This window comes from Marinobacter panjinensis, from assembly GCF_005298175.1.
Classification (GTDB): Bacteria; Pseudomonadota; Gammaproteobacteria; order Pseudomonadales; family Oleiphilaceae; genus Marinobacter; species Marinobacter panjinensis.
Map to the genome: position 1 here is coordinate 170,225 of NZ_SZYH01000002.1, position 57,413 is coordinate 227,637.

The window sequence follows — 57,413 nt, forward strand, 5'->3', positions numbered from 1 at the left end:
CTTGTGGCCACGTTTTGCCAGCCCGGTGCTGATAGAGGCGCTGGTTGTGGTTTTACCTACGCCACCTTTTCCTGAGGTAACGACAATGATTCTAGCCAAGGTTGCATTCCTGTTTTGCAGTGGATTCATCGTTTTCCCCGCCTGTGCGGGTAGTTACGTTCTGATCAGGCCTTTTCCAGTGGCGTTACCACCAGCAGGTCTTCCCTGAGCTGGATCTGGACGGCGGTTTTCCAGCCGTTGTCCTGAAGATCTTCGGAGATTTTATAGTGTCCGGCGATGGACACAAGCTCTGCTTCAAGAGACTGACAGAATACCCGCGCGTGCTCGGCACCATGAATGCCTGCGAGGGCCCGGCCGCGTAGTGGTCCGTACACATGGATGTTGCCCGCTGCCAGCACTTCAGCGCCGGCCTGTACTGGCGCAAGAATGATCAGGTCACCGTCCGGGGCGTATACCTGCTGGCCAGAGCGCACCGGCTGGTTGATGATTCTGGCGGGCGCGGGTTCGCCATGGTTTTCCACTCGTGGCGGTGTCGGGCTATCGATGGCCTCCGTGGTCTCAGTGTCCGGCCCGGTGTCGATTTCGCGGTCTCTCTGGTTGCCGCCAGGAAGCAGCGCCAGGGATGCGCCCCGCGCCAGTCGACGCTGGTCGTCGTTGCCGCCGCGCACGCCGATCACATGAATATTGTGACGGCGGCAGGTTCCGATAATCTTGAAAAAATCCAGTTCGCTGCTCAGGCCCTCATACTTCTCGAGGCTGACGATCAGCGGAATATCCTTGAAAAAGCCCGGGGCCTGGCTGATTTTGTCCCGCAGAGTGCTTTCGAATTCCTCGTCGTCGAAGAAATACAGCTCCAGTGCCGTCATGGACACGCTGGCACTCTTGAGCTGGAAACATTGTTTTACCCCGGATACGGCGGTCTCGCTCATGGGTGGGTCTCTTCCGTGGTGTCGTCCTGAGTGGTAGCCGGGCGCTTGCGAAGTGCCGGGCCGTCAAAGCGGATACCGGACCAGCCGGTGCCGATAAACTGCCGGATATTACCGTGGCTCTCCCCCGCGGGCTCATCAAGAACCTGCCGGTAATGCTGCGCAAACAGGCGCAAGGTGTCTGCTTCGTTCAGGTTGCAGTACTGAGCCAGAGAAAATACCCGGCAGGAGCCGGCATTCTCGCCAGCGCCATTGTACAACGGCCCGTTGTGGAACCCGGTGGGCTGGTACTCGAAAAACCGGTCAATCAGGGCCAGGGTGTCGTCAAAGTCGCCGTGGCCGGCATCTACGGACGCCAGGTGTATGCGAACCGCGTCATTGAGGTTCATCAGCCGTGATCCCTCTTCGGGCCTTGCTGATAACGGGCTTTCCACTCCTCGTAAGGCATCCCGTAAACGATTTCGCGGGCCTCGGGATCGGATAGCTCGAAGCCTCTCTCCGTGGCTTCTGCGCGATACCATTTGGAGAGACAGTTGCGGCAGAATCCGGCCAGGTCCATCAGGTCAATATTCTGCACCTCGGTGTGTTCACGCAGGTGACTGACCAGTTTGCGAAACGCGGCGGCTTCGATTTCTGTCTGTGATTGTTCCGGGATAGGGTTCGTCATGGTCGCTTGCACCTGTTTATGGAGTTGACGTTGTGAGCTCCTGACATTCTCGGCATGTTACCGTAAGATACAAGGCTGTACATATGTACAGATAATTTACTTGATTGAAGAGTCATGGCCCAGCGCAAGATTATCCATGTAGATTGCGACTGTTTCTACGCCGCGGTGGAGATGCGGGACGATCCATCCCTGGGCGACGTTCCCCTGGCGGTCGGTGGTGAGGGTGGCCGTGGCGTGGTCACCACCTGCAACTATAAAGCGAGGGCTTACGGGGTGCGGTCTGCCATGCCCGGTGGCGAGGCGCGGCGCCTTTGCCCGGGGCTGGTCACCGTACCGACCGATATGGCCCGCTACCGGGCGGTGTCGAAACAGGTGATGGCCATTCTGCGGGACCTGACCGACCTGGTGGAGCCGCTATCTCTGGACGAGGCCTTTCTTGACGTCAGCGACGTCAGTGATCACAAGGGTAGCGCGACCCTGATGGCGCAGTATCTGCGGCAGCGGGTGAAGGACGAAGTGGGAATCACCATCTCTGCAGGGGTGGCTCCCAACAAATTTCTGGCAAAGATCGCCAGTGACTGGAAAAAGCCCGATGGCCTGTTTGTTATCCGCCCGCAGGACGTGGATGGCTTCGTGCAGGGCCTCAAAGTTGAAAAACTGTTCGGGGTCGGGCAGGTCACAGCCGGCAAACTCCATGGTTTGGGCGTTACGACCTGTGGTGACCTGCAGAACATTGCCGCCGAGGTCCTGCTGGAGAAATTTGGCAAGCAGGGCTATCGCCTGCGGGAAATGGCCTTTGGCCGGGATGACCGCGACGTGGTGGTGTCCCGCATTGCCAAATCCGTCAGCGTAGAGCGCACCTTTTCCCAGGATCTTCCCGACAAGCGCGCCTGCGAGTCGGTTATGGCGTCACTGGTGGCAGACTTGAATCTGAGGCTCAACCGCAAGGCCGCCCGCAAGCCCATCCACAAGCTGTTCATAAAGATCCGCTACAGCGACTTTTCCACTCACACCCTGGAGCGGGTTCGGGAGCAGATCCGGGAGCCCGGGCTGGAAGATTACCAGCCACTGCTGGATGAACTGGTTACCGATACAGGGCGCCCGGTGCGTCTGCTGGGGCTTGGGGTCAGGTTCCGCAACGACGAGTCGCCGGTTATGCAGTTGCGGCTGTTCGACTGACCCGTAAAAGAAGGTTTGGCCGTTATTTGGCTGTTTTAGTTCAGGGTGCTATCTTTTTAACAGGGCACACGGAGCCTGAACTATGGACAGTTTATTGGCCTCTGAAGCCTTCGAGTTCGGACTCGGGGCTTTTTTTGTCATATTTCATGCTTATGGCCGGTTCAACACACCGGTATCCAACCGCAGCTCCACCACTCGATGGCGCTTCAATGGTTGCTTTGTGTTGTATTCCGGCGCCCTGGTGCTGATCTACTGGCTGGTTACGTTCTTTGCCTGGGTATCGCCGGAAGTGGTTGACCGGATACTGCCACTGCTGGGATGGCCCGCTGGATCCGAGATGGAGGGTGGCGACCTCTTCCGTAGCCCGCTGACGATTGCACTGATTTTCACCGCGTTGCTGCCGAACTTTCCGGTGCTGAAGAAAGTAGACCATAAGCTGCTGCAGATATTCTGGGACCTGGCGGAAATACCCGGGCACGCGGTCAAGCTTGCCCATCAGATGTACCGTGCCCCTTACCATATTTTTCCGATGAAATTTGACGAGATGGAGCGGGATGCCAAGGCCTTTGACATTCCTGCAAATCGTGGCGAGTTAACAGATGACCATGCCTCTCCGGCCTTCGCCTGGGCAACGGCCTGGTCATTGATCAATGAGGTAAGGCATTGGCACGAAGGCCGCTCGCGCTATCACCGTTTTATACAGGAGCGAGAGGGCGAGTATGAGGCCCTGAGTATGGAGTTCACCACGCTCAGCTCACGAATTGCCGCTTATTATCGACGGCTGGAGGAGCTGGGAGGGCGCCCGCAGCGTATCGAAAAAGACCTCAGGGATTCCTTGGTGAGCGACGGGCGCGACCTGTTCATGAGGCTGTGTCGCCTTCTGGCCCATGCAGTGCTGGACATCGAGATCGGACCGGGAGCACGTCGGCGCGCACTGGAAACCTTCGGGTTCGAAGTTCCGGACGATGAACCGGAATCGCTTGGCATGGCAAAGCTGCTACAGGTTGTTGCGATTGCAATGGCGGCTTTTATGGCGGTGTCATTTATCCGCTACACCATCGAGGGGGGGAATGGAGCGCCTTTCGGGACCGTCGTATTCTTCGCGCTATTGATGGGGGCCAATTTTGGCGTATCGGCTCACGCCGGCACATTTCCCAAAAGCCGCTGGCGATTTGCCGATATCGAGGCAAACCGCAGCCGTCCTTGGAGTGGCTATGTTTTCTCTGGCGTCCTGGCAGTCGGTGCCAGTCTGGTTGTGATCTCCGCGTTGCGGTTCACCCGTTACGTTTTTGACGGCAAGACTTATCAGGCAGGGTTTGACCAACTGGTTGTCGACCTTTCCTGGTCCTTTCCCTACCTGTTCCTCTCGTTTGCCATAGGGTTCGGTGTTGCCTGGGTTTGTGATACTGAATGGCGGCGTTGGCCGGCCCGCTACAGGCGATGGCTTGATGCGTTGGCCCTGGGCATCATCGGTGTTGTCGGTGCCTATATCTGTTACAGCGCCATGCATGGTTTTCCCCCGTTCGAGGGAACCAAGGCGCCCCAGTTCCGGGATGCGAGTGTCGCGGGTGTAGTGCAGTTCATTGTCCAGAGTACGGTGGCCGCCGCGCTGATTGGTGCATTGGTCCCTGGTTGGTATCGGCAAAACCGCTATCGCAGTCCGGTTCAACGGGTTTGTCGTTATATTGATCGCAACAGCCATGACTTGAGGATCGAGGCGGGTAAGCTGGCACCCTTCATGTTGAAAAACCTGCTGACGAAAGTTGCTGCGTCGTCTGCTATGGCTGATGGACTGCTGGATCATGCCGAGCGGGATGTTCTGCGGGACACGCTTAACAAAATGGCAGAACATAACCTGCTGGATTTCACGGTAGACGCCGGAATGGAAGAGATGATGCAGCAGGTCGAGCGCTGGCGTGAGGAGGACGCGGAAGAGTTGAGAAACGAGATGCTACAAGCATTACAGATGCTGAGAGGTAGCGAGTATCTGGCGGGGCTGATGGTTCAGTTGAGTGCAGCCACCGGGTATGCGGACGGCGTGTTCCAGGTACCGGAACAGTACATTCTGGAGTGCATCGCCAGGGCTCTGAATCTTGACCCCCAGAGCGAGCTTGCAGCCTGTAGCCTCTGCCGGGGATGGGTGGGGCCCGGGCCGGGCGTTACTGTTCAGGCTGCAAGCAGGACCGACAGCGGCTCGCCAATGGTGTAGACCGAAACCAGACCCAGGCTACCGCCAATCAGGGCTCCGGCGGCGACGTCACTGGGGTAGTGCAGCCCCAGTACCACACGGGAAGTGGCGACGCTCAGGGTAAATGGCAGGAGCAGCCAGGCCAGCTCTGGCGTGGTCATGGCCAGCACAGTATTGAAGCAGACAGCGTGTAATGTGTGGCCGGAGGGAAAGCTGTACCGGTCAAGGGGTGGAGTGCCGCAGTTGATGGATGGGAATGAAATGAATGGCCGCTCGCGGATCAGCCAGCGTTTCAACAGCTTGTAGCTGATGGTGCAGGTCAGCCCGGTGATCACCATCAGCAATGCGATGGCCATCCCGTTTTGCGGCCTGATCAATGGCATGGCCAGGATTACCAGATACCACAGCCAGCCGTCGCCCAACCGGCTCACTGCCTGGAAGTACCCCTGAACCGGGCGGAACCTCAGGCTACGGTTGATGGACTGGCAGAAGGCAAACTCCCTCTGATCCACCAAGCTAAAGAAGCGAGATGCTTTGGTGTTTGAGGGCATTGTGGTGAGTCCTTTGTGGCTGGTTCAGTATCAGACGCTCGAACTGATCGATCTGTGCCGCCCAGTCCAGTTCCAGTGCATCCAGGCGCGCCTGGGCACGAATTTTGTTCATCAGTGTTGGCTGATCAGCCAGTCGCAGGGCGTGGTCTACAAAGCCCTCGTCGTCAAGCAGGTGGGCTTTCATGCCGTTGTCCTCGTGGCGAATATGCTCGCTGGCGGCAGCATCATCAAAAGCAACGACAGCGAGGCCGCTGGCCATGGCTTCGGTGACCACATTTCCAAAGGTGTCGGTTTTGCTGGGAAACAGGAAAATATCACCGGATGCATAATGCCGGGCCAGGTCCTCGCCCCGGCGGGTGCCGGCAAAAACATAGTCCGGATGGCGCTCGGCCAGACGCTTGCGCATCGGCCCATCACCCACCAGGATGAATCTGGCGTTGGGATGCAAGCCTCGAATGCGCTCGAAGCAGGACACGGCCATTCGCAGGTTCTTCTCCGGGGCCAGTCGGCCGACATAGAGAACAGCCCGGTCGTTGGGTTGCAGCCCCCATTGTTGTCGCAATGCCGGGTCGCGCTTGTGAGGCGCAAAACGCCTGCAGTCGACGCCACGGCTCCAGACAGAGGTAGGGTGAATGCCCATGTCGGCAGTGGTGCGGGCTATTTTCCGGGTGGGCACCAGGGTAAGGGCGGTCCGGTTGTGGAACCAGCGGCCGTATGCGCACAGCAGTTTTTCCAGAAAGCCGGCGCCGTAATAGCGGCTGTAGGCATGGAAGTTGGTGTGAAAACCGGAGCTGACCGGTATGCCCGCCTTCCGGGCCGCTGAAACCGCGACAACACCAAGGGGGCCCTGAGTCGCTACATAGACTGCGTCGGGGCACTGGCGCCTCCAGAGAGAGGCCAGGTATGCGGCGCGGGCGATTCCGAATCGTAATTCGCCATAACCCGGAAGTGGCAGGCCGGTAACGACATACTCCTGCGAGAACAGGCATTCACCTGCTTCGGAGAACTCGCCTTTTGCCTCATGGCCCTGGCGAGGGCGGAATACCGTTACCCGGTGCCCGCGCCGCGTCAGCCCCAGGCACAGATATCGGAGGGTGTTGGCCACGCCATTGATTTCCGGAGGAAAGGTCTCGGAAACGATGGTAATGTGAAGCCTGCGCCCTGGGGCCTGGGTGGTTCCGGTCACGATGTTTCCTGCGCTGTGCATTTTCATGCCTCTACTATGGAAATCCGGCATGACAGTTCCGGGACACTTTCGTGACAATCCCTTTACCCTTTCAGCGATCGACTCTTTACCTTTTCATCATCGAATATGGAGGAAGCATGAAAACCCGCAAATTGGGCAGGACCGATATTGATGTCAGCGAGATCTGCCTGGGCACCATGACCTGGGGGGAGCAGAACACTGAGCAGCAGGCGTTCGAACAACTGGATCTGGCAACAGCCGAAGGCGTCAATTTTATTGACGCGGCCGAGATGTACCCGGTGCCGCCACGGCCTGAAACGCAGGGGCTGACGGAAACGTATCTGGGTAACTGGCTGGCGAAACGCGGGCGCAGGGATGATCTGGTGATTGCCTCCAAGGTGGCCGGGCCGGGTAATGGCCTGACGTATCTGCGGCATGGACCCCGCCTGACCCGGGACCATATCCGCCAGGCCTGCGAAGACAGCCTGCGCCGGCTCAAGACGGACTATATCGACCTCTACCAGGTGCATTGGCCGGACCGAAATGCCAACTTTTTTGGCAAGCTTGGCTATAAGCACAATGCGGATGAGCAGGCCACGCCCATTGAGGAAACGCTCGAGTCGCTGGCTGAACTGGTGAAGGAAGGCAAGGTCCGCCAGATTGGCCTGTCCAATGAAACACCCTGGGGAACCAGTGAGTACCTGCGCCTTTCCCGGGAGCGCAACTGGCCCCGGATTGTCAGCGTTCAGAACCCCTACAATTTGCTCAACCGTACCTTTGAAGTGGGAATGGCGGAAATCGCCTGTCGCGAAGAGGTCGGTCTGCTGGCTTATTCGCCCCTGGCATTCGGTATGCTCTCCGGCAAATACCTGGATGGCAAACGCCCCGAGGGCGCCCGGATGACCCTGTTTGAGCGGTTCACCCGATACACCAGCGGCCGGGGTGCCGACGCTACCCGGGCCTATGTGGACCTCGCGGCCAGCCATGGGCTTTCCCCGGTGCAGATGGCGCTTGCCTATGTCACCAGCCGTGATTTTGTCACCAGCAATATTATCGGAGCCACCACCCTTGACCAGCTTCGGGAAAATCTGGGATCGACGTCTGTTTCCCTGGATGATGATGTGCTTGAGGCGATTGAAGACCTTAACAGGGAGTACACCTACCCCTGCCCGTAGCAGTGCCGGGGTTACGGTTCCTTGATAGTCAGTTTTCCGGCACCTGCTATCTCATGTCGTTAAAAGATACGGGATAGCGGCCATGATTACAGTCTGAAACTGAAATAGATGACTTTTTGACAAAACCATTGCGGTTCCGTGACAAAAAGGCGTCATAAGTGTGTGCGAAATCACATATTTCTGGCCATTAATCATTAGACTTAAGCATTACGTGACAGTAGACTTCCGTTTCGCTAACAGGCTGCCAGAATAATCATGATTATCCGTATCTTCATCGCACTCCTTGCCCTCAACATGATCGCTTTCGTGGTTCGCGCCGAAGCCAATGAGCGCTATTTTGCCGACGAAATGCCTGCTGAAGATATCTACCAGCTTCAGGACCAGATGTCGGGTGATTTTGAAAGCGACGAGGTAGACATGTATACCAACCTGGGCTCCCGTTTGTTGAGTCTCGGTTTCAGCCGCTCAGATTCCCGGGAAAAGACCTATGCCTCCGACCGTGCCCGGCCGGACCACGGTATTGCACTGCTTGAGGAAGGCGCCTGTCTCAACCTCAAATGGAACTTCTGACTGGCTCCAGGACCCGCTTTCCCGCACCGCGAACCGATTTCAGCTATTCGTCCTTGTATTAACCCTTCCGATCTGACGTTTATATGACCAGGCTCATTGCCTGAGGCGTTTTCGCATGTGATTATCCCTGTCGAAGGCATTTTCACGCACAGAAACGGAGCATGGCCATGGCAAAGGAACAACCGGTAACGCTGGAAAATAGCACTGAGTGTGTGGACGAGTTGATTCGTCGGGTGGGAAAAAAGATCACGCTCGGTCTGCCTCTTGGTCTTGGCAAACCTGTCCGCTTCGTCAATGCACTGTATCAGCGCGCTAGGGACGATTCATCCATTCAGTTGCACATCGTGACTGCGTTGTCCCTGACCGCTCCGGGTGGAAGTTCGTCGCTGGAGAAGCGCTTCCTCGGGCCGTTCGCCGAGCGGCTCTACGGCCAGATTCCGGAACTCGAGTACGCGCGGGATGTGATTCAGCAAAAGCTGCCGGATAACGTGAAAGTGTCGGAGTTCTTTTTCAAGGCAGGGTCCTTCCTCAACAATGAGACCCAGCAGCGAAATTACGTCTGTACCAATTACACCCACGCCGTCCGTGATCTGATGGCGCTGGGTGTCAATGTGGTGGGACAGATGGTGGCGCCCCCCACGGAGCCGGAGCAACAGGGCACCTTCAGCCTGAGTTGTAATCCGGACCTGACCCTCGACCTGATTCCCTTGCTCAGGGAGCGGGAAGAGGCGGGAATGCCGGTCGCGATCGTGGCAGAAACCAATAGCCATCTCCCCTATATGGGTAACGATGCTGCAGTGGAGCAGTCTCGTTTTGATATTGTTCTTGAGCAGGCTTCCTCTGACTATCCGCTGTTCTCGGCTCCGCAGATGTCGGTGAGTCCGGAAGATCACCTGATCGGATTCTATGCCAGCGCAATGCTGAAAGACGGCGGCACCCTCCAGGTGGGCATCGGATCGCTGGGGGCAGCGCTGGTCCACAGTACAATCCTGCGGCACACAGATAACGATCACTGGAAAAAGGTGTTTGACCACCTCGGAATTGCCGAGCGCTTTCCGGTGGTTAATGAGTACGGCGGCACCGGCACGTTCACGAAGGGCCTGTACGGTTGCAGCGAAATGATGGTGGACGGATTCGTCTACCTGATGGAAGCCGGAGTACTTGACCGGGAAGTATTCGACCATGCCGGCCTGCAGACGCTGATCAACCGGGGCGAGCTGGCTCACACTGTTTCGCTGGACACACTGGACGTATTGCGCCGTGAAAAACTGATTGTCTCGCCATTGCGGGCCCGCGATGTGGAGTGGCTCTGTCGTTATGGCATCTTTCATTCCGGGGTGGAGTTCAAGGGAGGGCGCCTGAGAATCAGCGACCAGTCGCTTGAACCGGACCTGGACAGTGAAGACGCCAGGCAGGCGATTGCATCGCTGGCCCTGGGGGAGAGGCTGGCCGGGGGTGTTGTCCTCCATGGCGGTTTCTATGTCGGGCCGGAACAGTTCTATCAGCGCCTGAGGGACATGCCGCCGCAGGATCGGCAGCGTATCTGCATGACCAGCGTGAACTACATCAACCATCTTTACGATCACGCCTTTGGCAATCAGCGCCTTAAGGTTGCACAGAGGGTTCACAGCCGCTTCGTCAACTCGGCAATGATGTATACCCTCAGCGGAGCCGCAGTCTCCGACGGTCTGGATGATGGTCGCGTGGTCAGTGGCGTAGGGGGGCAGTACAATTTTGTGGCCATGGCCCACGAGCTGCCGGGGGCGCGGTCTGTGCTGACTTTGAGCAGCACCCGTAATTCTGCCGGTAAAACCCTGTCCAACATCGTGTTCAGTTACGGCCACTGCACCATTCCCCGCCACCTGAGGGACATCGTGATTACCGAATATGGCATCGCGGACCTGCGTGGTCAGTCCGATGAGCAGGTATACCTGCGCCTGATCCGCATTGCCGACTCCCGGTTCCAGCAGGACTTGCTGACACAGGCCCAGAACGCCGGGAAAGTGGATGCGTCGTTCCGTTTGCCTCCAGAGTGGTGCAACAATACGCCGGAAGCGATTCAGGCCGCGATCGAGGCGGCTGGTGACAAAGAGGTATTTCCTCCGTTCCCGTTTGGCAGGGATTTTACCGATGAAGAACTGAGGTTGGGCAAGGCGTTGCAGACCCTGAAGGCCGCAACGGCAACTCGCCGTGGTAAACTGGCAACGTTATGGCGTGCAGTGAAGGCAAAGGACGACCAGGGTCGGTACCGGTCGTTGCTGGAGCGCATGAGCCTGGACAATCCCAGAGGGCTGAAAGCCAGGCTGGATCAACGCCTGGTTATTCACGCACTGAATCTGACTGATACACCGGAAACAGGAAACCGTACTGCCTGATGCAAAAGCCTGCCGTATTTACCGTTCATTATGTTCTCAAGAACAAAGTAGGAGAGCTGGTCGACACTTCCGAGGGCAGCGAGCCGCTGTATTTCCTGGAGGGTAGTCCGGAAATCATTGAAGGCATCCAGAAAGCGGTGAAAGACCGCAACGTAGGGGATTGCCTGGAGGTCACCGTGCCGCCCGCCATGGCCTATGGCGAGCACAATCCGGAGCTTATCCGCACGGTGCCCCGGTCCATGTTTGAGGGCGTGGAAAACCTGCAGGTGGGGATGAAGTTCCAGACCAATACCGGTGATACCGCACAGGTGGTCCAGGTGGTGAGTATCGACGGTAACCTGGTACGGGTCGATGCCAATCATCCGCTGGCTGGTTTCACGCTCTACTTTGACCTGGAAATTATCGGCAAGCGGGAAGCCACGGAAGAAGAAATCAACGCCGGCCATCCCCTGAGCTGACGTTACACCTCCGGGCCGGCAACTGCCGTCGGCCCGGCCGTTTCCCGGTTTGACAGCCGCCCGGCCTGGATCTCCCGCAGGCCTTGCTGAACGGTTTTCTGCAATTCCCTGGTTATCTCCGACACGTCGCAGCCGTCGCTCAGGGAGACTACGGGGTGGGCGATAACGCCCACTTCAACGGCCGGCTGGCGCAGCATGCGGACCAGGTGGTGCTGAAATTCATCATCGCCGATAAACGGCGCCAGATGGTCCGGACGCCCGCTCCGCAGGTAGCCGATACTGACTGGCTGGATATCCACCCCGGCATCGGCTGCGGCGTGAAGCAGGCGGCTGTGAAACGGCAGAACCGTCATGCCTGCGGTGGTGGTACCTTCCGGGAACACCAGCACTGATTGCCCGCGAATGAGCGTGTCGGCGATTTCACGGCGTGTCTGCCCTGCCATACCACTGCCGCGCTGAATAAACAGTGTGCCGGCCTGAGCTGCCAGCCAACCGATGACCGGCCAACGACCCACTTCCGCCTTTGACAGAAATCTGAGGGGTACCATGCCGCCGAGCACCGGAATGTCGGACCAGGAAATATGATTGCTGACATAGAGCACGGGCCTGGGGCTGAACGCACCCTGTGCCGACACGCGAAAGCCCAGGCAGCGGCTGGCACCGTTGAAGCAAAAACGGGCGAAGGGCGCGCGGTCGATCCGGCTGCGGAACAGAGCATCAGTTAACAGCAGGGCACCGGCAAGGGAGGCCGTCAGGGCCAGAAAGCCGGCAAACAGCGTGAGTCGAGTGGTCAGACGTAGCAATTCCATGGCCGGTACCCGGGTTATTATGTTGGTTCTGATCACTTACTGGCCCTGTTTACGCATGAAGTGGCGGCTGTAGCGGCTGGCCAGATTGTTGACATCCAGCACCACCAGCAGGTCTGCGCAACGGAAATCCGGGTCCCAGCACGGCTCTCCGCACACACGGGCACCGAGCCGCATATAGGCCCTGATCAGCGCCGGCACATCGACCGGCCGGTCCTCACTGACGGCGTGGGTAAGGTGGGGCAGCGCCCGCAACGGGGTTACCCGGTATTCTTCGTTGGCCAGGAATTCGCGTTGCAGGTAGCGCGCTATCCGCCAGGCTTTCAGGCCACCATCAGACATGCCGATACTGGCACAGCCAATCAGATAGTCCACATTCCGCGACACCAGGTATTCCGCCACCGAAGCCCACAACAGGCTGATGGTGGCACCGGTGCGGTAGTCGGGGTGTACACAGGTACGCCCGAGTTCGGCAACGGTTCCCGGAAGCTGATACAGCGAAGAAAGTTCGAATTCACCCTCGGAATAGAAGCCGCCGGCCTGCAGGGCCTTGCTGTGATGAAGTACTCGCGTGGTCGCTACCAGCTCGCCGGTGTTGTCGTCTGTGACGACCAGATGGTCGCAGAATGGGTCAAACTCGTCCGCATCGATTCCGGGAACTGCGGCACCCAGATCCGAACCATACTCTTCCGAAAATACGTCATATCGCAATCTTTGCGCGGATTCGACTAGATCCGGCTGCCGGGTGATTATGGTTTTAAGCCGGCGGGGCGGGCGGGATAGGCGGGCTGTCTGGGCGTTCATGGCTATGCCTCTTTGGGTCCTCTTTTGGACAAGGCTATGAATTCGGTGTGACATCGAAATGAACCGCGGGTGACAACTTTGTGACACCGGCCGGGGCAGGAACTAGACTGTGACGTTTGTCACGGGCTGTAACGAACGGGCGCTTCCATGTATATTTCTGAATAGCATGTATAATTGCTGTTACAGGAGGTAGTCTGTATTGTCAGTTGCGTGGCAGATCTTCTGACATACGATTCTTCTCCGGCCAGGTGGGGTGAACCTGGCCGGAAGCTTCAAAAACCGGAAAAACAAAATCAGAGATGGACGGCGTGGAACAGACGAACGAAAGTTGGCGGATTCTTATAGTCGAAGATGATGAGAGACTGGCGGAGCTGACCAGGGAGTATCTGGAAGGCAATGGTCTGACGGTCGCTCTTGAAACCCACGGTGGCAAAGCGGTAGAGCGTATCCGTCAGGAGCAGCCTGATCTGGTCGTGCTTGATCTTATGTTGCCCGGCGAAGACGGGCTTTCGATCTGCAGGCGTGCCCGGCCATTCTATCCCGGCCCCATCATCATGCTCACTGCCCGCACGGACGACCTTGACCAGGTGCTCGGCCTGGAAATGGGCGCCGATGATTACATTGGCAAACCGGTTCAGCCCAGGGTGTTGCTGGCAAGAATCCGTGCCCTGCTGCGGCGAGTCACCGAAAACAGTTCGGCGGCTGCCGAAGAGGGCAGTGGCGAGGAACCTGTCAGGTTGCAGTTCAATGACCTGATTGTCGATCGCTCCATGCGCGAGGCGTGGCTGAACGATGACAGCATTGATTTGACCAGTGCAGAGTTTGACCTGCTGTGGTTGCTGGCCAGTAACGCCGGCCGCGTTCTCAGCCGTGAGGAGATTTTTACCGCGCTGAGAGGGATCGAGTACGATGGCCAGGACCGTTCGATCGACGTCCGGGTTTCGCGGATACGGCCAAAAATTGGTGATGATCCCATTCATCCGAGGCGCATCAAAACCGTACGCAGCAAAGGCTATCTGTTCGTAAAGGAAGCCTGACTGTTCAGTCTCTGGCGCTGGCCCGTCCGGGCTGGCGTTCATTGCCAGGGTTATCGCAATGCCCCTCAAGTTTTTTCTCAAGCTTTATGCCCGCCTGATTGGCCTGACCTTTCTGATTCTCCTGCTTTGTGCCGCACTTTTTCTGGGTGTGAATTCTGTACGGGAGCAGTTCTGGCAGGAACGGTTTTCGGGGTCTTTGCTGCGCTGGATCGCAGCTACTCCCTATCCGGAACAGCAATACCACTGGCTTGAGTCATTTTATGATCTCCGGGTAACCCCTCCCGGTGACCTGCCGTTCTCTGAGGTTATTATGGAGCGGCTTGCCTATGGCCAGGTGGTGGCGCTGGAAACCAGCATCGGTCAGCAGGTAATGATTCAGGATGGTCAGGGCCGAATTCTCGACCTGCGATTCCGGGATATCTACAGCGATGTTGCCGAGGCAACGGCGCTGATTGCCCGCATCCACCTTGACGACATGCCGGCAGAAGGCCGGGAAGACGCCATGGTGCAGATCTCTGAAGCGCTGGCGGTGGAAATGGACCCTGTTCAGGATCAGTCAAAACTCCCTGATTCGGATGTTCTCGAGCGTGTTTCCGAGCGAGGCATCTCGCTCTATCATCACCCCTCGCAGGACCGGGCTCATGTACTTCTTCGCCTCGACGATGGCACCCTGGTGGATCTGGCAATGCCGTCGCCGTTCAATCCCTGGGCCTGGCCAGTAGTGCTGCTGCTACTGGTCGTAGCGGGCAGTGTACTGGCGCTGGCGCTTTATCTCGCCCTGAGGGATGTAGACAGCAACCTCCGCGCCGTGGAGTCCGTCGCCATCCGCATTGCCCGTGGGGAAATGGGTGCTCGAGTCGATGCCGGCGACAGCCGCCTGGTTTCCCGGTTGGCGGCAGCCTTCAACAGCATGGCGGAGCATATCCAGAGGTTGGTGGGCGTGCAGCGGGAAATGATCCATGCGGTGTCCCACGAATTGAGAACGCCGGTGGCGCGCATTCGTTTTGGCGTCCAGATGATTGAGAGTGCCAGCAGTCCGGAAGCGTTGCAGAAGCAGCTCGACGGCATCGATGGTGATATCCAGGAACTGGATGAGCTGATTGACGAGATACTGACCTACGCACGGCTGGAGCAGGGCGGGCCGGTCTTCGCCCTACAGGAAACATCGGTGTCGGACATCGTTCGCCAGGTGGTGAGCGAACAGCAGATGACCCGCCCTGAGTACAGCATTGAGGCGGATATCGACGAAGAGTCAGAACGCTGGTCGCTGTCGGATGTGGAGCCCCGGTACCTGCATCGGGCGGTTCAGAATCTGGTGGGGAATGCCGCTCGTTATGCCACGCGGAATGTCAGGGTCCACTGCCAGTTTGATGAAGATAATTGCCGTATCGATGTCGAGGACGACGGTCCCGGCATTCCGGAGGAGGACTGGGAGAAGGTGTTTACGGCCTTTGCCCGGCTTGATGACAGCCGAACCCGGACGTCCGGTGGTTATGGTCTTGGCCTGTCCATTGTGAGAAGAATTCTGTACTGGCACGGCGGCCAGGCATTTGTCAGCCGCAGTGATGAGCTGGGCGGTGCCCGATTCAGCCTGGTGTGGCCCCGCAAGAAGCCGACCGAACACAGCCTGTGAACGGTTTTGTGACGGGTTTCTCGTCGCCTAACCGGATGTAACAAACCAGCAACACAACCACAACTGACGCCCCGGGTGATCAGCGGGATACTGATCGTGTAAGGGATGACTTTTGAGGTTGCAGTTCTTACGAACTTTCCTTGTTTCATTCGTCATTTGAGGGCCGGTTTTCCGGCCCTTTTTTTTATGGTTGTTTTCCCTGTTATTTTCTCCGTCTCCATGGTGTCCTGCCCATAGCGTTCTCCCCGATCCTTTGAGAAGATGCTGCATCAACAAGAATGATGCTGTTCAAGCTGAAAGGACGCCTGATATGACCCAGTACCTGCTTGCCATCGACCAAGGGACCACCAGCTCCCGAGCCATTGTATTCGACGCATCCGGCACCTCTGTCGCTACCGCGCAACAGGAATTTCACCAGTATTTTCCCAAAGACGGCCAGGTTGAGCATGACGCCCGGGAAATCTGGGACAGCACCCTGGCGGTCTGCCGGGAAGCGCTCAAAGAGTCGGGCGTTGATGCCTCGGAGCTGGCGGGTATCGGCATCACCAACCAGCGCGAGACCACCGTCATCTGGGACCGGAAAACCGGTGAACCCATTCATCACGCCATTGTCTGGCAGGATCGTCGCACGGCATCCGTCTGTGCAAAACTCAAATCCGATGGTCATGAAAACACCGTGGTTGATCGCACCGGCCTGCTAATTGACCCCTATTTTTCAGCCACCAAGATTGCCTGGATTCTGGATAACGTTGAGGGGGCGAGGGCCAGAGCTGATGCCGGGGAACTCGCCTTCGGCACCGTTGACAGCTGGCTGCTGTGGAATCTTACCAATGGCCGTTCCCACCGCACCGACGCCACCAACGCCTCCCGCACTGCACTGTTCAATATTCACGAGCAGCAATGGGATGAGGAATTGCTGGCGCTGTTTCGGGTTCCCTCGGCGTTGCTGCCGGAGGTGCTGGATTCTGCGGCGGACTTCGGCGTCACCGATGAACACTGGCTGGGCGCCCCCGTGCAGGTAGCGGGTATTGCCGGTGACCAGCATGCGGCACTGGTAGGCCAGGCCTGCTTTGAACCTGGCATGGCGAAAAGCACCTACGGAACCGGCTGCTTCCTGATGCTGAACACCGGAGAGAAAGCACTGCGTTCGGAGAACCGGCTGTTGACAACCATGGCCTATCGCCTCAATGGCAAGCCCTGCTATGCCATAGAAGGCAGCATATTCGTCGCCGGCGCTGCCATGCAGTGGTTGCGTGACGGGCTACGGCTGATCAAGCACGCCAGTGAGTCGTCTGCCCATGCCGCTGAAGTGGGCGTGGACAATCCGGTCTACCTTGTGCCGGCGTTCACCGGGCTTGGTGCACCCCACTGGGACCCCCACGCCCGCGGTGCGATTATGGGACTGACCCGGGATACCGGTATCGCCGAAATTGTTACCGCTGGCCTGCAGTCCGTGTGCTATCAGACCAAGGATCTGATACGGGCAATCCTGAACGATGGCGCGTCCCTGCAGGCATTGCGAGTGGATGGCGGTATGGTGGTGAATGACTGGGTGATGCAGTTTCTGGCGGACATTCTCAACGTCTCGGTGGACCGCCCCAGGGTAACGGAAACCACAGCCCTGGGGGCAGCTTACCTGGCTGGCCTGCAAACCGGCGTGTACCAGAGTCTGGAGGAGATAGCGCAGCTGTGGGAGCGGGAACGCCGTTTTGAGCCGGAGATGCGGCCGGCCCTGAGGGAGAAACTCTATGCCGGATGGCTGGACTCGGTTGAGCGGGTCTGTAATAACTGAACCGGTGCAGCTTGGCTGGTTCAGACTCGCTCGAATGCGATTAGGTGGTCGGCTTCCACCCGCACCGGTACATGTTCGCCCAGATAGAAATCCAGGTGGCTGCGGAACAGTGCTTCGAATTCGGTGTCTTCCGAGCAGCGGAAGCGATAGAGGGTTGAAGTACCGGCAAAGGTCTTTTCCACAACCCGGGGTTTCAGGTCCGACTCGGCGTCGTAAACAATGTCATCCGGCCGGATCAGCACATCCACCAGCGTGCCTGCCTTCCACTTGTAGGCCCGGTTGCCGCGGATAACCCCAAGCTCAGAGTCGATCGTATCCGGCCCCAAGGTCTTGCCCGGTATGAACCCACCCTGGCCAACAAAGCTTGCCACAAAGCGATTGGCGGGCTCATGGTACAGGTTGTAGGGCACATCCCACTGCTGGATACCACCATCCTTGAGGACCGCCACCTGATCACACATGGCAAACGCTTCCTGCTGGTCATGGGTAACCAGGATGGCACTGATGCCGAGGGTCTTGAGAATTTCCCGGACGTCCAGGCTGAGCCGGCGGCGAAGGTCTGCGTCCAGGTTTGAAAATGGCTCGTCCAGAAGGATCAGCGTGGGCTCTGGGGCCAGCGCCCGGGCAAGCGCCACACGCTGCTGTTGGCCACCGGACAGTTCATGGGGATAACTCCCCGCGAGATCCTGAAGGTGAACCAGTTGCAGCAGCTCCATGACCTTCTGGCGTTTTTCGTTCCGATCTTCGCTACGCAGGCCAAATCCGACATTTTCAGCAATCGTCAGGTGCGGAAACAGCGCATAGTCCTGGAATACCATGCCGATTCGACGCTTTTCCGGTGCCAGGGTCCGGCCTGGAAGGCTGATGGAGCTGGACTGCAGGCGGATCTCACCGGTATTGATGGGCAGGAACCCCGCCAGGGCACGCAGAATGGTGCTTTTGCCACAACCACTGGGGCCAAGCAGGCAGCCGATGTCGCCGTGGCTGAGGGCAAAGCTGACGTCCTTCACGACAGAGGTGCCGCCATATCCACAGGACAGGTTGTTTACTTCCAGCAGCCAGTCAGCGGGCTGTACCAGGCTTTCAGTCATCCAGTCAGTCCAGTCGATTGAGAATCAGGAACTCGAGCAGTGCTTTCTGCGCATGCAGACGGTTTTCGGCTTCGTCCCAGACCACGGAGCGGGGATGCTCCATCATGTCTGCGGAGATCTCCTCACCGCGATGGGCAGGCAGGCAATGCATGAACAACGCGTCCTTGTCAGCCAGGTTCATCAGTTCAGGATTGATCTGATAACTGCGGAAGGCCTTTTCCCGCGCTTTCTGCTCATCCTCCTGGCCCATGGAGGCCCAGACATCAGTGACCAACAGGTCAGCCCCTTTGGCGGCCTCAGCCGGATCGCGAACAAGGGAGACATGCTGCCCCTGGTCTTCGATCAGCCTGTTGTCGGGCTCATAACCTTCCGGGCAGGCCACCCGAAGGTTGAATCCGAACTGTGCGGCCGCATTGATATAGGACTGGCACATGTTATTGCCGTCGCCGATCCAGGCCACGGTGCCGCCGCGTATGCTGCCGCGATGTTCACGGTAGGTCTGCATGTCAGCCAGCAGCTGGCAGGGGTGGAAGTCGTCTGTGAGCGCATTGATGACGGGAGCTCTCGATGCTGCCGCAAACTTCTCGACAGTGCTGTGGGCGAAGGTGCGGATCATCACCGCGTCCACCATGCTGGAAATCACAATGGCAGAATCTTCAATGGGCTCTCCCCGGCCGAGCTGGGTGTCCCGGGGAGACAGGAACAGCGCAGCGCCACCGAGTTGTGTCATGCCAGCTTCAAAGGAAACCCGGGTGCGGGTCGAGGATTTCTCGAAGATCATGGCCAGAACACGGTTCTTCAGGGTTTCCCGAAAGGTTCCACCGCGCCACTCATTGCGGAGTCGGGTACCGTGATCCAGCAGTTGCTCCAGCTCGTCGGAGCTCAGGTCATTGAGTGTGAGAAAATGTCTTGCTGCCATGCTATGGCCCTTAGTTGATCGATAACCCTGTCTCTGAGTTCCGGGGCATGTTCGTGGTTACAACCGGCCCGCAGCAGTCATTGTCCTGAAACGACAATACGCCAGCAGGCGGCGAGGGCCGCACTGGCGGGATACAAAGACGGGGGTTGCCTGGCTGCCTGAAAGACAGGGGCTCAAGTCTAGCCCGTCAGGGTTCTGAAGACAACGCCACCGGCCGAGTGGTTGCGCTGGATCAAGGTCGGTGTTTGGTGCCGATGCCGGTACGTGTACAATGGGTTCAGTCAGGTGGCCGCAAGGCGACCCCGTTTTCAATGAGAGGTAAGTACCCATGGATATCAACGAAACCATCAAGAGCCAGCTTGAGGAAAACCCCATTATCCTTTACATGAAGGGTACTCCTCAGGCCCCACAGTGTGGCTTTTCCGCCAAAACCGTTCAGGCCCTGATGGCCTGTGGCGAGCGGTTTGCCTTCGTGAACATTCTTGATAATCAGGAGCTGCGTGAAGGCCTGAAAGTCTACTCGAGCTGGCCGACCTATCCACAGCTTTATATCAGCGGCGAGCTCGTTGGTGGCTGCGATATCATTCTGGAAATGTCCGAGAGCGGTGAGCTGGCAGAACAGGTCAAGGCCGCTGCCAAGCAGGCTGAAGCCTGAGATAGATAACCGCGTTTACAGGCGTTCCGGGGCGAAAATCAGCTCAACCCGGAAACGCTTCCTTCCTGAATGTTCCTCTGGTGGCTCCGGGTAGGGGCTGGCTAGCAGTGCAGCCTGATAAACAGCCCTGTCGATCTCCCGGAAGCCCGTTGACCGGGTCACTTTCGCGCTGGTCAGCGCGCCACTTCCCATTAGCTGCAGTTCCAGTTCCATGGTGACCGGCTCCGCAACGCGGTGGCTTGATGGAACCGGGCGTTTGTCCAGTTCGCTGCCAACCCGGGCTGCCAGGCTCACCAGGTAGGGATCGGTCTGCTCTGGCGAACGGCTGGCCTGTGTTATCGGCTCCGGTTCTGTCTCAGCGGTTACTTTGGGGGTGCCTGCGGCTGAAGCAACGGAATCGCGAGAAGGTGCGGATTGTTCCGGGGGCTGGTCAGATGGCTGCTCCCGGGAAGGAGAGCGTGAAGGTTCCCCGGCGGCGCGGACCTGCTTGCCGGGAGAGTTCAGAGTGACAATGTCGGGCCGGGTAGCGGGTGGTGAGTTAGCCGCTTCTGAGGCGGCACGTGCCGGTTGATTGTCACTCGTTTGTGCCGCCGCACTGGCTGCGGTTTCGGACGAAGGTTCGCTGCCGGGGCTCACCAGCTCCACCCGCACGGTCCGGCGATGGGATTCCGTCTCCGGGGGCGTGAAAGGCAGCGCTGACATCACCAGGGTATGGAGTAGCAAGGCAATCGATATTGCGAGGGTAATCCGGTATTTCCCCGGAAGACCGGTAACACTGCCATGCTCCAGCATTGACGCCAGCTTACCCCGCGTTGCTCCGCAAGCTGCCCACAACGGCGTCCAGCGCCCGATCAATCAATGCGCCCTGCTCAAGAACCGTCAGGCGTCCGCGCCGCATTTCGTGGGCGAGATCGGTACGGGATTTCTCGATAACCTTCAGCCCCATGCGGTTAACAAAGACGAAACTGTCTGCTTCTTCGATAATCGCAGACAGCTTGCAGCGGAAGCTGGCACCGTTGACCAGATTGAATTCCACCCAGTTGCCAATCTCAATGGCGTCGATCTGTGCCACAAATTCGGCAATTGCCGCGTCCTCCAGCTCCTGTTGACGCTGTATCGCGGTTTGGTGGCTGACGGGGTCCTCGTCTTCATCTTCCGGTTCTGTCTCAGGAGCGTCTTCCATGGCTTCTGCAAGTGCGTTGGCACGGAAAGCTTCGGTCAGCTCATGCTTGAGGTCCGACATCATTTCATCCAGTTTGGATGAATTGTAGGAGACTTCCTCAAGGCCGGCCCTCAGTGATTTCAGCAACCCGGGCACCACCCGGACCCACTGGTCCCGTTCTTCGTCGTCCTGATGGGGATGCAGGCACCAGATCAGGTCGTCCACAACCCGGACGGTCTGGGGCCAGCGATGTTCCACGTCGTCTCGCAGGTAAGCCAGGAACATGACCCGGCTCCAGCCATTCAGCAGGATATTCCGCACCGGCTCCTGGAGTTTGTAGCGCGCCAGCTTCTTCTGCAGCAACTGATCCACGGTCTCCTGGGCTTTCTGTGACTTGATGCGGCCGCGCTCGGATTCCCGTGTGCGCTGCTCTACCAGGGAAGCCTTGCGATTCTCTCTGGCCAGGAACTGCTCAAATTCCTCGCACAGGGTTTCGAACAGGGTCACGTCGCCGTCAAATTCGTTCAGGATGCGGGCAACCACCGCATGAATCTGCTCATACAGCTTGTCCCGGGCTTTTTCGTCGCTCTCACTCCAGCCGATGCCGGCCCGGGCAAGTGAGTTAAGCAGGCGACGGGCAGGATGGGTGGCTTTGCTGAAGAACGTCTTGTCTTTGATGACCACTTTGAGAATGGGAATCTGCAGCCGGCTGATCAGCACCTGTACCGGCGCCGACAGGTTGTAGTCGTCCAGAATGAATTCGAACAGCATGGACACCAGGTTAATCAGGTCCTCGTCCATTTCGTTCAGTGCCGGCTTCTTGCCGTCGCTGGTGTTCCCGGTTTGCGCAAGTAGCTGCTGGACAACCTGATACAGATCGACCATCACTGGCTTGCCGGCACTCAGATTGCCGCTGACCTGTTCACCCGGGGGTTGCTGGGGGAGCGCTCCGAGCAGGCCGGCAAGCTCTGCGCCACCGATAACATGAACGTTCGGGTCTGACGACCGGGGCGGAATACCTGCATTGGCACGCTGATGGGCGAGCATTTGCCGGATTTGCTCGAACATGGCACCTTCGTGATGCCCTTGCTGCTCGCTTGCGGCAGATGCGGTTTCACCGGGCGCCTGGCCGGCAGTTGTGCCCGGGGCAGAGCTGTCCTGTTGCTTGCCAGCTTTGCCGTGGTAGCGAAAGTTAGGAATGACGCCGGCCTGGATCAGAATCCGGTTGGCTTCATCCAGCAACATGCCAAGGTTGGAGACGACATAACGGTCAAACTGCTTGAGCAGGATCAGGCGCTCGCGAATCTGGATCTCGAGGGCCTGGATTGCTTCCACAAAGGCGCTGCACAGGTGTTCGGGAGCCATCGGGTTGACGGGTATGTCTTCACTGGCGCCCGGGTATACCACACTGAATCGGGTTTGCAGTTGAAGCAGGGGCCCCTGGAAGTGAACCCTGGATTTGGTGATCATGGCGTTGAGGGCGACCTGTTCTTCCAGGTCGTCGTCACCCACCAGCGACAGGCTGTCGGAATTGGTCTGGCTGGCCAGGCTTTCATCTGCGGCTACGGCACCGCTTCGGGGCGGGTTCGCAAACAGCTGGGCCACCGCATTCTGGAAATGGCGCTCGACACCCTTCCGTTTGATGCGGATTTCGCGCATGGCTTCAAAATAGCGGTTCTGCTCGTTGTTGCTCCTGGCATTGTTTGCCAACTCGAACAGCGAGTCATCAACTGCGTCAAATGCACCTTGCAACAAATCTCCCAGCCCGGCAACGACAGTGTCACGGATACGGACCACCTGTGCAGGTACGGGATTTGAACTCCCAGCCTCCCGGTGCTCGCGGAGATAATGTATGCCGGACTGCTTATTCATGGCCGACTCCTGTGTACGCCTCAACCGGATACATGACCGAGCTTACGACTGCGTTTATTATTTATCCGTTAAATCTACCTCATTTTAACACTCGGTAACATAACCAAATGCCAACTGAGACCAGAAATAAAAAATCCCGGGATACCCGAAGGTACCCGGTTTTCAGATGTAACTGTTGGCAGGTGTCAGCTTACATACACCGGACCAATACCCACGCTCCATATCACCACGGTAATTGCCAGCAGGGCAACGAACATGACCAGGCCGACAGTCAGTACGGCAGAGGCGAACATGAATCCCCGCTCTTCCGGTATTTTCATCAATATCGGCAGCCCTTCGTAGAGCAGATAGACAGCATAGGCAATGGCAATCAGCCCCACAATCATGTTGACCCAGATATTGGGATACACCGCGGCAATGCCCAGCAAAAACACCGGCGTTGCCGTATAGGCTGCCAGCGTAACGCCTCTCGGGTTACTGTCCTTGACGTCGTAGGTTGCGGCAAAAAAATCGATGAATTTGCCAATAATATAAATGCCTGTGAGCATGGCCAGGTAAAAGAGAGCCGTCAGCTGCAGGGCGCTGGTGGTTGTCAGCCTGATCACCTGGCCGTCACCGATTTGCCAGCCAACCTGGGTGCTGCCGTAGAAGCCGGCAATGGCCGGGATGAGCCCCAGCAACAGAACATGGCCCAGGTAAAGCTTGCCAAGGGATTCCGGCTCGTTGCGAATGGCTTCCCATTCACGATCCGGGTGCGTAAGCAGACCCAGGGTATGGGTTAGACTCATGGACGTACTCCTGTTCATTATTGTTATATCTCAAGCCTTCAGTTTTGGTGGGAAAGGCTTTTGGGTCAAGAGAAAGATTAAACTTTGATATTTCTAACAGAATTCCTGTTATAACCGGATTGCCTACTTGAGGGAGCGTTTTTTTCGCTTCTTGGGGTGAACGATGGCTGCCTTGACCACGTTATCCTTGATCTGCAGTACTTCGACCCGGTGCCCACCTACTTTAAGGCAGACGTTCGTTTCCGGAATGTTTTCCAGGGTTTCGGTGATCAGCCCGTTAAGTGTCTTGGGGCCGTCAATCGGAAGCTTCCAGCCCAGGGTTTTGTTGATGGTTCGGACTGCGGAGGTGCCGTCGATAATAAAGGTGCCGTCATCCTGGGGAATGATGTCCGGGCTGGTGGCGGCGTAATCGGTAGTAAACTCGCCAACGATTTCTTCCAGTATGTCCTCCAGGGTGGCCAGGCCCAGAACTTCGCCGTACTCGTCAACCACGATGCCGAAACGCCGCTTTTGCTTCTGGAAGTTGATCAGCTGTGTGTTCAGTGGTGTGCTTTCCGGAATGAAGTAGGGCTCCCGGCAAAGCTGCATCAGCATGGCCTTGTTGATGTCATCCTGCAGCAGCAGCCTCGAGACATTTCGCAGGTGAAGCACGCCCTGTATGTTGTTGATATCGCCTTTGAAGACCGGCAACCGGGTATGCTGACTGCTTCTGAGTTGGCGCAAAATGGTGTCCAGATCGTCATCCAGGTCGATACCGACCACTTCATTGCGGGGCACCATGATGTCATTCACAGTCACCTTTTCAAGGTCCAGGATGCTGACCAGCATGTCCTTGTGCTTCGCCGGTATCAGGGCGCCCGCTTCGTTGACCAGGGTCCTGAGTTCCTCCCGGCTGAGGTGTTCGTTGGCAGCGTCGTTGGCGGACACGCCGATGATTTTCAGTATGGCGCCGGTGAACAGGTTCACCGCCCACACCACCGGGTAAAGAATCTTTAGCAGGGGGCCCAGTATGTGGGAGGCGGGGAAGGCAATTTTTTCCGGAAACAGGGCTGCGAGAGTCTTTGGGGTTACTTCCGCGAATATCAGTATGACAATCGTCAGCAGCACAGTGGCAATGGCAATGCCGGCATCCCCCCAGATACGAATGGCGATGACGGTCGCAATCGCGGAAGCAAATATGTTAACGAAATTGTTGCCAATGAGGATGACGCCGATCAGCTGATCCGTGCGGTTCAGCAATCCCTGAGCCCGTTTGGCGCCCTTGTGGCCAGTCTTGGCCATGTGCTTCAACCGGTAACGATTGAGCGACATCATGCCGGTTTCGGAGCTGGAGAAGAAAGCGGACAGCAGGATGAGTCCCGCCAGGATGATGAACAGCGCGGTGAGCGATGTCTCGTTCAAGACTGAATGTCCTTATTTTGCTGACAAGTTGGGAAAATAGGCGGTTGGTGATCGCGGTGTCAAGTGTGTACCGGAACGGGGGCGGCTACGAAGTTCGTCAGCCGCCCCGGTGGAAGACCAGTTCAAGCACAAACTTGCTGCCATAGAAGGCGAGCATAAGCAGGGCACAACCGGCGAGAGTCCAGCGACTGGCGGTTATGCCGCGCCATCCACGTGTGTAGCGCCCGATCAGCAATGCCAGGAAGACAGCCAGGGACAGAAGTGAGAATACAGTCTTGTGGGCCAGGTCCTGGGCAAAAATATCATCAATGAACAGTGCCCCGGTGACAATGGCCAGCACCAGCATCACCACGCCCGCCCAAACCATCTCGAACAGCAGGGATTCCATGGTCTGCAACGGCGGCAGGTTTCTGATCATTATGCTGTTGTAGTTGTGCTTGAGCTGGCGATTCTGGAGGTACAGCAGGGCTGCCTGTATAGCCGCCAGGGTGAACAGGCTGTAGGCTGTGACCGACAGCGCGATGTGCGACAGCATGCCGTAGCTGTCTTGCGGGACCAGTTGGGAAGAAGAGTGGGTGATCAGACCCATGATAATGGTCAGCGCCGCGATCGGATAAACACCAAGGAAGAGGCTCTGGACAGGCTTGCTAAGGTTAAGTCCCAGCAAAAGAAACACAATCAGCCAGGAAATGAGCACCGAACTCTGGAAGAATCCGAAATCGAATCCGCCTTCCTGGTGGACGGTCTGGGCAATCAGCAGGCCATGGGCGGTCAGCGCCAGCATGCCGATAAGGGTGGTTATTGCAATATTGGTATGCACCCGCCCCCTGAAGCTGAGCGCCTGCAGGGCAGTACCGATGCTGTATAGTAATAATGAAGTGACCGCGAGAATCAGCGTTCCCATGACTTCCTTTTAACCACTCTCTGACTGGGGGGCGGCGGGCTTTCGCGCCGATTTGACCGGTCTGGTCGTTTCAGGGCGATAGTCTGGTTATAATGTCGCGATTATGCAACAGGAATCAAGGAACCTGATCGGGTTCCCGTGTTTCATGCACTCAATTAATCCGGGTACGGAAGATCAACATGTTTGAAAACCTCCAGGACCGACTTTCCGGCAGTCTGCGCAAGATTTCAGGTCAGGCGCGGCTGACCGACGACAACATAAAGGAAACGCTGCGTGAAGTTCGCATGGCGCTTTTGGAGGCAGACGTTGCCCTGCCAGTGGTCAAGGCATTTATAGAGGGCGTGCGTCAGCGGGCCATTGGCCAGGAAGTCCAGCGTAGCCTGAGCCCGGGGCAGGTATTCGTGAAGGTGGTCCAGCAGGAGCTGGAGCGCGTGATGGGGGACGGCAATGAGTCTCTCAATCTGGCGGTAGCGCCCCCGGCGGTGATCATGATGGCCGGTTTGCAGGGTGCTGGTAAAACCACCACCGTTGCCAAGCTTTCGCGGTTCCTGAAGGAGCGGCACAAGAAAACCGTGATGGTGGTGAGCGCCGACGTATATCGGCCCGCGGCAATACGCCAGCTGGAAACCCTGGCAGGGGAAGTCGGGGTCGAGTTTTTCCCCAGCACTGCGGACCAAGACCCGGTCGATATCGCCAATGGTGCGTTGGATGCCGCCCGCAAGAAGCATATCGATGTGGTGATCCTGGATACCGCCGGCCGCCTCCACGTCGACGAGCAGATGATGGGCGAGATAGGGCGGCTGCACAAAGCGGTAAACCCTGTCGAGACCCTGTTCGTGGTGGATGCCATGACCGGTCAGGACGCGGCCAACACCGCCAAGGCCTTCAACGATGCGCTGCCGCTGACGGGTGTGGTTCTCACCAAGACCGATGGCGACGCCCGTGGCGGCGCCGCGCTGTCAGTGCGCCACATTACCGGCAAGCCCATCAAGTTCCTCGGTGTGGGGGAGAAGTCGGACGCCCTGGAGCCCTTCCATCCGGATCGGGTGGCGTCCAGGATCCTCGGTATGGGGGATGTGCTCTCCCTGATAGAGGAAGCCGAGCGCAAGATTGACCAGAAGAAAGCTGAAAAACTGACGAAGAAGATCAAGAAGGGCAAGAGCTTTGACCTGGAAGACTTCCGCGACCAGTTGCAGCAGATGAAAAATATGGGCGGTATCGGTGGCCTGATGGATAAGCTGCCGGGTATGGGGCAGATGGCGCAAATGGCCCAGCAACAGGTGAATGACAAGTCCATGGGACAGATGGAAGCCATTATCTGCTCAATGACCCCCAAGGAGCGCCGCTATCCGGATGTCATCAACAATTCCCGCAAGCGCCGCATAGCAGGCGGCTCCGGTACCCAGATCCAGGACGTCAACCGGCTGCTGAAACAGCACAAGCAAATGCAGAAAATGATGAAGAAATTTGGCAAGAAAGGCGGAATGGCTAACATGATGCGGGGTCTTGGCGGTATGATGCCGCCGGGCGGAGGCGGTGGCGGAATGCCACCCCGTGGACGTATGTAGAAACCGGGATGTATTCCCTGTTTTCTTTGGCGTTCATTTAGCATAGAATAGCGCCCCTTTCGAGTATGGGTCTTCGCGCCAGCCTTGGTTTGGCGGGTGTGAATCGTACAAAGTTCGTACAACAGAACAGGATATTGGTCGAAATGGTAATAATCCGTTTGGCTCGTGGCGGCTCCAAGAAGCGCCCGTTCTACCATCTGACAGTGACAGACAGCCGCAAATCCCGCGACGGTCGTTTTATCGAGCGCGTTGGTTTCTTTAACCCGGTCGCTCGCGGTCAGGAAGAGCGTCTGCGTATTGATCGCGACCGCATTGAGCATTGGCTGGGCCAGGGCGCTCAGACCAGCGAGCGTGTTGCCCAGTTGCTGAAAGGCGCTGCGGCAGAGTAATAGAGTTAACGTTTCATCACCGGGGTTAGGGCATGGCTCAGCATTCGCAGGAAACTGTGATTGGTCAGATTACCTCGGTGTTTGGGGTTAAAGGGTGGCTTAAAGTCCACTCTTACACGGACCCCAGAGAAGGGATACTGAACTACCGTGACTGGACTCTGGTCCACAACGGCAAGCGTATCCCTGCAAAGCTTGAGGAAGGTCGCCGGCAGGGCCAGGGGATCGTTGTCAGGCTGAAAGGCATTGATGATCGTGAAATGGCTCGCAGTTACTGTGGCGCCGACGTTATTGTGCCCACCGAAGAGTTGCCAGAGCTGCCCGAAGGGGAATACTACTGGTATCAGCTGGAAGGGCTTGACGTGTTCACGACTGAGGATGAGTGCCTCGGCAGGGTGCATCATCTGATAGAAACAGGCTCCAACGATGTCCTGGTGGTGAGGGCTACTGATGCCTCCATCGACCAGCGTGAGCGGCTGATTCCCTACCGTCCGGACCACGTTGTCCGGAATGTGGATCTGGCCGCTTCGCGTATGGTAGTCGACTGGGATCCGGAGTTCTGACGGGTGTGGATTGGCGCAGTCAGTCTGTTCCCGGAGATGTTCGCTGCGGTGACCGAGTACGGGATTACCGGCAGGGCGGTCAGAGATGGTTTGCTGACCTTCAGTGCCTGGAATCCCCGGGAATTTACCCACGATCGTCACCGCACTGTTGACGACCGGCCTTATGGTGGTGGTCCGGGCATGCTGATGAAAATTCAGCCGCTACGGGATGCCATACACGCGGCACGGGCGTCGGCACCCGGCAAGCCCTGCGTGGTTTATCTGTCTCCCCAGGGGGAGCCGATGGACCAGAGCATGGTTGAGTCACTGGCGGCAGAACAGAACCTCATTCTGGTAGCCGGGCGGTACGAGGGTGTTGATGAACGCCTGATATCGGCCGAAGTCGACCGGGAGGTGTCACTGGGAGATTTCGTGCTCTCCGGTGGCGAACTGGCAGCCATGGCTGTTATTGATGCGGTTACGCGCCTCATCCCCGGAGCGCTGGGTCATGCGCAGTCGGCAGAGCAGGATTCCTTTGCTGACGGTTTGCTGGATTGTCCGCACTACACCCGGCCTGAGGTTTACGAAGGTCAGGCGGTGCCGGAGGTTTTATTGGGCGGTCACCATGATCAGATCCGGCGTTGGCGGCTCAAGCAGTCGCTGAGGCGAACCCGGGAGCGACGCCCCGACCTGCTGGAAAAGCGGGTGTTTACGGACGAAGAGCGTGAGCTGCTGGAAGAGATTTTGAACGAACCGGGTGCCTCTGAATCATCAGGGCATTAAAAGATTGGGTATCAGGAGCACTAACGATGAGCGGTAAGAACAACATCATCAGTCAGATTGAATCAGAGCAGATGACCAAGGAAATCCCTGCCTTTGCGCCGGGTGACACCGTGGTTATCCAGGTGCGTGTAACTGAAGGCAACCGCGAGCGTCTGCAGGCGTTTGAAGGCGTTGTCATTGGCAAGCGCAACCGTGGCATGAACTCTTCCTTCACTGTACGGAAAATTTCCTACGGCGTTGGCGTTGAGCGTACCTTCCAGACCTTCTCCAAGCTGATCGACAGCATCAGCGTGAAGCGTCGCGGCGACGTTCGCCAGGCCAAGCTTTACTACCTGCGCGACCTGTCTGGCAAGGCAGCTCGTATCAAGGAAAAGCTGGGCTGATCAGCAGCGGTTGCTGGTCAAGTTCGTTGAAAAAGGCAGCCTTTGGCTGCCTTTTTCGTGTCTGATCTCCATAACTGCATCGGCGCGGTACGTCTCGAGTAAGCTGTTATGAGCCGGAAGACCAACTCCAGAGCTGAATTGCGTCCCCCCGATGAAGCAATCATTGTGCGCTTCACAGATGCCGTCTGGCTTGAGGACGGGCTGGGTGAGAAAACCCGCCAGGCTTACCGCAGCGATCTCGAACGCCTGGCGGTATGGCTGCAGGAGCAGCCGGGAAAACCATTGTTGGCAGACGTGCGCCGTACCGATTTGCTGGCCTGGATCGCCCGGGGGTTGGCCGATGGCTTCAAGACGTCCACCGCAGCACGTCGCCTGTCCGGTTTGCGGCGTTTCTATCGCTACCTTTTGCGTGAAGGGTTGATCTCAGAGGATCCGACATTACGCATTGACAGCCCCAGGCTCCCGCGACGCCTGCCGGATTCCCTGTCGGAGGACGATGTGGACAATCTGCTGTCGGAACCCGACCCGGAGGTGCCCATCGAGCTTCGCGACAAGGCAATGATGGAAATTCTGTATGGCTGCGGTTTGCGGGTGTCGGAACTGGTGGAGTTGACCGTGGACGAGGTGAATCTGCGTCAGGGTGTGGTCAGGATAGTGGGCAAGGGAAACAAGGAGCGGCTGGTGCCCCTGGGGGAGGAGGCCATTGACTGGCTGGTGCGGTACATGAAGGAAGGGCGGGGTGAACTTCTCAGGGGGCGGCCAAGTAATGCGCTGTTTCCCGGAAACCGGCCGGTCGCCATGACACGGCAGACGTTCTGGCATCGGATAAAGCACTATGCCCTACGGGCAGGCATCCACAAGCATCTTTCCCCACACACCCTGCGGCATGCCTTTGCCACCCATTTGCTGAATAATGGCGCAGACCTGCGGGTAGTGCAGATGCTGCTGGGGCATTCGGATCTTTCCACCACACAGATATACACCCATGTGGCGCGACAGCGATTGCAGTCCCTGCATCAGTCCCATCATCCCAGGGGCTAGTGTCATGTCTGGTTGCGGTGGCGATGCGCCTTGGTACACTGAACTTTTTTTGGTGGCCGGTGTCGCAACTATCTCGACGCTTTTAACTCTCTTAGCTTTTTTAACGACGCGGCGGGAATCGCGCTGCCGTGAAGATTGAACACCCTGTGAGCCCTTTTAACTGGAAGCCATTATGTTGATCAAGAGCCTGTTCAAGTCCTGCCTGCTGTTCGTTACCGCTACCCTGGTCATGGCCGGAGCATCAACCCTTCAGGCGGGTGAAGTAGAGGACAAGATTACCGAAAAACTGACGGCAGCTGTTCCTGGCCTGAAAATCTCCGAGGTTCGCAAGTCCGAAGCCAAGGGCCTGTACGAGGTTTACAGTAATAACGGGGACACCATCTTCACCACTGCCGACGGCCAGTACCTCCTTACCGGAGACCTCCTGAAGATTACCAGTACTGGTATCGCCAATGTCTCGGAACAGGGAAGGGCATCGCAACGGGCCCGGACAATGGACGATTTTGGTGGCAAGGGGGTGATCAGCTATGCCGCCAAGGGCACGGAGAAGGCCTCCATTGCCGTGTTTACCGATATTGATTGCCCCTACTGCCGTAAGATGCATGACGAAGTGCCACAGCTGAATGACATGGGCATTACCGTTCACTACTACGGTTTTCCCCGTTCCGGGCCCAACACACCCTCATTCCGCAAGTACATTTCTGTCTGGTGTTCCGATGACCAGCAGGCAGCCATGGATGCCGCCAAACAGGGCCGCCCTGTAGAAGAGCAGAGCTGTGACAATCCGGTCAGGGAGCAATTCCAGTTGGGCGGTCGCGTTGGTGTGACCGGCACCCCGGCGATCGTGCTGGAAGACGGTAACATGGTGCGTGGTTACGTGCCGGCCCAAAAACTGGCTGAAGGCCTCGGGCTGCTCTGATAGTCTACCGGTCTGAAGCTTTGCCCGTTGTGTCGGACAGGGCTTATTCGGGCGCACGTTAACCGTTATACTATCGCTCCCCACAGCAACCCATCGGGAACAGAGGTGAAAGCTTGAAAGACGTCAATGTCGGAATCTGCGGACTGGGAACAGTCGGTGGTGGTACGTACAACGTACTGACCCGGAACGCCAGCCTGATCACGGGCAGGACAGGTTTCAATATCCGGATTGCCAGGGTGGCGACACGCACACCCCGCAGTGATATTGATCTGGGTGATATCCCTTTCAGCACCGACGTGTTCGACGTGGTGAATGACCCGTCCGTGGATATTGTGGTGGAACTGATTGGCGGCTACGAGACTGCGCGGGAGCTGGTGCTGGCAGCCATCAAGAATGGCAAGCACGTAGTAACTGCGAACAAGGCCCTGATTGCGGTTCACGGCAATGAAATCTTTGAGGCTGCTGCGAAGAAAAACGTGATCGTTGCCTACGAAGCGGGTGTCGCCGGTGGTATTCCGGTCATCAAGGCCGTTCGTGAGGGCATGGCGGCCAATCGGGTCGACTGGATTGCCGGCATCATCAACGGTACCGGTAACTATATCCTGACTGAAATGCGTGCCGGCCGTGAATTCGCTGAGGTGCTCAAAGAGGCCCAGGATCTGGGTTATGCCGAGGCTGATCCCACCTTTGACGTTGAAGGTATCGACGCCGCTCACAAGCTGACCATCCTGGCCTCGGCTGGTTTCGGTGTACCGCTTCAGTTTGAGAAGGCCTATACCGAAGGGATTTCCGAGATTACCCCTTACGATATCGCCCATGCCGAGGTTCTGGGGTATCGCATCAAGCATCTGGGCATTGCCCGCCGTCGCGATGAAGGCATCGAGCTGCGCGTTCATCCCACGCTGGTTCCCCGTAGCCACCTCATTGCCCAGGTTGATGGTGTACTGAATGCAGTGCTGGTGGATGGCGACGCCGTCGGCCAGACCATGTATTACGGCCCGGGTGCGGGCGACGAGGCCACAGCCTCTGCGGTGATCGCCGATATCATCGATGCCGCCCGTTCCGTCGCCGCTGAAAGCAACCAGCGTGTGCCCTACCTCGGCTTTTCGCCGTCGGCGATGGAAGATCTTCCGGTGCTGCCCATGGAGGATGTCCAGTCTGCCTATTACCTGCGTATCCAGGCGCTGGACCGCCCCGGCGTGCTGGCGAAAGTGGCGTCTATCTTGAGCGAGCACGGCATCAATATCGAGTCCATCATGCAGAAGGAATCGGAGCTGAAGGATGGCCGCATTCCGGTGATTATCCTCACCCACACGGTTCAGGAGCGCCAGATCAACCGCGCCATTGAAGAACTGGAAGCTCTCAGCGATATCGACGGAAAAGTCATTCGCATCCGTGCCGAAAACTTTAACTGACAGGAACGCGCAAGGTGAGATACATCAGTACACGGGGCGAAGCTCCCGCCCTGGGTTTTGAAGATGTCCTGCTGACAGGCCTGGCCACCGACGGTGGCCTTTATGTCCCGGAATCCCTGCCCCATTTCAGCCTGGAAGAAATCCGCAGCTGGCGCGGGCTTTCCTACAGCGAGCTGGCCTTCAAGGTGATGCATCCGTTCGTGGATGATGCCATTCCGGCAGAGGATTTCCGCAGGATGCTGGACGAAACCTACGGTGACGCATTTGCCCACAAGGCGGTCGCGCCACTGGTTCAGCTGGACAGCAATGAATGGGTCATGGAACTGTTCCGTGGCCCTACCCTGGCGTTCAAGGATTTCGCTCTGCAGCTACTGGGGCGCCTGCTGGACTATGTGCTGGAGAAGCGACAGCAGCACGTGGTGATCATGGGGGCGACGTCTGGCGATACCGGTTCCGCCGCCATTGAAGGGTGCCGTCGCTGCAAGCATGTGGACATATTTATCCTGCATCCCCACGAGCGTGTCTCCGAGGTGCAGCGCCGCCAGATGACCACTGTGAAGGGTGATAACATCCACAATATTGCGGTGCGCGGCAACTTTGATGACTGCCAGCGCATGGTCAAGGCAAGCTTTGGCGACCAGTCGTTCCTGGGCGGCAAAACCCAGCTTGCGGCGGTGAATTCCATCAACTGGGCTCGCATCATGGCCCAGATTGTCTACTACTTTCATGCCTCCCTGGCCCTCGGTGGTCCGGATCGCAGTATGGCGTTTTCCGTGCCCACCGGTAACTTTGGCGATATCTTTGCCGGTTACCTGGCCAAAAAAATGGGCCTGCCCATCTCCCAGCTGGTGATCGCCACCAACCGCAACGATATCCTGCACCGTTTCATGAGTGGCAACCGGTACGAGCAGCTCAAGCTTGAGCATACCCTGTCGCCGAGCATGGACATCATGGTATCCAGCAACTTCGAGCGTCTGTTGTTTGACCTGCACGGACGCGATGGAATCGCTGTGAAAGAGCTGTTGGAAAATGCTTCCAGGGGGCCGGTCAGCATTGAAGACTACCGCTGGAAGCATGCCCGCAAGGTGTTTGATAGCGACGCGGTCGACGATGAAGGCACCACGGACACCATCCGTGAAATCTTCGAGCAGAATGAATACCTGCTGGATCCGCATACCGCCATCGGCGTTCGCGCAGCCCGCAACTGCCGTCGCGACCCGGCCATTCCCATGATCACCCTGGGCACCGCTCATCCGGCCAAGTTCCCGGATGCCGTGTTGCGCTCTGGCGTCAAGGCGGAGCCGGCGTTGCCGGTGCACATGGCGGACCTGTTCGAGCGGGAAGAGCAATACACCGTGCTGGATAATGACCTGCCTGCTGTGCAGGACTTCATCGCCAAACACTGGAAGAATACCTGACCGGTATGACACCAAAAAAGATCCTGCGTCGCCCCAGCCCGGAAACCACGCCGGACTGGGGTCAGAATCTGCCCCCACTGCTCCGCCGCCTCTACGCCGCCCGGGGCGTAATTTCTGATGAACAGCTCAGTTATACCCTGAAGCACCTGGCCTCACCCATGGACCTCCGGGGAATCGACCGCGCTGTCGCTCTGCTGACTGAGGCAATTACCAGCCAGCAACGGGTACTGGTTCTGGGCGACTTTGACGCCGATGGTGCCACCAGCACGGCGGTGGCCATGCTGGGCTTGGGCATGCTGGGGTTGAACGACATCGATTTCCGCGTGCCCAGCCGCTTTTCCGATGGTTATGGCCTGACGCCCGGTATAATCCACCGGCTACAGGAAGAGGGCTCCCTGCCGGACCTGATGATTACCGTGGACAACGGCATCTCTGCGGTTGAGGGTGTCCAGGCAGCCCGGGATCTGGGCATAAAGGTGGTGGTGACCGACCACCACCTGGCCGGCGAAACCCTTCCCGATGCCGACGCCATCGTGAACCCCAACCAGCCCGGATGCCCCTTCCTGAGCAAGAACGCGGCGGGTGTGGGTGTGATGTTCTACGTGCTGACAGCCTTGCGCAAACATCTCCGGGAGCAGGGCCTCCTGCCAGATCCGCAGCCCAATCTTGGCAACCTGTTGGATCTGGTTGCCCTCGGCACTGTGGCGGACGTGGTACCGCTGGATCACAACAACCGCATTTTCGTCGAACAGGGCCTGCGCCGAATTCGCCAGGGCGAAGCCCGTCCGGGTATTTTGGCGTTGCTGGAGGTGGCAGGTCGCGACCACAGCGAAATCAGCTCCACCGACCTTGGGTTTGTGGTCGGCCCAAGGCTTAATGCCGCCGGTCGCCTCGATGACATGAGCGTGGGCATCGCCTGCCTGCTGGCCGACAGCCGCGACGAGGCCCAACGGCTTGCCCGGGAGCTGGACACCTTTAACCGCGAACGGCGCACCATCGAAAAAGACATGAAAACCCAGGCCCAGGACCTGCTGGCGTCCATGTCGCTGGATATTGAAGGTTTACCCTGGGGGCTGGCCCTGTTCGACACCGACTGGCACCAGGGCGTGATCGGCATACTGGCCGCCCGCATCCGCGAGCAGACCCATCGCCCGACCATTGCTTTTGCGCCGGACGACAACGGCGAAGACATCAAAGGCTCCGCCCGCTCCATTCCCGGTTTGCATATCCGCGATGTGCTTGCAGTGGTTGACGCCCGCCACCCAGGCATGATGAAAAAATACGGTGGCCACGCCATGGCGGCCGGCATGACCCTGTCCCGCAATGACCTTGACGCCTTCAGCGAGGCATTCGACAGGGCCGTGCGCGATACGCTGCGAGCGGAAGACCTGGAAGCTGCCATCACCACCGACGGCCCCCTGAACCCGGACGAACTACACTTGGAAACCGCCACACTGTTGAAGCGGGCCGGCCCGTGGGGTCAGCATTTCCCGGAGCCGCTGTTCGACGGCAACTTCCGCGTGGTCAGCCAGCGTATTGTTGGCGAGAACCACCTGAAACTGGTTCTACAGCCGGAAGAGGGTGGCGCCATCATCGACGGCATCGCCTTCAACACCGGGCCGGAAGTGCCGGACTACACCCGGACCGGGGCCCGGGTGGTGTACAAGCCTGACGCCAATACCTTTCGCGGGCGTACCAACTTGCAGCTTCTGGTGGATTATCTGGAGCCGTTGGTCTGACCTGAAGGTTGGGAGTCTGGCACAGGGGTGGGGGCTCTTTTCTTCTGGGAAAAGAACTCGCTGCGCTCAGACACCTTTTCCCGGCAGAAAAGAGCCCCCACCCCCATGCCGATTAAATCTGGGAGTTAGCGCCGTATAACGTAGGTCGGATTAGGCCTGAAAGGCCGTAATCCGACAAAAACCACCGGCTGATTTAAAAACAGATTTCCGGTAGAATCTCGCGTCTGATTTTTATCGCATCCATTTTCCGAGAGTGAGTAAGGATTTCATGGAAATCAATCCCATTGTTACGAAGATAAAAGACCTTCGTGAGCGCACTGAAGCGCTCAGGGGGTATCTTTGACTACGATCAGCGTAGTGAAAGACTGACCGAAGTAGAGCGCGAGCTGGAAGTGCCCTCAGTGTGGGAAGACCCCGAGCGGGCGCAGGCGCTGGGCAAGGAAAGGTCCGATCTTGAGTTGATTGTACGTACCATCGACAACCTCACCTCCGGCCTGGATGACGCCGATGGGCTGCTGGAAATTGCAGCTGAGGAAGAGGACGAAGGTACGGTTGCAGAGATTGAAGCAGACCTGGAAAGCCTCGACAAGGAGCTGGAAAAACTCGAGTTCCGCCGTATGTTCTCCGGCGAGATGGACGCCAATAACGCTTACCTGGACATCCAGGCAGGCTCCGGGGGCACCGAAGCCCAGGACTGGGCCAACATGCTGCTGCGCATGTATCTGCGCTGGGCCGAGCATCGCGGGTTCAAGGCCGAGATCGTCGAGTTGCAGGACGGCGACGTGGCAGGCATCAAAAGCGCCACCGTTCACGTTCAGGGCGATTATGCGTTCGGCTGGTTGCGCACGGAAACCGGTGTTCACCGGCTGGTTCGCAAATCACCATTTGATTCTGGCAACCGCCGCCACACCTCGTTCTCGTCGGTGTTCGTATCCCCGGAAGTGGATGACAGTTTCGTGATCGAAATTGATCCGTCTGATCTGCGGGTTGATGTTTATCGTGCCTCTGGCGCCGGTGGTCAGCACGTTAACCGGACCGAGTCCGCGGTGCGCCTGACCCACAATCCGACCGGTATTGTTGTGGCCTGTCAGGCTGGCAGAAGTCAGCACCAGAACAAAGACCAGGCCATGAAACAGCTGAAGGCCAAGCTGTTCGAGCGCGAGATGCAGGAGCGCAACGCCGAGAAACAGAAGGCGGAAGACGCCAAGGCCGACATTGGCTGGGGCAGCCAGATTCGCTCGTACGTGCTGGACGATGGTCGGATCAAGGATCTTCGTACCAAGGTGGAGACCAGCAATACCCAGGCGGTGCTGGATGGTGACATCGACAAGTTTATCGAAGCCAGCCTGAAGATGGCGCTGTAACCAGCGCCTTCGCCATGCTGACCCGGACAATTCCCGATTTTGTGAGCCAACATGACTGAACACACCCAGAATGCACAGCCCGAGGACAACAAGCTGATTGCCGAGCGTCGCGCCAAGCTGTCTGAGATGCGCGAGCAGGGCAATGCCTTTCCGAACGACTTCCGCCGCGACGCCACCGCCGCCGAGCTTCAGGCCAAATACGGTGACAAGAGCAAGGAAGAGCTGGCGGAGATGGGTATCGTGGTGGCCATTGCCGGCCGGATGATGCTCGACCGCAAGGCGTTCAAGGTGGTTCAGGACATGACCGGCCGCATCCAGATTTATGCCACCAAGGATGTCCAGAAAGACACCAAGCACTGGGATCTGGGCGATATCGTGGGTGTGCGTGGCGTCCTGTGCAAGTCCGGCAAGGGCGACCTGTATGTGAGCATGGACGAGTACACTCTGCTTACCAAGTCACTGCGCCCGCTGCCGGAGAAGCACAAGGGCCTGACCGATACCGAGGCCCGGTACCGTCATCGCTATGTTGACCTGATGGTGAACGAAGACAGTCGCCGGGTGTTCTATGCGCGCTCGAAGATCATCAGTGTCATGCGCCAGTACTTCACCGACCGGGACTTCATGGAAGTGGAAACCCCGATGCTGCAGGTGATCCCGGGTGGAGCCACGGCGCGACCGTTCGTGACCCACCACAACGCCCTGGGCATCGACATGTACCTGCGCATTGCGCCGGAGCTGTTTCTCAAGCGCCTGGTGGTGGGTGGCTTTGAGCGGGTGTTCGAGATCAACCGCAACTTCCGCAATGAGGGGCTGTCCACCCGCCATAACCCGGAATTCACCATGGTGGAGTTCTATCAGGCCTACGCAGACCACAACGACCTGATGGACCTGACCGAAGACATGCTGCGCACCATCACCCAGAAGGTGCTGGGAACCACCACGGTGGTGAACACCCGCACCCTGACCGATGGTGAAGAAGAGACCATCGAATACGACTTCGGCAAGCCCTTCGAGCGCCTGACCGTGGTGGATGCCATCCTGCGCCATAACCCCGACATCAAGGCCGAAGAGCTGGCCGATGAAGCCGGTGCCCGCAAGGTGGCCAAAGATCTTGGCATCCATATCAAGAATGGCTGGGGACTGGGCAAGGTCCAGATCGAGATTTTCGAGGCAACCGCCGAGCATCGGCTGATGCAGCCGACCTTCATCACCGACTACCCGAAAGAAGTGTCCCCGCTGGCCCGCTGTAAAGACAACGACCCGTTCGTGACCGAGCGCTTCGAGTTCTTTGTGGGCGGCCGCGAAATCGCCAACGGCTTCTCCGAGCTTAACGACGCCGAAGACCAGGCCGAACGCTTCCAGGACCAGGTGGCCGAAAAAGACGCCGGCGACGACGAAGCCATGTTCTACGACGAAGACTACATCATGGCACTGGAATACGGTTTGCCGCCGACGGCTGGTGAAGGCATCGGCATCGACCGCCTGGCCATGCTGCTGACCAACTCCGCCTCCATCCGCGACGTGATTCTGTTCCCGGCCATGCGCCCGGAACACAAAGCTGAAACGAAGAAAGACGAGGGCTGACCATGCAGCCGGTGGAGATACTGGCAAACCAGCTCAAGCCCGACCGGGGCTGGTCAGAGCACCTTGGCAACGAATTCAGTCAGCCGTACATGCAACAGCTGGCTGAATTCCTGGCGGCAGAGGAACAGGCCGGAAAAACCCTGTACCCCGCCAGCCACCTCTGCTTTAACGCATTGAACAGCACCCCGTTGAACCAGGTCCGCGTCGTCATCCTCGGCCAGGACCCGTACCACGGCCCCGGCCAGGCCCACGGACTGTGCTTCTCCGTACGCCCCCACGTTGCCACACCACCGTCACTGGTTAACATCTTCAAGGAAATCCAGGAGGATATGGGCGTCCAGCCCCCGGACCACGGTTGCCTGCAACCCTGGGCCGACCAGGGCGTGCTACTGCTCAACAGCGTCCTCACCGTCGTCCAGGGCCAGGCCGGCGCCCACCAGGGCAAAGGCTGGGAAACCTTCACTGACAGGGTCATAGAAACCATCAACCGGGAACGGCAGGGTGTGGTGTTTCTACTCTGGGGAAGTTATGCGAAAAAGAAAGGCCAACACATCGACCGCAGCAAACACCTGGTACTGGACGGCCCACACCCTTCACCATTAAGCGCCTACCGCGGCTTCTTCGGCTGTAAGCACTTTTCCAAGGCAAACGAGTGGCTACAACAGAACGGCTTGCCAACAGTGAATTGGTCTTTACCAAACAAATCAGAGCTACTGGAACAATACGGAAAAGGTCAGTCCAGCTCTTAAAAGGAATGCAAAGGGCGTCCTGCCAAAAGGTATGATCGGCCGGAGGCGGGGGTATTTTCTCTGACAGGAAAAGGTGTCTGAGCGCAGCGAGTTCTTTTCCCGAAGAAAAATACCCCCGCCTCCGGCCAGCCCCCGATTTTTCAGGCCCCCGGGCCGGCCCCGGACTATTTAAGAAGCGCCATAGCCGCTTCCATCTGCGCATTCAGATCCTCTTCCTCGCTCATATCGACCTCCGGATCCAACCCAAGCCGATCAAACGCCGAAATCGTCTTCCAGTCCACCTCAGTCCAGGGGTGATCCGTCCCCGCAATCAACTGCAGATTGGCAACCAACACCAGATCGGCATAATCCGCCGCCGGCACCTCACGATGCAGATTCGCGTATTCCAGAGGCACATTCTGCAGCTCCTTCGGAAAATCCCACTTCTGCAGAATGGTGGCGCCGATGCGTGGATGAATCTCCTCAATCACATTGTCCAGCATGATACCGCTGATCTGGATATCACGGTCCTCCACGTAACGCAGAATCGGCAACACCCCGATCAGGTGAACCAGCCCCGCCAGAGTGGCCTGGTCCGGTTTGAGTTTGGTGTAATGCTGCGCCAGCACATGGCACACACCCGCCACCTCGGTGCTCTTCTGCCAGGTGGCGCGCAGACGCTTGTCGATCATGTCGGATGTGGCCTGGAACATCTGCTCCATGGCCAGGCCCATGGCCAGATTGCTGGTATAGGCCATGCCAAGGCGGCTGACGGCCATGTTCAGGTTTTCAATGGCACGGCTGCCACGGAACAGCGGGCTGTTGCAGACACGGATGATGCGGGCAGAAAGCGCCGTGTCGTTGCTGATGCACTTCACCAGATCAAGAATGGCGGAGTCTTCATTTTCGGCGATTTCCCGGACCTGCAACGCAACTTCGGGAAGCGTCGGGAGTACAAGTTTGTCGTTTTCAATGGCATCGGTCAGATCGGTTTTTATGGTTTCGACAATGTTCGACATGGTCAGCTGTGGTCCGCCTGTTGAATGTTGCCTGGCCGGCAGATGAATCCGGAAAGGCCAAAATGTTCAGGTATATGAAGTACTTTATAGCAAATTCTCAGCAATCTTCCTGTCAACTTATGTATCAGACGGACCCGTTTGTTCACGTTCGGAAACCGAATAGGGCAGCGGACGCAGGAAAAGGGTAGTGTCTGGCGCACTCTCTGGTGCCAGGCTGAGCTCCGCCGCATCATGCCGTACTACGGCAAGAAGTTCGGCGCTGCCATCAGCAAAACCAACAGAGTTGATCACCGTGCCTACCGGACGGTCGCCATCCCGAACGGCCTCACCGGGTGCGGGCAGGGTTTCGGTTTGCCCGGTGGCGAAGCGGAAAAGGCTTTTCTTGAGCTGCCCCAGAAAATGCATACGGGCAATCACTTCCTGCCCGGTATAGCATCCTTTTTTGAAGTGAATGCCTCCCACGTGCTGCCAGTTCAGCATTTGCGGTACAAACCCTTCTTTGGTGGCCGGGGTAAGCGCCGCTACACCGGCTGCAACTTCGGAGGCATGCCAGTCGGACAGGGTAGCCGCGGGAATGTTGTTCAGCGCTTGCTGCAGCGACTTGTCCAGAGCTCCGGTCTGCCACAGCTCATAGCGGGCCATGCCTTCAGCGGTCGTCATTGTGCGGATGAGGTGGCCACCCTGGATTGTCACTGAATCCCCTGCCGTCGCCAATCTGCCGGTGTCGTCGGGCAGGAGTTGGCTCACTGTGGAGTCACCCATCAAACCGATTATCCGGGCGTCGGACTCCACTTCCATGGAAGTGCCACGGAAAAGCATCAGGTATTTGCGCAGATGAGCGACGGTATCGTCTGCCAGATCTACCGGTAGCTCCAGGAGGACGTCGTCGCCATCGCGTACCAGTCTGGTCAGACAGTAAGCCCGGCCTTTCGGGGTGCAGGCGGCAGCCCTCGGGGCGTGACTTTGAGTGACGTCATCAATCTGCTGGCTGAATTGCCCCTGAAGGAACTTATCGGTTCCCGGGCCGGCTACTCGCACCATAACCCGGTCGGAAATGGTAACGCGGGACGGATGAGGCAGCGGATGGCTGGCGGCCGGGTTTTCGGTGTCTGACATGGAACGCTCCGGAATCAGTGGGTTTCCTGAACATTGAGGGGTTGCTGGCCCAGACGAAGCCATACCCGCAACTGGCGGAAAGCTTCTGGTGAGGTGTTGCAGAGCCTGGGTGTGAGCGCAACAAGAACAACAGGGTATGTTCCTGATATGGTGCCGGTACGTCGCAGTTTCAAGATGGTGAACCCCGCGCTCACCCGGCTTTCACCGTAGGGTAGCACGGCAACATCCTCGCCCTCGCCCAGGCGTGCGTATAGCTGTTGGTTTTCAACTTTCAGGCCGACCACTGCGTTCGGGCCTGACAGCAGACCGTTACGACGATACTGGTTGATGGCACCGGCGGATGTGAGTGTGATCAGCAGCAGCAAAGCCAGGCCATGATCGCTGGCCAGAAGCGCCACCAGGGCGGTCAGCAACAGCCAGGGCAGGGCGCAGAGAATACCCACCGGACGGGATGGCGAGATTGGCAGGTCAATCCGGCTGGACACGTTTCAGAATGATATTGACGATGCGTTGAAGGTCCGGATCTTCCGGGCGGCTGCGCTGCATGAACCACTCGAAGATATCTGTGTCTTCGCAGGTGATCAGTTTGTGGTAGCGGGCCTGGTCTTCAGCCGGTAAGTCCCGGTAGGCCTCTTCCAGGAACGGGATCAACAATACGTCCAGCTCAAGCATGCCGCGACGGCTGTGCCACCACAGGCGGTTAAACTCGGTTTTGTCAGACATGAATACTCTCAGTTGCCCAATGGGATCAGTTTGGACCGGCCCGGTCACGGGTTCGGTCGTCTATAGGTTGTAGGAACCAGTACGGTATCTTTGGCTTCGTGGAGCAGTCCCGGGAAATCCAGTGTGTAATGCAAGCCACGACTCTCCCTGCGCTGCAGGGCCGAGCAGATGATCAGGTCGGCAACGGTGACCAGGTTGCGCAATTCCAGCAGGTCATTGGACACCCGGTAATTGCTGTAGAACTCGCCGATTTCCCGCTCCAGAAGATCAATACGGTGTTTGGCGCGCTGCAGACGTTTGGTGGTCCGAACGATGCCCACATAGTCCCACATGAAATGCCGCAGTTCGTCCCAGTTGTGGGAGATTACCACGTCCTCGTCGGAATCCCTTACCTGGCTTTCGTCCCAGTCAGGGGCGGTCGGCGGAGGTGGGATGTCGGATTCCCGCCGCGCGATATCCGCGGCAGCGGCACGGCCGTAGACCAGGCACTCCAGCAGGGAGTTGCTGGCCATGCGATTGGCACCGTGCAGTCCGGTAAACGCGGCCTCGCCAACGACATAGAGCTGGTTGATATCGGTACGGGCCCGCTCATCGCTAAGCACCCCGCCACAGGTATAGTGAGCGGCGGGTACCACCGGAATGGGTTGTCTGGTGATATCAATTCCGAAGAGCAGGCACTTTTCGTAAATGGTCGGGAAATGGTGCCTGATAAAATCAGCCGGCTTGTGGCTGATATCAAGGAGCAGATGATCCGCGCCCAAGCGTTTCATCTCATGGTCAATCGCACGGGCAACGATGTCTCTGGGGGCCAGTTCGCCCCGTTTGTCGAACCTCTCCATAAACCGGGTGCCGTCCGGCAGAAGCAGCACACCGCCTTCGCCCCGCACCGCCTCGGTAATCAGGAACGACTTGGCGTGAGGGTGGTACAGGCAGGTGGGATGAAACTGGTTGAACTCCATGTTGCCGACCCGGCAGCCCGCCCGCCACGCCATGGCGATGCCGTCCCCCGACGCGCCATCGGGGTTGGTGGTGTAGCGGTAGGCCTTGCTGGCGCCACCGGTGGCGATGATGGTAAACCGGGCCCGGAAAAGTTCAACGTGGTTATCTTCCAGGTTCAGGATATAAGCGCCTACACAGGCGTTGCCCGGTAGCGAAAGTTTGCGGTTGGTGATCAGGTCTACCGCGACCCGGCGCGACATGAGTGAAATATTGGAGCGCGCCTGGGCCTGTGACGTCAATGTTGTGGAGACCGCATGGCCAGTAGCATCAGCCGCATGGATGATGCGTCGGTGGCTGTGCCCTCCCTCCCGCGTGAGGTGATAGTGGGACTCGTCATCGCGGGTGAAGGTGACGCCGCTGTCAATCAGCCAGTCAATGCTCTCGCGGCCATGCTCCACGGTAAACCGCACGGCGTCCTCGTGGCAGAGCCCGCCCCCGGCGCTGAGGGTGTCGCTGATGTGGTTTTCCAGGGAGTCGGCGTCATCCAGTACCGCTGCAATACCGCCCTGGGCCCAGAGTGTTGCTCCGCTGCTTATGTCGCCCTTGCTGACAACGGCAACCTGCAGGTGTTCGGGCAGGTTAAGCGCAGCGGTCAGTCCGGCTGCGCCGCTGCCGATTATCAGAACATCGAATTCGTAGGATTGTGGCATCGGGTCGTTATCGCAGGCCATAATGTGGAGGTGTATTGAACTAAACTTTATGCCTGCTGTCTATTTGGCCTGACGGGGTGCTCCCGGTAAAGTGGGTGCACCATAGCCTAATCGGACATCAGGCAGCAGCATGAATCCACCGAAGCAAAGGCAAGCTGACCCTACGGTCGCTCACTATGGAAATCCCGGCACTCCGTCCATGACTGCGGATACAGAACGACACAAGGAAGAAAATAGCGAAAGCCAGACAGACCTTCAGTTGGTAAGGAAGGTTCGTCATGGTGACCGGCCTGCCTTTGACCTTCTGGTGGTCAAGTACCAGTCACGGGTAGCGTCGATCATCAGTCGGTATGTGTACGACAGCCAGGAAGTGATGGACCTGACCCAGGAAACCTTCGTCAAGGCCTATCGCGCGATAGACCGCTTTCGCGGTGACAGTGCCTTTTATACCTGGCTGTACCGGATTGCGGTGAACACGGCGAAGAATTTCCTGGAGTCCCGTGGTCGCCGTCCGCAGGGAGGGGCAGACGCCGTTGAAGCCGAGAACTTTGACGACGGCTCAAGGCTGAGAGATATCGCATCACCGGAAAAACTGTTACAGCGGGACCAGTTGCAGGAAGCGCTCAGGGTGGCCATAGGCAACCTGCCGGAGGAACTCCGGTCAGCGTTTCTGCTCAGGGAGTATGACGGGCTGAGTTATGAAGATATCGCCGGTATTCTCGAGTGCCCGATTGGCACAGTCAGGTCGCGGATTTTCAGGGCGCGGGATGCGGTGGATCGTCACCTCGGCCCCTTATTAAACGATTCCCGGACATAATGAGGTTGCGTCCTATGGATGATCGTCTCAAAGAAACCCTGTCGGCAATGATGGATGATGAAGCGGATGAACTGTCTGTCCGCCGATTATTGTCTCACGGTCGCCAGGATGAGGTTCGTTCCCAGTGGCAGCGTTGGCAGCACGTGCGTGACCTGATGCATCAGGGCAACCTGTCTGATGATCGGGTGGATGTCAGTGCCGGTGTCAGGGCAGCACTGGATGGCGGTGTGGAGAAAGCTTCCGACCCGGTAACGTTGCGCCAGAATGGCAAAGAGCGAAACTGGCACTGGCCTGCGGTTGCAATGGTAACCCTGGCATTGGCGGTGGGTTTTGGTGCCGGCGCCGGATGGGAGTCCGTGGACAGTGCTGACTCGATTGCCAACGCCGGTATTGCGCCTGAGCAATCTGAGGGCCAGGAGTCTGATGCTATGGGTAAGCCGGTGCAGGAAGTTGCCCTGCAGGGGCTGGATGAAGAGCAATGGGAGCACGTCAGCCGCTACCTTCTGGAGCATGCCCAGCATAACAGCGTCGGGGCAGGCCGTGGCTCGGTAGGTTACGCAAGGCTGGTAAGTGCATCCGGACCGGGCTACTAGGCTTGTGATTTCATCCTGAATACAGTCGGAGTTGAATATTTGATGCGCAAAACGGGAACCGGAATCACAGCTCGACGACTGAGCCCTGGCAGGCGCTTGTTGTGCCTGTTCGCGATTCTGGCTGTTTTCCTGCCCGGCCAGGCATTCGCTGATGCTGACAGCAAAGACGCGGAATACTGGCTTGGCCGTCTGGGCCCAGCCCTGAACATGACCTCATACCGCGGTGTGTTTGTCTACGCGCGGGGTGATCAGGTCAGTTCCATGCAGATCGCCCATCGCTATCAGGACGGCGTCGTTGAAGAGCGACTTGTTCCCCAGGATGGTGCCAATGGTGAAATCGTCCGAAAGGGGATGCGTGTTGTGTGTGTGCTTCCGGATCACGGGCGCATCCAGTTGGACCAGGTGATTCCTTCCGGTCCGTTTGCAGAAGCATTTTCAAGTCAGCTCATGCCGGTCAGCCGCTGGTATCAGCCAGAGCTGGCCGGAGATGATCGCATTGCCGGATACGACGTGGTCAAGCTTGCCCTGAAGGCCAAAGATGGGCTTCGGTACAGTCACCAGTTGTGGCTGGAAAAGTCCACCGGCCTGCTGGTAAAAAGCCATGTGCGTTCATCTACAGGCAAGGTCCTTGAGCATTTCCAGTTCACCAGTCTCGAAATTACCGACAGGCTGTCGGACAGTGAATTTGTGATTCGCACCGAGGGCGATGAAATTGCCAGGGAGCTGGCGCCCAAAACAACCGCTTCCCCGGCGCCGCGGATGGACGGCTGGACTCTGGAATGGCAGCCGGATGGATTCATCCCTGCGGCGGCACCACGTTCCGGAAAGGGGCAGGCAGTGGCTTTTTCAGACGGTTTGGCGGCATTTTCAGTGTTCGTCGAACCGGCTCGCAAGATTGCGATGCCGACGGGGGCTTCACGCATCGGTGCAACAACCGTATATATGAAGCAGCTTGAAATTGACGGCGTGGACTTTTTTGTGACGGTGGTTGGAGAAATTCCTCCGAAAACTGCCCGCAAGGTTGCTGAGTCCGTTAAAGTCGACGATACGCTGGCCTTCGGAGCTATCGGGCAATGATTACGGAAACAGGCAAGGTCGTGGCGCTCAGTGGGAACCGGGTCTGGGTGCAGACAATCCGGACCAGTGCCTGCGAGAGTTGTTCGGCGCGCAATGGCTGTGGTCAGCGGGCATTGGCCGGTGTGTCTGGCGGCCGTGCCAACCAGGTGCTGGTTACCAACAGCATGGGTGCGAGGGTTGGCGATGAAGTGACGGTCGCCATTGACGAATCTGCGCTGCTGGGCGCGTCCCTGCTCGTGTATGCGTTACCTCTCGTATTGCTGGTGCTTGGCGCTGTTGCCGGTCATCAGCTGTCAGGGGGGCTTGATGCGGTAGCCATGTTGGGTGCGGCCCTGGGAATGGCGGTGGGTTTCGTGGTCGCCCGGCGGGTGGGCTCGAACCCCGCGCGGGACTATGAGCCGCGGCTGGTAAAAGTCAGACAGGCTCTGTCCGACCCCGGCTCCTGATCCACTGTCGTGCTATTGAAAATCCCGGTTTTGACCACACAATACTCTGTAAACAATCGCTGATCAGGGGGTTCTGAATGCTCAAAGTAAAGAATGACCGTGACATGTCGTTCTGGCTCGGGGGCCGGAGTTTGACAACGGTCGGTTTGTACCTTCTTTGCCTGCTGGTGCCTTTGTCGCTGGCTCAGTCGGTAGCGGCTAGCAGCTTGCCGGATTTCACTGAGCTGGTGGAAGAGAACTCCTCTGCGGTGGTCAACATCAGTACCACAACTGAACCGAAGTCCGGGGGCAACCGGCCCCATGGGCTTCCGTTCGATGAACGCCAGCTTGAACAACTGCCTGACTTCTTCCGGGATTTCTTCGGTGGCCCCCAGTCGCCTTTCGGGGGAAACCCGGGTGGATCCGCCCCTCGCCAGTCCATGGGTTCAGGCTTTATTGTCTCCAGCGATGGCTATGTATTGACCAACAACCACGTTGTGGAAGGCGCGGATGAGATCATTGTGCGCCTGAACGACCGCCGTGAGTTGCCGGCCAAGCTGGTGGGCACTGATCCCCGTTCAGACATGGCGGTGCTGAAGATTGAAAACGGAGACGACCTGCCCGTCGTTCGGGTGGGAAGCTCAAAGGACCTGAAAGTGGGCGAATGGGTGTTGGCGATCGGCTCCCCCTTTGGCTTTGATTATACGGTAACAGCCGGCATCGTCAGTGCCCTTGGCCGGTCGCTGCCGTCTGAAAACTATGTGCCCTTTATCCAGACCGATGTGGCTATCAACCCCGGGAACTCCGGGGGGCCTCTGTTCAACCTGGACGGCGAGGTTGTTGGCATCAATTCGCAGATCTACACCCGCTCCGGCGGCTTTATGGGGGTCTCGTTTGCCATTCCCATTGACGATGCCATGAATGTGTTCCGGCAGATCAGGGACGATGGTTCGGTTTCCCGTGGCTGGCTTGGCGTACTAATCCAGGAAGTGAACCGCGATCTGGCGGAGTCCTTCGGCCTGAAACGTCCGCGAGGTGCCCTGGTTGCAGAGGTTATGTCAGGTTCACCCGCAGAAAAGGCTGGTTTGAGGGCCGGTGATATCGTCCTTGAGTACGACGGCGAGGACGTAACCCTGTCTTCCGATTTGCCGCCCATGGTGGGTCGCACTCCTATTGGCGAGACTGCCTCCCTGGAAGTGATGCGGGAAGGCAAACAGATCACTCTGGACGTTGAAATCGGTAAGCTGCCGGAAGAAGGCCAGGAGCGTGCTTCCGCCCCGGCAACTGGAAAAAACGGACCGTCATCCGCGCCACTGGGCATGACGGTTGAGCCGTTGCCGGAGGATGTCAGGGACGCACTGGGGGTTCCCGGTGGTGTGCTGGTGTCAGACATCGCCCAGGGGCCCGCAATGAATGCCGGAATTCGCCCCAATGATGTGATTACCGAGCTCAACCGCCGTTCGGTCAGCTCCGTGGAGGACTTCCGGGAAGCTGTTGCGTCCCTGCCGGAAGACAGCGCGGTATCGGTGCGGGTTGTACGCCAGGGTCGTGCGATTTACCTGGTCATGAAGCCCTGATCACCCCGGCCGCTGCCCTGGGGCGACGGTCACAAATTGGAACATAAGTGAGAGCCCTGCTGGTTGTTGGTTAAACGACAGCCAGCCGGGCTTTTGTTATAGTGGCCCAAAATAAACAGACAACTGGCCATGGATCGGACCTGCCCGAATGATGAAAAAAAAGGATCTACCCCTCCGGAAGCTGCTCCAGCCACGTTACTCATGGGTTGCCTGGTTATTGTTGGTCGCGTGCCTGGCCGTGACGGCATTGCTGTGGCAGGTCTCTATTCGCCTGGTTGATGATCGCACCGAAGCACGTTTCAAAACCCAGTCCCTGCAACTCAAAACCGCCATCGAAGAACGCCTGTTGAACTATGAACAGGTATTGGCGGGCAGTGCTGGCCTGTTCGCCGTTGCCGGTGACGTCACCAGGGGTGACTGGCGGGAATATATCGACAATGTGGATATCAACCGCTATTACCCGGGCATCCAGGGCATCGGTTATGTCCGGAAGATCGGTGTCCGCCAGATGGCCGACCACATAGCATCTGTCCGGCGTGAGGGGATTCTCAATTATCTGGTAACGCCGCTGGGCACCGGCCCGGATTACTACCCGATGGTGTATCTGGAGCCCGGTACTGAGCGAAACCGCAAGGCCCTGGGGTACGATGCGTTCAGCGATCCGGTGCACCGGCGTGCCATGATGCGCGCCAGGGATCACGGCGAACCCAAGGTGACCGGCAAGGTGGTGCTGGTACAGGAAGAGGTGGCCGAAGATCAGGCGGGCTTTCTGATGTACTACCCCGTCTATCAGGGGGGCGATGTGCCGGAGAGTCGCGGCGAGCGCCAGATGATGCTGGCGGGGTATGTCTTCAGTGCGTTCAGGATGAATCATCTGCTAGACGGTATCGTCGGCCTGATTTCTCCGTTTCTGGATGTGAAGATCTACGATGCGGGGGAGATCTCCCGGGACTCGCTGATGTATGGCTCCAATCTGGGCTCCCTGGACGAGGATTTCAGCTTTGAGATGAGCCAGACGATTAATCATGGTGGTCGGGACTGGCTGTTGCAGACCCGTTCTACGCCAGCCTTTGATTATCTGGCGTCTGACCCTCGCCCGCCTATTGTCCTCGGCTCCGGAATTCTCATCAGCTTGCTGATGTTCCTGTTTGTTCTTACCATGATTCGCAGCCGGATCATGGCGCAGATCAGCGCTGGTAGGTACCGGGCCATCACCGAAGGGGCCGCCAATGTGACTCTGGTTCTGGAGCGCTCCGGCAACCCCCGTTACGCGAGCCCGTCCAGCCGCGACATCCTTGGTTTTGACCCGGAACAGGTTTACCGCCTGGATCTCGACACCCTGGTTCACGCCGAAGACAGGCCTCAGTTAAAGGCCGGTTTTGACGAGGCGATCAAATCGCCCGGTAAACAGATGCCGGTTATCCGTGCCCGCATACGGGATTCGGAAGGGCAGTGGCGAGATATGGAAGGTACCTATACCGCCATGCTCAATGTGCCCGGGGTCGATGGTGTGGTGCTCAGTTTGCGAGACCTGACCCAGCTCAAGGCGGCCCAGTCGGAACTTCACCGGCTGGCGTTTTATGATCCGCTAACCGGCCTGGCCAACCGCCAGTTGTTCAAGGACCGCCTGAGCCACGTGGTGCGCAGAAGCCGCCGCAGCGAGGAGCCGGCTGCCCTGATGTTCCTGGATCTGGACGGCTTCAAGCGAATTAACGACACCCTGGGCCACGACTCTGGCGATGAGTTACTCAAACAGGTATCCCAGTGGCTTACCGGCTGCGTAAGGGAAGACGATTCGGTTGCAAGGCTGGGGGGTGACGAGTTTGTTGTGCTGTTGTCGCGCATCAGCGGCCCGGACGCCGCAGGTAAGGTTGCCGAAACCATACTCCGACGCCTGTGCCAGCGCATTCGCCTGAACGATCATGAAGTGGGTATCACCGTCAGTATCGGTATTACCATGATTCCCCACGACAGCGAAGACCCGGGCACGCTGATGAAATATGCGGACCTGGCCATGTATCGGGCCAAGGAGCTGGGGAGAAATACGTATCAGTTCTTCACCCCCGCGATGAACATCAAGGCAGCCCGGCGTCTGTTGCAGCAGGAGGAGCTGGCGACGGCACTGGATGGCGACCGCTTTGTTCTGCATTACCAGCCCAAGATTGATCTGGTGAGCGATCGGGTCATCGGAGTTGAGGCGTTCCTGCGGTGGCATCACCCGGAGAAAGGGCTGGTCAGCGCCCAGCAGTTTATCTCCCTGGCGGAGGAAACCGGGCTGATTGTCAGGCTCGGTGAGATGGCATTGCGACAGGCGTGCATCCAGGTGCAGGCGCTTGAGCGTGCCGGGTTCGAGTCACTGAAAATGGCGGTTAACCTGTCCGTGCGTCAGCTGACGGATTCCGGCTTCCTGGACATGATGCGCCAGGTGATCACCGAGACCGGCGTGTCGCCGGAGCGTCTGGAGCTGGAAATGCCGGCGGAACTGCTGAATGAGGACCCGCGGATGCTCAGGGAGCTGCTGACATCTCTCCACGATTTGGGCGTTTGCCTGATTCTGGATGATTTCGGCACAGGCTCCTGTTCGCTGGTTGCCCTTCAGCAGCTGCCGCTGGATGTGATCAAGATTGACCACCGGTTTATTCGCGACATTCCCTACAGCGTCAGCGCCACGGACGTGGCGTCGGCGGTTATTGCGCTGGCCAGAAAATTACACCTCACCGTGGTCGCCGAAGGAGTGGAAACGCCGCAGCAGTTGAGTTTCCTCAAAAGCGCCGGCTGCGCCCAGTGCCAGGGCAACCTGTTCAGCTATCCGCTGGATGAGGATGCCCTCATTGGCTTCTTGATTCGGCAATATGAGCGGCCGCTGACGTCCTGATCATGGCAATGGGGACCGGTAACCGGTAAAATCACGCCGTTGCCGGACACCGGCAACGGCCCTTCCGGGCTCAATCCTTCGTATTTTTATGAGTATTCATTGTCTGTGACTGAACTGAGCCGAATCCGAAATTTTTCGATCATCGCCCATATTGACCACGGTAAATCCACGCTGGCAGACCGTTTTATCCAGATCTGCGGCGGCCTCACGGAACGTGAAATGGCCGAGCAAGTGCTTGATTCCATGGATCTTGAGCGTGAGCGCGGCATCACCATCAAGGCCCAGAGCGTGACACTCAATTACACGGCCCGGGATGGTCAGGAATACAAACTGAACTTTATCGATACCCCCGGCCACGTGGACTTCTCCTACGAAGTGTCGCGGTCGCTCTATGCCTGCGAGGGTGCCCTTCTGGTGGTGGATGCGGGCCAGGGTGTCGAGGCGCAGTCCGTGGCCAACTGCTATACCGCCATCGAGCAGGGCCTGGAAGTGGTGCCGGTGCTGAACAAAATGGACCTCCCGCAGGCTGAGCCGGAACGGGTCGCCCAGGAAATCGAGGACATCATCGGTATTGCCGCCACCGAGGCGGTCCGCTGCAGTGCCAAGAGCGGCATTGGTGTGGAAGACGTTCTGGAAGACCTGATTGCCAAGATTCCGCCACCGAAGGGCGACCGCAGTGCGCCGTTGCAGGCGCTGATTATAGACTCCTGGTTTGATAACTACCTGGGTGTGGTTTCCCTGGTTCGGGTGACCGAAGGCACTCTGAAAAAGGGCGACAAGATTGTCCTGAAGTCCACCGGCAAGGCCTGGAATGCCGACAAGGTGGGCATTTTTAACCCCAAGCCCAAGGATACGGATATTCTGGAAGCCGGGGACGTCGGCTTTGTGGTCGCCGGGATCAAGGACATTCATGGTGCGCCGGTAGGCGACACCATTGTGCAGCAGAAAGGGTCGGACGATATCCCGATGTTGCCCGGTTTCAAGAAAGTGAAGCCCCAGGTTTACGCCGGGTTGTTTCCGGTCAGCGCGGACGACTACAACGATTTCCGTGATGCGCTGGAAAAACTGACGCTGAACGATGCCTCGCTGTTTTTCGAGCCTGAAAGCTCGGATGCCCTTGGCTTCGGTTTCCGTTGTGGCTTCCTCGGCATGCTCCACATGGAGATTGTCCAGGAGCGTCTGGAGCGTGAATACGACATAGACCTGATTACCACGGCGCCGACGGTAATCTATGAAGTTGTTACCAAACAGGGTGAGACCCTGTCGGTAGACAATCCCTCCAGCCTGCCGGATATTGGTTCCATTGAGGAAATGCGCGAGCCGATTGTGGAAGCCAGCATTCTGGTGCCTCAGGAACACTTGGGTAATGTCATCAAACTGTGTGAGGAAAAACGCGGCATCCAGAAAAACATGCACTTCATGTCTACCCAGGTGCAGGTGACCTATGAGTTGCCGATGGCGGAAGTGGTTCTCGACTTTTTCGACCGCATCAAGTCGGCCAGTCGCGGCTTTGCCTCACTCGATTACCACTTTGTGCGTTTCCAGACCGCCAACCTGGTGAGACTGGACGTGCTGATCAACGCCGAGCGCGTGGATGCTCTGGCGCTGATTGTCCACAAGGACCAGGCCCACTATAAGGGTCGCGCCCTGGTCGAGAAAATGAAAGAGCTGATTCCCCGGCAGATGTTTGATATTGCCATTCAGGCCGCGATCGGCAATCAGGTGGTCTCCAGGGTAACCGTCAAGGCGCTGCGCAAGAACGTAACGGCCAAGTGTTACGGTGGTGACGTCAGCCGGAAGAAGAAACTGCTGCAGAAGCAGAAAGAAGGTAAAAAACGCATGAAGCAGCTGGGTAATGTTGAGGTGCCTCAGGAAGCGTTCCTTGCCGTACTGAAAGTGGATAACTAAAAGGCACCTGAATGGATATTGATTTTCCCCTGGTTCTGGTAGTTCTGACGTTTGTAACGGGGCTGATCTGGCTGTTGGACATACTCTTCCTGCGCAAGCGCCGGCTGGCAGCGGCAGGAATGGCGCCAGGTGAAGGCCGGGCAGAGGAAGAGCCTAAAGAGCCCTATCTTGTGGATCTCAGCCGCTCCTTCTTTCCGGTGCTGGCTGTAGTGCTTGTTTTGCGCTCGTTCCTGGTGGAGCCGTTCCAGATTCCTTCGGGTTCCATGCTGCCCACCCTGGAGGTGGGAGACTTTATCCTGGTGAACAAATACGCCTATGGACTGCGGTTGCCCGTGGCAGGCACGAAGATACTGGAAGTGGACGACCCCGAGCGCGGTGATGTCATCGTATTCCGGTATCCGGAAGATGGCAGTACCAATTACATCAAGCGGGTTGTTGGTATGCCCGGTGATCGCATTCGCTACCAGGACCGTGAGCTGTTCATCAACGGTGAAAAAGTTGAGACCCGCTTCGTGGCGCGATTGCCACCCGTGGAGTTATGGCGCGAAACGCTCGGCGATACCCAGCACGATGTGTTCCTGACTCTGGGGCGAACAGGGCGTTCCGGAGAAGGCGAGTGGCTGGTGCCGGAAGGCGAGTACTTCGTGATGGGTGACAACCGGGATAACAGTAATGACAGTCGCTATTGGGGCACGGTTCCTGATGAGCTGGTTGTGGGTAAGGCATTTGCGATCTGGATGCACTGGCAATCGCTGACCAGTCTGCCATCCTTTGATCGTGTGGGCGGCATAGAATAAGTGCGTAGTCATTCAGGGGTGTCTCTATAATGAAGAAAAACAGTCTCTCATCCATGCGAAAGCAGTCCGGTGCTTCGGCACTGGTGATCATGATCATGGTGCTCTTTTTCGGCGGTCTGCTTACACTGGTGATCAAGCTGGGGCCGGCTTACCTGGATGACATTACCATTCAGGAAGCACTGGAAAGTCTTGATGGGACCGAGGACCTCTCCACTATGGGGCCTGCCCAGGTAAGAAGTCTTATCAACAAGCGTTTGAGCGTCAACAATGTAAGAGGTTTTGACGCCAAGAACATCACCGTTGAGAAAAACGGCGAGTTTGTGGTGATCAATGTGGATTATGAAGTCCGCAACAACCTCTTCCGTAACGTGGATACAGTTATCCACTTTCAACACGAGTACGAGATGACGGGCAAGTGAGTTCACAACCGGATCTGGAACAGCTGCAGCGACGTATCGGTTATCAGTTCAATGCTCCCGAACGTCTGCTGCTGGCGCTTACCCATCGCAGCTATGGCAACCAGAACAATGAGCGCCTGGAGTTTCTGGGCGACTCCATTGTCAACATGGTCATAGCGGAGCATCTTTACCTGCACTTCGAGAAAGCCCGGGAAGGGCAGCTGAGCCGTCTGCGGGCCCGTATGGTCAAGGGTGTTACGCTGGCGGAAATCGGCCGTGAATTCGAGCTGGGAAAATACCTTCGACTGGGCTCCGGTGAGCTGAAGAGTGGTGGTTTCCGCCGTGAGTCCATCCTTGCAGACGCAGTGGAATCCATCATTGGTGCTATCTATCTGGATAGCGATTTCCATACCTGCCGGGAGCAGGTGTTGCGGTGGTTCGAGATGCGCCTGAAGCAGCTGGACCTGCAGGATACCCAGAAAGATCCCAAAACCCGGCTGCAGGAATATCTGCAGTCGCGACAATTTCCGCTGCCGCGCTACGATGTCATTTCCGTGGATGGTGAAGCCCACGCCCAGACGTTCCATGTATCCTGTGCCATGCCATCACTGGACCGGAAAACCACCGGTACCGGCAACAGCCGACGAATTGCCGAGCAGCAGGCGGCTCGCAACGCCCTCAAACAATTGGGTGTGGAGAATGATTGATGAATGATGTTACCCGTCCGGAGAATCCGGACAGCCGTTGTGGTTTCGTGGCGATTGTTGGCCGTCCCAATGTGGGCAAGTCCACGCTGCTGAACCATATTCTGGGCCAGAAGCTGAGCATTACCTCCCGCAAACCCCAGACTACGCGTCACCAGGTTCTGGGGATCAAGACCGAAGGTCCGGTTCAGGCTATTTACGTGGATACACCGGGTATGCACGAGGAAGAGCCCCGGGCCATCAACCGGTACATGAACAAGGCCGCCACGTCGGCGTTGAAGGATGTTGACGTGGCGGTGTTCGTGGTTGACCAGATGGCCTGGACCACCGCCGACGAAATGGTGCTGGAAAAACTCAGCAGCCTGAAGTGCCCGGTGATTCTGGCAGTGAACAAGGTCGACCGGATCGAGAATCGGGAGGCCCTGTTGCCGCATCTGGACATGCTGTCCCGGAAACGGGACTTTGCCGAAATGATCCCGCTGTCTGCCCTGAAGGGCATGAACCTGGAGCCGCTGGAGGAAGCGGTAGGGCGTTTCCTGCCACAAAGCGTTCATTTCTACCCGGATGACCAGATCACCGACCGCAGTGAACGGTTTATGGCCTCGGAGATGGTGCGGGAGAAAATCACCCGGCAACTGGGCGCCGAGCTGCCGTATTCCGTGGCCGTCGAGATTGAGGAATTCCGCAAGGACGGCAAGACCCTGCACATATCGGCGCTGATTCTGGTGGAGCGCGAAGGCCAGAAGAAAATCATGATCGGTGACAAGGGCGAGCGCCTGCGCCGTATTGGCCAGGAAGCCCGGGCTGACATGGAGCGCCTTTTCGACAGCAAGGTCATGTTGAGGCTATGGGTCAAGGTCAAACGTGGCTGGGCCGACAGCGAACGGGCACTCAAAAGTCTTGGTATGAACGACTTCTGAGGCGTCTATGACGGGGCCAATACAGCAGGAGCCCGCTTACGTCCTCCACCGCCGGCCATGGCGCGAAACCAGTCTGATGGTGGATATTTTCTCTCTCAATGCGGGCCGGTTAACCATTATTGCCCGTGGTGGCAACAGCGCAAAAAGCCCCCTGAAGGCACAGCTTCAGCCCTTCCAGCCGTTGCTGCTGGACTGGACAGGCCGCAGTGAGCTGAAGACACTCACTCAGGCGGAAGTGCGTGGCGGGCCCGCGCTCAAGCGCACCCTGTCGCTGTACAGCGGGCTCTACGTGAACGAATTGTTGCAACGCCTGCTGCCACTGGCAGATCCCCACCCCCGTCTCTTTGCTTCCTATATCGACGTCATTGCCGAGCTGTCAGAAGCCAGTGATGTCGAGCCGGTTCTACGGCGGTTTGAACAGTCCTTTGCCGCAGAGCTGGGCTATGACTTTGCCTGGGACCTGGCCACCGACACCGGGTTTGCGGTCGAGGCGGGTGAGTATTATTGCTATGATCCCGAGCAGGGGATTCTGGCCACGCCGTCGGTTGGTGTCAGGCTTCAGAACCTTCCCGGCGCCACGCTGCTGGCGCTCGCTTCCGGGGATCTGGAATCAACAGAATGTCGGCGTATTGCCAAGCGGGTAACCCGGGTACTGGTGGACTACCTTCTGCAGGGCCGGCCCCTCAACAGCCGAAGCCTGTTCAGTCATCATCGAGGAGATCGCAATGAACCCTAGCCCAACGAATCCCAGAGTGCTGCTGGGCGTCAATATCGACCATGTGGCAACACTGCGCCAGGCCAGGGGC

At 57.9% G+C, this 57,413-nt stretch carries 56 protein-coding genes (2 of these 56 running past the window's edge); 36 read left to right on the forward strand and 20 right to left on the reverse strand.

Annotated elements, in window-relative coordinates; translation table 11 throughout:
- From minD to FDP08_RS17105, 4 genes are all read right to left on the reverse strand, one after another.
- A protein-coding gene (gene minD, locus FDP08_RS17090; protein ID WP_137437500.1) for a septum site-determining protein MinD crosses the window boundary here: on the reverse strand, positions 1–99 show its 5' end (the start). It extends 714 nt beyond the left edge of the window; 99 of the gene's 813 nt are visible here — the first part of the coding sequence; its start codon is at positions 97–99; the stop codon falls past the left edge of the window.
- 65 nt (positions 100–164) lie between these two features.
- Complete coding sequence (gene minC, locus FDP08_RS17095; RefSeq protein WP_137437501.1) at positions 165–929, reverse strand: septum site-determining protein MinC; 765 nt, start codon at positions 927–929, stop codon at positions 165–167.
- Positions 926–1,315: a HopJ type III effector protein gene (locus FDP08_RS17100; RefSeq protein ID WP_137437502.1), complete on the reverse strand. Its 390-nt coding sequence runs from the start codon at positions 1,313–1,315 to the stop codon at positions 926–928. The genes minC and FDP08_RS17100 overlap by 4 nt, the downstream gene beginning before the upstream one ends.
- A complete protein-coding gene (locus tag FDP08_RS17105) occupies positions 1,315–1,593 on the reverse strand; it encodes a DUF1244 domain-containing protein (protein WP_137437503.1) in 279 nt (92 codons plus the stop codon). The genes FDP08_RS17100 and FDP08_RS17105 overlap by 1 nt, the downstream gene beginning before the upstream one ends.
- 114 nt (positions 1,594–1,707) lie before the next feature.
- Here FDP08_RS17105 and dinB point away from each other — a divergent pair, with 114 nt between their 5' ends.
- Both dinB and FDP08_RS17115 read left to right on the forward strand, forming a co-directional pair.
- Entirely contained in the window at positions 1,708–2,772 is a 1,065-nt protein-coding gene (gene dinB / locus FDP08_RS17110; protein WP_137437504.1) for a DNA polymerase IV, read from the forward strand.
- A gap of 82 nt (positions 2,773–2,854) precedes the next feature.
- The gene (locus FDP08_RS17115; RefSeq protein ID WP_137437505.1) at positions 2,855–4,981 is read left to right on the forward strand and encodes a tellurite resistance TerB family protein; all 2,127 of its coding nucleotides are present in this window, start codon (positions 2,855–2,857) and stop codon (positions 4,979–4,981) included.
- Here FDP08_RS17115 and FDP08_RS17120 read toward each other — a convergent pair.
- Both FDP08_RS17120 and FDP08_RS17125 read right to left on the reverse strand, forming a co-directional pair.
- Positions 4,939–5,511, reverse strand: a complete 573-nt coding sequence (locus FDP08_RS17120; RefSeq protein ID WP_137437506.1) for a phosphatase PAP2 family protein — start codon at positions 5,509–5,511, stop codon at positions 4,939–4,941. The two genes, FDP08_RS17115 and FDP08_RS17120, sit on opposite strands and share 43 nt — an antisense overlap.
- The gene (locus FDP08_RS17125) at positions 5,477–6,718 is read right to left on the reverse strand and encodes a glycosyltransferase family 4 protein (protein WP_137437507.1); all 1,242 of its coding nucleotides are present in this window, start codon (positions 6,716–6,718) and stop codon (positions 5,477–5,479) included. The genes FDP08_RS17120 and FDP08_RS17125 overlap by 35 nt, the downstream gene beginning before the upstream one ends.
- A gap of 116 nt (positions 6,719–6,834) precedes the next feature.
- On the opposite strand from FDP08_RS17125, the gene FDP08_RS17130 reads away from it, so the two are divergent.
- The 4 genes from FDP08_RS17130 (at position 6,835) to FDP08_RS17145 (ending at position 11,275) form a co-directional block, all read left to right on the forward strand.
- Positions 6,835–7,872 (forward strand): NADP(H)-dependent aldo-keto reductase, encoded by a 1,038-nt coding sequence (locus FDP08_RS17130; RefSeq protein ID WP_137437508.1) that lies wholly within the window; start codon positions 6,835–6,837, stop codon positions 7,870–7,872.
- Between the two features lie 255 nt (positions 7,873–8,127).
- A complete protein-coding gene (locus FDP08_RS17135) occupies positions 8,128–8,442 on the forward strand; it encodes a hypothetical protein (protein ID WP_137437509.1) in 315 nt (104 codons plus the stop codon).
- 167 nt (positions 8,443–8,609) lie between these two features.
- Complete coding sequence (locus tag FDP08_RS17140; RefSeq protein ID WP_137437510.1) at positions 8,610–10,817, forward strand: acetyl-CoA hydrolase/transferase C-terminal domain-containing protein; 2,208 nt, start codon at positions 8,610–8,612, stop codon at positions 10,815–10,817.
- Complete coding sequence (locus FDP08_RS17145; protein WP_137437511.1) at positions 10,817–11,275, forward strand: FKBP-type peptidyl-prolyl cis-trans isomerase; 459 nt, start codon at positions 10,817–10,819, stop codon at positions 11,273–11,275. The genes FDP08_RS17140 and FDP08_RS17145 overlap by 1 nt, the downstream gene beginning before the upstream one ends.
- 2 nt (positions 11,276–11,277) lie before the next feature.
- On the opposite strand, the gene FDP08_RS17150 is transcribed toward FDP08_RS17145, so the two are convergent.
- Together FDP08_RS17150 and FDP08_RS17155 are read right to left on the reverse strand one after the other, a co-directional pair.
- Entirely contained in the window at positions 11,278–12,084 is an 807-nt protein-coding gene (locus FDP08_RS17150; protein WP_137437512.1) for a lysophospholipid acyltransferase family protein, read from the reverse strand.
- A 36-nt stretch (positions 12,085–12,120) separates the two neighbouring features.
- The gene (locus FDP08_RS17155) at positions 12,121–12,885 is read right to left on the reverse strand and encodes a GNAT family N-acetyltransferase (protein WP_137437513.1); all 765 of its coding nucleotides are present in this window, start codon (positions 12,883–12,885) and stop codon (positions 12,121–12,123) included.
- Between the two features lie 299 nt (positions 12,886–13,184).
- Here FDP08_RS17155 and FDP08_RS17160 point away from each other — a divergent pair, with 299 nt between their 5' ends.
- From FDP08_RS17160 to glpK, 3 genes are all read left to right on the forward strand, one after another.
- The gene (locus FDP08_RS17160; protein WP_137437514.1) at positions 13,185–13,922 is read left to right on the forward strand and encodes a response regulator; all 738 of its coding nucleotides are present in this window, start codon (positions 13,185–13,187) and stop codon (positions 13,920–13,922) included.
- Positions 13,923–13,980: 58 nt separating this feature from the next.
- Positions 13,981–15,555 carry an ATP-binding protein gene (locus FDP08_RS17165; RefSeq protein ID WP_137437515.1) on the forward strand — a complete coding sequence of 525 codons (1,575 nt, stop codon included), beginning with the start codon at positions 13,981–13,983 and terminating at the stop codon, positions 15,553–15,555.
- Positions 15,556–15,865: 310 nt separating this feature from the next.
- The gene (gene glpK / locus FDP08_RS17170) at positions 15,866–17,347 is read left to right on the forward strand and encodes a glycerol kinase GlpK (protein ID WP_137437516.1); all 1,482 of its coding nucleotides are present in this window, start codon (positions 15,866–15,868) and stop codon (positions 17,345–17,347) included.
- A gap of 20 nt (positions 17,348–17,367) precedes the next feature.
- On the opposite strand, the gene FDP08_RS17175 is transcribed toward glpK, so the two are convergent.
- Together FDP08_RS17175 and argF are read right to left on the reverse strand one after the other, a co-directional pair.
- Complete coding sequence (locus tag FDP08_RS17175) at positions 17,368–18,438, reverse strand: ABC transporter ATP-binding protein (protein ID WP_137437517.1); 1,071 nt, start codon at positions 18,436–18,438, stop codon at positions 17,368–17,370.
- 4 nt (positions 18,439–18,442) lie between these two features.
- Positions 18,443–19,357 (reverse strand): ornithine carbamoyltransferase, encoded by a 915-nt coding sequence (argF, locus tag FDP08_RS17180; protein WP_137437518.1) that lies wholly within the window; start codon positions 19,355–19,357, stop codon positions 18,443–18,445.
- 328 nt (positions 19,358–19,685) lie between these two features.
- Between argF and grxD the strand changes: the two genes are divergently transcribed.
- Positions 19,686–20,012: a Grx4 family monothiol glutaredoxin gene (gene grxD / locus FDP08_RS17185; protein ID WP_137437519.1), complete on the forward strand. Its 327-nt coding sequence runs from the start codon at positions 19,686–19,688 to the stop codon at positions 20,010–20,012.
- Positions 20,013–20,027: 15 nt separating this feature from the next.
- On the opposite strand, the gene FDP08_RS17190 is transcribed toward grxD, so the two are convergent.
- From FDP08_RS17190 to FDP08_RS17210, 5 genes are all read right to left on the reverse strand, one after another.
- On the reverse strand, positions 20,028–20,804 hold the full coding sequence (locus FDP08_RS17190; protein ID WP_170979086.1) for an energy transducer TonB family protein: 777 nt from the start codon (positions 20,802–20,804) through the stop codon (positions 20,028–20,030).
- A 10-nt stretch (positions 20,805–20,814) separates the two neighbouring features.
- A complete protein-coding gene (locus FDP08_RS17195) occupies positions 20,815–23,046 on the reverse strand; it encodes a DUF1631 domain-containing protein (protein WP_137437521.1) in 2,232 nt (743 codons plus the stop codon).
- 185 nt (positions 23,047–23,231) lie between these two features.
- Entirely contained in the window at positions 23,232–23,834 is a 603-nt protein-coding gene (locus FDP08_RS17200) for a Yip1 family protein (RefSeq protein ID WP_137437522.1), read from the reverse strand.
- Between the two features lie 123 nt (positions 23,835–23,957).
- Positions 23,958–25,235: an HlyC/CorC family transporter gene (locus FDP08_RS17205; protein ID WP_137437523.1), complete on the reverse strand. Its 1,278-nt coding sequence runs from the start codon at positions 25,233–25,235 to the stop codon at positions 23,958–23,960.
- Positions 25,236–25,332: 97 nt separating this feature from the next.
- Positions 25,333–26,139 (reverse strand): cytochrome C assembly family protein, encoded by an 807-nt coding sequence (locus tag FDP08_RS17210; RefSeq protein ID WP_137437524.1) that lies wholly within the window; start codon positions 26,137–26,139, stop codon positions 25,333–25,335.
- A gap of 179 nt (positions 26,140–26,318) precedes the next feature.
- Here FDP08_RS17210 and ffh point away from each other — a divergent pair, with 179 nt between their 5' ends.
- The 13 genes from ffh to ung all read left to right on the forward strand — a co-directional run bounded on the left by ffh (position 26,319) and on the right by ung (position 40,030).
- The gene (gene ffh, locus FDP08_RS17215; protein WP_137437525.1) at positions 26,319–27,707 is read left to right on the forward strand and encodes a signal recognition particle protein; all 1,389 of its coding nucleotides are present in this window, start codon (positions 26,319–26,321) and stop codon (positions 27,705–27,707) included.
- 143 nt (positions 27,708–27,850) lie between these two features.
- A complete protein-coding gene (gene rpsP / locus FDP08_RS17220; protein ID WP_137437526.1) occupies positions 27,851–28,096 on the forward strand; it encodes a 30S ribosomal protein S16 in 246 nt (81 codons plus the stop codon).
- 32 nt (positions 28,097–28,128) lie between these two features.
- Entirely contained in the window at positions 28,129–28,656 is a 528-nt protein-coding gene (gene rimM, locus FDP08_RS17225) for a ribosome maturation factor RimM (protein WP_137437527.1), read from the forward strand.
- A 3-nt stretch (positions 28,657–28,659) separates the two neighbouring features.
- A complete protein-coding gene (gene trmD / locus FDP08_RS17230) occupies positions 28,660–29,418 on the forward strand; it encodes a tRNA (guanosine(37)-N1)-methyltransferase TrmD (protein ID WP_137437528.1) in 759 nt (252 codons plus the stop codon).
- A 26-nt stretch (positions 29,419–29,444) separates the two neighbouring features.
- Complete coding sequence (gene rplS / locus FDP08_RS17235; RefSeq protein ID WP_027831200.1) at positions 29,445–29,801, forward strand: 50S ribosomal protein L19; 357 nt, start codon at positions 29,445–29,447, stop codon at positions 29,799–29,801.
- Between the two features lie 108 nt (positions 29,802–29,909).
- The gene (gene xerD / locus FDP08_RS17240) at positions 29,910–30,842 is read left to right on the forward strand and encodes a site-specific tyrosine recombinase XerD (protein ID WP_170979087.1); all 933 of its coding nucleotides are present in this window, start codon (positions 29,910–29,912) and stop codon (positions 30,840–30,842) included.
- Positions 30,843–31,014: 172 nt separating this feature from the next.
- Positions 31,015–31,761, forward strand: a complete 747-nt coding sequence (locus tag FDP08_RS17245; protein ID WP_137437529.1) for a DsbC family protein — start codon at positions 31,015–31,017, stop codon at positions 31,759–31,761.
- A gap of 113 nt (positions 31,762–31,874) precedes the next feature.
- Entirely contained in the window at positions 31,875–33,176 is a 1,302-nt protein-coding gene (locus FDP08_RS17250; RefSeq protein ID WP_137437530.1) for a homoserine dehydrogenase, read from the forward strand.
- 14 nt (positions 33,177–33,190) lie between these two features.
- Complete coding sequence (thrC, locus tag FDP08_RS17255) at positions 33,191–34,594, forward strand: threonine synthase (RefSeq protein WP_137437531.1); 1,404 nt, start codon at positions 33,191–33,193, stop codon at positions 34,592–34,594.
- A 5-nt stretch (positions 34,595–34,599) separates the two neighbouring features.
- A complete protein-coding gene (gene recJ / locus FDP08_RS17260; protein WP_137437532.1) occupies positions 34,600–36,333 on the forward strand; it encodes a single-stranded-DNA-specific exonuclease RecJ in 1,734 nt (577 codons plus the stop codon).
- Positions 36,334–36,601: 268 nt separating this feature from the next.
- Positions 36,602–37,697 (forward strand): peptide chain release factor 2 gene (prfB, locus tag FDP08_RS17265; protein WP_137437533.1). Its coding sequence is split into 2 segments (ribosomal slippage): positions 36,602–36,673 and positions 36,675–37,697, totalling 1,095 coding nucleotides; the frame shifts between segments, so codons are not numbered across the junction.
- A gap of 51 nt (positions 37,698–37,748) precedes the next feature.
- Entirely contained in the window at positions 37,749–39,281 is a 1,533-nt protein-coding gene (lysS, locus tag FDP08_RS17270; protein ID WP_137437534.1) for a lysine--tRNA ligase, read from the forward strand.
- A gap of 2 nt (positions 39,282–39,283) precedes the next feature.
- Positions 39,284–40,030: a uracil-DNA glycosylase gene (gene ung, locus FDP08_RS17275; protein ID WP_137437535.1), complete on the forward strand. Its 747-nt coding sequence runs from the start codon at positions 39,284–39,286 to the stop codon at positions 40,028–40,030.
- 164 nt (positions 40,031–40,194) lie between these two features.
- Here the strand turns inward: ung and FDP08_RS17280 are convergent, their stop codons facing one another.
- The 5 genes from FDP08_RS17280 to nadB form a co-directional block, all read right to left on the reverse strand.
- Entirely contained in the window at positions 40,195–41,028 is an 834-nt protein-coding gene (locus FDP08_RS17280) for an HDOD domain-containing protein (protein ID WP_137437536.1), read from the reverse strand.
- A 117-nt stretch (positions 41,029–41,145) separates the two neighbouring features.
- The gene (ygfZ, locus tag FDP08_RS17285; protein ID WP_137437537.1) at positions 41,146–42,144 is read right to left on the reverse strand and encodes a CAF17-like 4Fe-4S cluster assembly/insertion protein YgfZ; all 999 of its coding nucleotides are present in this window, start codon (positions 42,142–42,144) and stop codon (positions 41,146–41,148) included.
- A 14-nt stretch (positions 42,145–42,158) separates the two neighbouring features.
- A complete protein-coding gene (locus FDP08_RS17290) occupies positions 42,159–42,629 on the reverse strand; it encodes a hypothetical protein (RefSeq protein ID WP_137437538.1) in 471 nt (156 codons plus the stop codon).
- Positions 42,613–42,867, reverse strand: a complete 255-nt coding sequence (locus FDP08_RS17295) for an FAD assembly factor SdhE (protein ID WP_137437539.1) — start codon at positions 42,865–42,867, stop codon at positions 42,613–42,615. Before FDP08_RS17295 ends, FDP08_RS17290 begins: the two co-directional genes overlap by 17 nt.
- A 44-nt stretch (positions 42,868–42,911) precedes the next feature.
- Positions 42,912–44,516 carry an L-aspartate oxidase gene (nadB, locus tag FDP08_RS17300; RefSeq protein ID WP_206077328.1) on the reverse strand — a complete coding sequence of 535 codons (1,605 nt, stop codon included), beginning with the start codon at positions 44,514–44,516 and terminating at the stop codon, positions 42,912–42,914.
- A 199-nt stretch (positions 44,517–44,715) separates the two neighbouring features.
- On the opposite strand from nadB, the gene rpoE reads away from it, so the two are divergent.
- From rpoE to pdxJ, 13 genes are all read left to right on the forward strand, one after another.
- Positions 44,716–45,333 carry an RNA polymerase sigma factor RpoE gene (gene rpoE / locus FDP08_RS17305; RefSeq protein ID WP_137437541.1) on the forward strand — a complete coding sequence of 206 codons (618 nt, stop codon included), beginning with the start codon at positions 44,716–44,718 and terminating at the stop codon, positions 45,331–45,333.
- Positions 45,334–45,347: 14 nt separating this feature from the next.
- Complete coding sequence (locus FDP08_RS17310) at positions 45,348–45,926, forward strand: sigma-E factor negative regulatory protein (RefSeq protein WP_137437542.1); 579 nt, start codon at positions 45,348–45,350, stop codon at positions 45,924–45,926.
- Positions 45,927–45,968: 42 nt separating this feature from the next.
- Positions 45,969–47,003, forward strand: a complete 1,035-nt coding sequence (locus FDP08_RS17315) for a MucB/RseB C-terminal domain-containing protein (RefSeq protein ID WP_137437543.1) — start codon at positions 45,969–45,971, stop codon at positions 47,001–47,003.
- A complete protein-coding gene (locus FDP08_RS17320) occupies positions 47,000–47,449 on the forward strand; it encodes a SoxR reducing system RseC family protein (RefSeq protein ID WP_137437544.1) in 450 nt (149 codons plus the stop codon). Before FDP08_RS17315 ends, FDP08_RS17320 begins: the two co-directional genes overlap by 4 nt.
- 77 nt (positions 47,450–47,526) lie before the next feature.
- Positions 47,527–49,005, forward strand: coding sequence for a DegQ family serine endoprotease (locus FDP08_RS17325; RefSeq protein WP_427901858.1), 1,479 nt, complete (start codon positions 47,527–47,529; stop codon positions 49,003–49,005).
- A 148-nt stretch (positions 49,006–49,153) separates the two neighbouring features.
- Positions 49,154–51,880, forward strand: a complete 2,727-nt coding sequence (locus tag FDP08_RS17330) for a bifunctional diguanylate cyclase/phosphodiesterase (protein ID WP_137437545.1) — start codon at positions 49,154–49,156, stop codon at positions 51,878–51,880.
- Positions 51,881–51,985: 105 nt separating this feature from the next.
- On the forward strand, positions 51,986–53,788 hold the full coding sequence (gene lepA / locus FDP08_RS17335; protein ID WP_137437546.1) for a translation elongation factor 4: 1,803 nt from the start codon (positions 51,986–51,988) through the stop codon (positions 53,786–53,788).
- 11 nt (positions 53,789–53,799) lie between these two features.
- Positions 53,800–54,585: a signal peptidase I gene (gene lepB / locus FDP08_RS17340; protein ID WP_137437547.1), complete on the forward strand. Its 786-nt coding sequence runs from the start codon at positions 53,800–53,802 to the stop codon at positions 54,583–54,585.
- A gap of 29 nt (positions 54,586–54,614) precedes the next feature.
- A complete protein-coding gene (locus FDP08_RS17345; RefSeq protein WP_137437548.1) occupies positions 54,615–55,004 on the forward strand; it encodes a DUF4845 domain-containing protein in 390 nt (129 codons plus the stop codon).
- Positions 55,001–55,690, forward strand: coding sequence for a ribonuclease III (gene rnc / locus FDP08_RS17350; RefSeq protein ID WP_137437549.1), 690 nt, complete (start codon positions 55,001–55,003; stop codon positions 55,688–55,690). Before FDP08_RS17345 ends, rnc begins: the two co-directional genes overlap by 4 nt.
- Complete coding sequence (gene era / locus FDP08_RS17355) at positions 55,690–56,607, forward strand: GTPase Era (RefSeq protein WP_137437550.1); 918 nt, start codon at positions 55,690–55,692, stop codon at positions 56,605–56,607. Before rnc ends, era begins: the two co-directional genes overlap by 1 nt.
- Positions 56,608–56,614: 7 nt before the next feature.
- Entirely contained in the window at positions 56,615–57,343 is a 729-nt protein-coding gene (gene recO, locus FDP08_RS17360; RefSeq protein ID WP_137437551.1) for a DNA repair protein RecO, read from the forward strand.
- Positions 57,333–57,413, forward strand: partial view of a pyridoxine 5'-phosphate synthase gene (pdxJ, locus tag FDP08_RS17365; protein ID WP_137437552.1) — the 5' end (the start) only. 669 nt of this gene lie beyond the right edge of the window; only the first 81 of its 750 coding nucleotides appear in the window; it begins with the start codon at positions 57,333–57,335; its stop codon lies off the right edge, out of view. Before recO ends, pdxJ begins: the two co-directional genes overlap by 11 nt.

Coding starts and splice junctions, on each gene's coding strand:
- minC (WP_137437501.1), bottom strand. CDS start 929: ATGAGCGAGACCGCCGTATCCGGGGTAAAACAATGTTTCCAGCTCAAG.
- FDP08_RS17100 (WP_137437502.1), bottom strand. CDS start 1,315: ATGAACCTCAATGACGCGGTTCGCATACACCTGGCGTCCGTAGATGCC.
- FDP08_RS17105 (WP_137437503.1), bottom strand. CDS start 1,593: ATGACGAACCCTATCCCGGAACAATCACAGACAGAAATCGAAGCCGCC.
- dinB (WP_137437504.1), top strand. CDS start 1,708: ATGGCCCAGCGCAAGATTATCCATGTAGATTGCGACTGTTTCTACGCC.
- FDP08_RS17115 (WP_137437505.1), top strand. CDS start 2,855: ATGGACAGTTTATTGGCCTCTGAAGCCTTCGAGTTCGGACTCGGGGCT.
- FDP08_RS17120 (WP_137437506.1), bottom strand. CDS start 5,511: ATGCCCTCAAACACCAAAGCATCTCGCTTCTTTAGCTTGGTGGATCAG.
- FDP08_RS17125 (WP_137437507.1), bottom strand. CDS start 6,718: ATGCACAGCGCAGGAAACATCGTGACCGGAACCACCCAGGCCCCAGGG.
- FDP08_RS17130 (WP_137437508.1), top strand. CDS start 6,835: ATGAAAACCCGCAAATTGGGCAGGACCGATATTGATGTCAGCGAGATC.
- FDP08_RS17135 (WP_137437509.1), top strand. CDS start 8,128: ATGATTATCCGTATCTTCATCGCACTCCTTGCCCTCAACATGATCGCT.
- FDP08_RS17140 (WP_137437510.1), top strand. CDS start 8,610: ATGGCAAAGGAACAACCGGTAACGCTGGAAAATAGCACTGAGTGTGTG.
- FDP08_RS17145 (WP_137437511.1), top strand. CDS start 10,817: ATGCAAAAGCCTGCCGTATTTACCGTTCATTATGTTCTCAAGAACAAA.
- FDP08_RS17150 (WP_137437512.1), bottom strand. CDS start 12,084: ATGGAATTGCTACGTCTGACCACTCGACTCACGCTGTTTGCCGGCTTT.
- FDP08_RS17155 (WP_137437513.1), bottom strand. CDS start 12,885: ATGAACGCCCAGACAGCCCGCCTATCCCGCCCGCCCCGCCGGCTTAAA.
- FDP08_RS17160 (WP_137437514.1), top strand. CDS start 13,185: ATGGACGGCGTGGAACAGACGAACGAAAGTTGGCGGATTCTTATAGTC.
- FDP08_RS17165 (WP_137437515.1), top strand. CDS start 13,981: ATGCCCCTCAAGTTTTTTCTCAAGCTTTATGCCCGCCTGATTGGCCTG.
- glpK (WP_137437516.1), top strand. CDS start 15,866: ATGACCCAGTACCTGCTTGCCATCGACCAAGGGACCACCAGCTCCCGA.
- FDP08_RS17175 (WP_137437517.1), bottom strand. CDS start 18,438: ATGACTGAAAGCCTGGTACAGCCCGCTGACTGGCTGCTGGAAGTAAAC.
- argF (WP_137437518.1), bottom strand. CDS start 19,357: ATGGCAGCAAGACATTTTCTCACACTCAATGACCTGAGCTCCGACGAG.
- grxD (WP_137437519.1), top strand. CDS start 19,686: ATGGATATCAACGAAACCATCAAGAGCCAGCTTGAGGAAAACCCCATT.
- FDP08_RS17190 (WP_170979086.1), bottom strand. CDS start 20,804: ATGCTGGAGCATGGCAGTGTTACCGGTCTTCCGGGGAAATACCGGATT.
- FDP08_RS17195 (WP_137437521.1), bottom strand. CDS start 23,046: ATGAATAAGCAGTCCGGCATACATTATCTCCGCGAGCACCGGGAGGCT.
- FDP08_RS17200 (WP_137437522.1), bottom strand. CDS start 23,834: ATGAGTCTAACCCATACCCTGGGTCTGCTTACGCACCCGGATCGTGAA.
- FDP08_RS17210 (WP_137437524.1), bottom strand. CDS start 26,139: ATGGGAACGCTGATTCTCGCGGTCACTTCATTATTACTATACAGCATC.
- ffh (WP_137437525.1), top strand. CDS start 26,319: ATGTTTGAAAACCTCCAGGACCGACTTTCCGGCAGTCTGCGCAAGATT.
- rpsP (WP_137437526.1), top strand. CDS start 27,851: ATGGTAATAATCCGTTTGGCTCGTGGCGGCTCCAAGAAGCGCCCGTTC.
- rimM (WP_137437527.1), top strand. CDS start 28,129: ATGGCTCAGCATTCGCAGGAAACTGTGATTGGTCAGATTACCTCGGTG.
- rplS (WP_027831200.1), top strand. CDS start 29,445: ATGAGCGGTAAGAACAACATCATCAGTCAGATTGAATCAGAGCAGATG.
- xerD (WP_170979087.1), top strand. CDS start 29,910: ATGAGCCGGAAGACCAACTCCAGAGCTGAATTGCGTCCCCCCGATGAA.
- FDP08_RS17245 (WP_137437529.1), top strand. CDS start 31,015: ATGTTGATCAAGAGCCTGTTCAAGTCCTGCCTGCTGTTCGTTACCGCT.
- recJ (WP_137437532.1), top strand. CDS start 34,600: ATGACACCAAAAAAGATCCTGCGTCGCCCCAGCCCGGAAACCACGCCG.
- lysS (WP_137437534.1), top strand. CDS start 37,749: ATGACTGAACACACCCAGAATGCACAGCCCGAGGACAACAAGCTGATT.
- ung (WP_137437535.1), top strand. CDS start 39,284: ATGCAGCCGGTGGAGATACTGGCAAACCAGCTCAAGCCCGACCGGGGC.
- FDP08_RS17280 (WP_137437536.1), bottom strand. CDS start 41,028: ATGTCGAACATTGTCGAAACCATAAAAACCGATCTGACCGATGCCATT.
- ygfZ (WP_137437537.1), bottom strand. CDS start 42,144: ATGTCAGACACCGAAAACCCGGCCGCCAGCCATCCGCTGCCTCATCCG.
- FDP08_RS17295 (WP_137437539.1), bottom strand. CDS start 42,867: ATGTCTGACAAAACCGAGTTTAACCGCCTGTGGTGGCACAGCCGTCGC.
- nadB (WP_206077328.1), bottom strand. CDS start 44,516: ATGCCACAATCCTACGAATTCGATGTTCTGATAATCGGCAGCGGCGCA.
- rpoE (WP_137437541.1), top strand. CDS start 44,716: ATGACTGCGGATACAGAACGACACAAGGAAGAAAATAGCGAAAGCCAG.
- FDP08_RS17310 (WP_137437542.1), top strand. CDS start 45,348: ATGGATGATCGTCTCAAAGAAACCCTGTCGGCAATGATGGATGATGAA.
- FDP08_RS17315 (WP_137437543.1), top strand. CDS start 45,969: ATGCGCAAAACGGGAACCGGAATCACAGCTCGACGACTGAGCCCTGGC.
- FDP08_RS17320 (WP_137437544.1), top strand. CDS start 47,000: ATGATTACGGAAACAGGCAAGGTCGTGGCGCTCAGTGGGAACCGGGTC.
- FDP08_RS17325 (WP_427901858.1), top strand. CDS start 47,527: ATGCTCAAAGTAAAGAATGACCGTGACATGTCGTTCTGGCTCGGGGGC.
- FDP08_RS17330 (WP_137437545.1), top strand. CDS start 49,154: ATGATGAAAAAAAAGGATCTACCCCTCCGGAAGCTGCTCCAGCCACGT.
- lepB (WP_137437547.1), top strand. CDS start 53,800: ATGGATATTGATTTTCCCCTGGTTCTGGTAGTTCTGACGTTTGTAACG.
- FDP08_RS17345 (WP_137437548.1), top strand. CDS start 54,615: ATGAAGAAAAACAGTCTCTCATCCATGCGAAAGCAGTCCGGTGCTTCG.
- era (WP_137437550.1), top strand. CDS start 55,690: ATGAATGATGTTACCCGTCCGGAGAATCCGGACAGCCGTTGTGGTTTC.
- recO (WP_137437551.1), top strand. CDS start 56,615: ATGACGGGGCCAATACAGCAGGAGCCCGCTTACGTCCTCCACCGCCGG.